A 57,671-nucleotide genomic window follows, 5' to 3' on the forward strand; every position below is an offset into this window, starting at 1 on the left:
CTTCTCCGCGCGGGCTGGTGTCGGGCGCCACGATGATGAGGCCATGCTCGGCGGCGGCCCTGTAGGCCCCGGCCTTGGTGGTGAAGTTGTCTTCCGTGCAGGTCAGGCCCGACAGCCAGATCAGGACCGGAAACGGCCCCTCTCCGGGCGGAACAAAGACCGACAGGGTCATGGGCGTGCCGGTCGTATCGCTGTCGTGCTTCAGATAGCGAAGGGTTCCGCCATGAACGATGTGGGTCTTCGTGGTTTGCATCAGCCGTACCTGTAAACAGCGCAGATCTTGTTGCCTGACGGATCGCGCAGATACGCCAGATACATGTCGCCGAACGGATTGGGACGACGGCCGGGCGGGTCCTCGATCGCGGTTCCGCCATGGGCGACGCCCGCCGCATGGAAGGCGTCCACCGCCGCCTCATCCTTGGCGTAGAAGCCGATGGTGCCGCCGTTGGCGTGGCAGGCCTCTTCGCCGTCGATAGGCGCGCCGACGGCGAAGGCGCCCAGACGGGTGCGCCACCAGTACCGCCCCCTGGGGTCCGGCCCGGCGGAGGCCGCAACCCCCAGCGCGCCCAGCGCCGCATCATAGAACTGACGCGACGCCGCGACGTCGTTCGCCCCCACGGTGACATGTGTGAACATGGTCTTGTCTCTTTCCCTTCACCGCTCTGATCCGGCGGCTCGACGTCATCTAGTCAGAGAGCATTTCGATGCGCAACTGACCGATTGGCCGCAACGGGTTCAGACCTAGAAGACCACCACCGAACGGATCGACTTGCCCTCGTGCATCAGGTCGAAGGCCTTGTTGATGTCTTCCAGACCAAAGGTGTGGGTGATCATCGGGTCGATCTCGATCTTGCCGTCCATGTACCAGTCGACGATCTTGGGCGTGTCGGTGCGGCCGCGCGCGCCGCCGAAGGCGGAGCCGCGCCAGACGCGGCCCGTGACCAGTTGGAACGGACGGGTGGCGATCTCCTTGCCCGCCTCGGCCACGCCGATGACCACGCTTTCGCCCCAACCGCGATGGCAGGCTTCCAGCGCCTGACGCATGACGACCGTGTTGCCGGTGCAGTCGAAGGTGTAGTCCGCGCCGCCGTCGGTCAGTTCGACCAGACGCGCCACCACGTCAGGCGTGTCCTTGGGATTGACGAAATGGGTCATGCCGAAGCGACGGCCCCACTCTTCCTTGTCGCCGTTGATGTCCACGCCGATGATCATGTCGGCGCCGACCATCTTCAGCCCCTGGATGACGTTCAGGCCGATGCCGCCCAGACCAAAGACCACGGCGTTGGCGCCCGGCTCGACCTTGGCCGTATTGACCACCGCGCCCACGCCCGTCGTCACGCCGCAACCGACGTAGCAGGCCTTGTCGAACGGCGCGTCCTTGCGGATCTTGGCCAGGGCGATCTCGGGAAGGACGGTGTAGTTCGAGAAGGTCGAGCAACCCATGTAGTGGGCGATGGCCTGACCCTTGTAGGAAAAGCGCGACGTGCCGTCCGGCATCAGGCCCTTGCCCTGGGTCGAGCGGATCGAGGTGCACAGGTTGGTCTTGCGCGACAGGCACGACTTACACTGGCGGCATTCCGGCGTGTACAGCGGGATGACGTGATCCCCGACCTCGACACTGGTCACGCCCGGCCCCACCTCGACCACCACGCCCGCGCCCTCGTGGCCCAGGATCGAGGGGAAGATGCCCTCTGAGTCCAGACCATCCAGCGTATAGGCGTCGGTGTGGCAGATGCCGGTGGCCTTGATCTCGACCAACACCTCGCCCGCACGCGGCCCCTCCAGATCGACCTCGACGATTTCGAGCGGGCGTTTGGCTTCAAACGCAACGGCGGCGCGGGTTTTCATTCTTTAGGTCCTCCGGAGCCCCCTATCGCTCGCCGCGCGGCGGTGCGCTGCTTGAGGGGAATTGGGTGCGTTATTACGCCCGATGAGGCGGCATCGAAACGGCGACAAACGCAAAACATTATTGCAGATACGCAACAATAATGATCGAACGTCCCAATGAGCCGCTGGGACGGGATCGACGAATTCACCGCCGTGGCGGAGCAGGCCAGCTTCTCCGCCGCTGCGAAACGTTTGGGGTTGTCGACCTCGGCCGTCAGCCGTGAGATCGCCCGGCTGGAGGACCGGCTGCAGACGCGGCTTCTGAACCGCACCACCCGCCGGGTCGAACTGACCGATGCAGGGCGCGACTTCCTGACCCGCTGCCGCCGACTGATCGATGAGCGCGACGAGGCCTTGGCCGCCGTCCAGCCCGACGACAGCGCCCCGCGCGGCCTGCTGCGGATGACCTGTTCCGTCTCCTACGGCGAACGCTTCGTGGCTCCCGCCGTCAACGCCTTCGCCCGCACACACCCCGAACTGTCCATCGAACTGGACCTGGACAACCGGCTGCGGGATCTGGTCGGGGACGGCTATGATCTGGCGATCCGTTTCGGTCATCTGACGGACTCGCGGCTGATTGCGCGCAGGCTGGCGTCGCGCAGGCTGATCCTGTGCGCCGCTCCCGACTACCTGGGCCGTCGCGGCGCGCCGCGCGACCTGTCCGAACTGCCCGCGCACGATCTGCTGACCGGATCGTCGGAACACTGGCGGTTCACCGAGGCCGGGCGAGAGGTGAGCCTGCGCCCCACGGGCCGCTGGCGCTGCAACTCGGGCGCCGCCGTGCTGGACGCGGCCCTGCAGGGTCTGGGCCTGTGCCAGTTGCCGGACTTCTATGTGTCAGAGGCCCTGGCGACCGGCGCCCTGATCCGCGTCCTGCCCGACCACCGCCCGCCCGACGAAGGCGTCTGGGCCGTTCACCCGCACCCCCGCCACGTGCCGCCCAAGGTGCGGCTGATGGTCGATCACCTGCGCGACAGCCTGTCGGCCCTCGCCGCCTGACCCTTTACTTCGCGGCCTCGTGCGCCTGCACCCGCGCCCGGATGTCGGCCAGCAGCCCATCCAGTTCAGCCCGGTCCAGCAGACGGCCATCACGCACCACGGCATTGATCCGTCGCGTGGCCGCGATGTCGGTCAGGGGATTGGCGTCCAGCACGATCAGGTCCGCCGCCCTGCCCGACGCCACTGCGCCATAGCGGTCGCTGACGCCCATCAGCGCCGGACCGTTGATGACCGACGCCTCCAACGCCTCACGCGGGGTCAGGCCGTTGGCGACATAGAGGGCCAGTTCGTCATGCAGCGAGAAGCCCGGATAGTTGAAGGCGTTCAGGAACCCTGCATCCGTGCCCGCCAGCACCCGCACACCGGCTTCGCGCAGCAGCGGCAGGGTCCGCAAGGTCGTCGCCTCGACCCGGTGGCGCGCCTCGACCTGCTCAGGCGTCGCCGCCGCAGCCCGTTCGACCCGCCAGCCATAGGTGCCGCGAATGCCCGGGCCGATATAGGCCAGTTCTTGGTCGTGGCTGTGGTCGTCGCGGTCCAGCCACGCCAGGGTCGATGATCCATGCTGGGTCGGCGAGGCCATGACGCCCAACTCGGCCAGACGCCGATAGACGCGACGCGCCGTGTCGGGGTCAAAGGTGGCGGCATACTGGGCCATGGCCTCGGCGTAGGTGTAGCGCCCGGCCAGGTAATCGGCCGAAATCGCCGCCTCATCGCGCGATCCCGCCTTCATCAGATAGCTGAGGTGTTCGATGGTCGACAGACCGGCCTCGGCCGCCTCCAGCACCGTGATCCCCATCGGGATATGGCCGGATGTCTTCATGCCGCGCGCCTTGGCCTGACGCACCGCATAGAGGAACAGTTCGGGCTTCAGGGTGCTGTCGGTGATCTTGACGAAATCGACCTTGAGTCCCTGCAGGCGGTCCAGGGCGGCGTCGACATCAGCCTCGTCGCCGACCTCGATCACGCCTTTCCAGACGGGCGCGATGCCTTCGATCTTGGGGCCGGAGGTGAACAGGCGTGGGCCGATCGGGCGCGGCGGCGTCGCGCGCCAGTCCAGCACCGTCTGGGCCAGATCGCCCGCCGCATCGCGCACCGCGACCACGCCATTGGCGACATAGAGGGGGAACAGGTCGGCGTTCTCGTCCTCCAGACCCGCGCCGCCGAAATGGACGTGGTTGTCCCACAGCCCCGGCATCACATAGCGACCGGCGGCGTCATAGGTTCGTGCGGCGGCATAGGTCTGGGCCGCCTCGGCGTCGGCGGTCACGGCGACGATGTCGTCGCCCCGCACCACGACGGTCTGGCCGGGCGTGACCTGTCCGGTCTTCACATCAATGACATTGGCCGCGCGTATCAACAGATCGGCGACCTGAGGCGCTGCCAGTGCAGACGACGACAGGCCGCCCGCCAGAACGGCGCTTGCGGCGAGGGCGGACATGAAGGTCAGAATCTGGCGCATGATTGGCTATAGAATTGGCCGCCGACCGCGCCAAGATAAAGCCTGCTCGTCATCAACCGGGACCCTGGCATGAACATCGTCATTCTGACCGGCGCGGGCATATCGGCGGAATCGGGGGTGCCGACCTTCCGGGCCTCGGACGGGCTGTGGTGCGGGCATCGGGTCGAGGATGTGGCGACGCCGCAAGGCTATGCCGCCGACCCGGCCCTGGTTCAGGACTTCTACAACCAGCGCCGTCGCCAACTGGCCGAGGTCCAGCCCAACGCCGCCCACTACGCCCTGGCCGATCTGGCGGCGCGGTGGGAGGGGAACTTCATGCTGGTGACCCAGAATGTCGACGACCTGCACGACCGCGCCCACGAGACGTCGCCCCCCGCGCCGGGGTTCGAGCTGATCCACATGCATGGCGAACTGCTGAAAGCGCGCTGCAGCCGTTCGGGTCTGGTCAGCGACTGGCCGGGCGACATGGCGGCGGACGAACCGTCGCTTGATCACCCGCACGGCCGGATGCGGCCGCACATCGTCTGGTTCGGGGAAATGCCGCTGCACATGGACCGGATCGAGACGGCGCTGGCGGCCTGCGACCTGTTCGTCTCCATCGGCACGTCCGGCGCGGTCTATCCGGCGGCGGGCTTCGTGCAGGCGGCGCGCCATGCCGGGGCGCGGACGGTGGAGATCAATCTGGAGCCGACGCAGGGGGCCGACCTGTTCGACGAAGGCGTCTACGGCCCGGCGACCGAAACGGTCCCGAGCTTCTTCAACAGCCTGAAATAGACGGCGGCCGCCCGCAGACGGCCGCCGCTGAAATCACGCGAGGACGACGATGGTCACGCGGCGGTTCTGCGAACGGCCCTGGGGCGTATCGTTCGAGGCCACCGGCTGTTCCTGTCCGTACGAGATGGTCGACATCCGGTTCAGCGCAACGCCCTGACGGTTCAGGAACCGACGCACGGCCTCGGCGCGCTGCTCGCCCAGCTGGTCATTGTGCTGGGGCGTGCCGGTGGAGTCCGTATAGCCCTGAATCTCCAGATAGACGTTGCGGTTCTCGCTGGTCAGACGCTGGGCGAATTCGGCCAGACGCTGCTCCGCTTCCGGCGACAGGGCCGAAGCGTCGGTCGGGAACTTCACGGAATCATCAGACAGCACCACCTGGTAGAGGAACTTGCCCTCGGCCAGCTTATGGGCGTCGTTGGCGCGTTGCAGCGCCTGTCCCGCCGTGCCTTCCACGCCGGTCACGCGGGTGTCCACCACCTCTAACTGATCACGCACGAAACGGTGGCTGGCGCAGCCGCTGGCCGCAAGGCCGAGGGCGAGAAGTGCGCCGCCGACGACCGCAGTCCTGAGTTTCGATCTGCTCAAGTCATGTCTCCTTTTTGCTGGTGCGCCACGTCCAGATCATGCGCCAGATGAACCTGCCGTAGGGGAAACGGCAGAGTAATGGCGCGTATTTGGCCAGAAAATGTCAGCTTAGCCGTAGAAAATCACGCGATTGGGCATGATTATTCCAATTCAGCGGAACCATAGGTCGAGTGAAAACGTTGGCCCGTCAGAAGGCTGAAAGCCGATTGACGGACCGCTCTACAGAACGTCGATCAGCCTCAGCGATAGGTTGTATTTCGCCAGCGCCACGTTCCTGACGCGCCGAAATGTTTTCAACAGGCGTGTAGAGTTTTTACAGGCGTTTGTTGCTGATGCCCATGCGACAGAGGGTTCACATTCCATCACGGTCAGGCGATTGAGCGCCCGCCCGGACCGTCGTCGCCCCGACCGTCGCCGCCCTGCACGGCGGCCCGCCCGCTGGCCCGCCGCCGTCGCCCCGGTGCTGGTCGCGCACGGGGCGGTTCTGATGGCGCTGATGTGGGCCAGACCCGAGGCGCCGGTCATCCGGATTGATGAGACGCCCGCCGTCATGGTCACCCTGACGCAGCCGCCTCCTCCGCCTCCGCCTCCCCCGCCTGCTCCTGCGCCAGACCCCGCGCCCGTTCCCGCGCCCAAGCCGCAGGCGTCGTCGCCGCCCCCCGGCCCCAAGTCCGCCCCGCCCGCCACGGCGCCGAAACCGCTGCCGCCCGTTCCGCGCGCCTCGCGCCCGCGACGCGTGATCGCCCAGCCCCCGCCCGATGTGGAACCGCTGCCCGCCTCACCCGCGCCGCCGGGACCGCCGCTTCCCCTGCTGGGCGCGGCGCAATTGGCCGGCGCCATGACGGCGGGACCGGGCTCAGGCGGCGGCGATGGCGACGGGCCGGGCGGCGGCGGTTCGGGCGCAGGCGCCGGAAGCGGCAGCGGCAACGGCGCGGGCGCCAGCGGCGGGCGCTGCGACATGGTGCGCCGGGTTCAGGACCGTTTGCGACGCACCCCCTCGGTCCGCACCGCCGTCAGCGAGGCGGGCCGTGCGATGAACGCCTCCGGCCGCGCCATCCTGGTCTGGGACGGCGACTGGCTGCAGAGCCAGGGTCAGTCGGGCAAGGGGCTGGCCGGCGTGCGCCAGGCCATCGCGCTTGAGGTCGCCTTCTCACCGCCCGAGTGCAAGACCCAGGCGATGCATGGCCTGGCTGTGCTGTCGATCGAAGACGGCCCCGGCGGCGCCCGTCTGGCCTTGGGCAAGGGCAGCTGGCGCTGGTCGGACCTGCTGGGCGCGGGTTAGGCGGCGCGCGGGCCAAACAGGATGATCCCCGCCCCGATCAGGCAGACCAGACCGCCCAGAACGTCCCACCGGTCGGGCGTCGTCTTCTCCACCACCGCCATCCAGATCAGGGACGCGCAGATATAGACCCCGCCATAGGCCGCGAACGCCCGACCCGCCGTGTCGGTCGGAACCAGCGTCAGCAGCCAGGCGAAGGCGATCAGGCAAATGACGCCCGGCGCCAGCCACAGCGGCGAACGATCCAGCTTCAGCCACGCCCAAAAGGCGAAACAGCCGCCGATCTCGGCCAACGCCGCCAGCGGGTAGATCAGGGCCAGTTTCACTCTGGCTTGCCCGAGGGCGCAGCACCCTTCGCCGCCCGTTCCGCCGCCAGCTTGGCCAGCACCCGCCCACGGCCCTTGGCCAGCGCGTGGATGGCGCCGCGCATGGTGGCGACCTCCTGTTCGGTGAAGGCGGCGCGGCCCAGCATGACGCGCAGGTTCTGGCTCATCGAGCGCTTCTTCTCGGGCGGATAGAAGAAGCCGCCGTTCTCCAGTTCCTCCTCCAGATGTTCATACATCCCGACCAGCAGGGCGTTGGAGGCGGGCGCTTCGGTCTCGCGGAAGCGCGGCGGCGGGGCGTCCAGGATCAGGGTGCGCCACTCATAGGCGTTGATCGCCACCGCCTGCGCCAGGTTCAGGGAATGGTGTTTGGGATCGATGGGGATGGTGACGATCCCGGCGCACAGGGCGATATCGGTCGTCTCCAGCCCCGCGCGTTCTCCGCCGAACAACAGGCCGGTCTTCAGGCCGGATGCAGTGTCGTCATAGAGGACGCGGCTGGCCTCGCGCGGAGTGCGGACGGGCTGGCGCGTCTCACGCGGGCGGGCGGTGGTGGCGAAGACGGTGTTCAAGTCAGCGATGGCCTCGGCGACGCTGTCGAAGACGCGCACGCCCTCCAGCACCCAGTCGGCGCCCGAGGCGGTGGCCCAGGCCCGCTCCTGAGGCCAGCCGTCGCGCGGCGTAACCAGACGCAGGTCGGTCAGGCCGAAATTGGCCATCACCCGCGCCACGGCGCCGATGTTCTCGGCCATCTGGGACTTGTCGAGGATGACGGCGGGGGGAGTCAGGTCGGACATGGGCGGCCTTCTAGGCCTTCTCCCCTTGTGGGAGAAGGTGGCTCGCGCAGCGAGACGGATGAGGGGTCACACAAAGCGTGGACTACTCACCCGTCAAAAGCTGCAAAACCCCTCATCCGAGCCCTGCGGGCCCACCTTCTCCCGCAAGGGGAGAAGGGAAATCGGCTCAGTCGTCGCCGATCATCGACTTCCACGGATCGACCGTTCCGGCCTCGACCTCGGCGACCTTGACGGCGGGCCAGCCGATGGAGGCGGTGGCGGACGCGCGCCACGAGGCGGTGATGAAGTCGCGCAGTTCGGCGGCCCCCGCCGCCAGACGCTCGTTGACGAAGGCCGCGCCGCGCGGATCCACGTCGCGGAAACCGCCCTGTTTCTCCAGACGATAGAAGGGGATCACCGTCCCCAAGGTGGTCGTCAGGTAGGAGACGGTGCGGGCCTTCACGTCGAACCCGTCGATGTTCAGAGGCGCCATGGCGGCCTCAACCGTGTCCAGGCGCGCGACGCGGCTGGTGAAGGCGCCCTCGAACTGGCCGTGGGTCTGGCGCGAATTGGTGAAACCTTCAGGGTTGGGGAAGTCGCCCCAGCCGTTGAAGTGAATGCTGGTGTGGTGCGGCTGCGAGCCGTCGCCGACATAGTGGCCCAGCACGCCGATGTCGCGCAGGATCAGGGCCTCGCGGCGGACGCGGTCGGCCTTGTACCAGGCCTGACGCTCCAGGTTCGTCTCACGCTTTTCGGCGGCGGTCAGAACGCGCCAATAGGCGAAGTCGCGACCCAGCTGCTGCCAGGCGTCCATCATGGCGTAGGGCAGGTAACCGGCGTCATCGACCTTCAGGCCCGCCTGGGTCAGGGCGGCGTCATATTCCGACTTCAGGCGCGGCAGGGCGGTGATGGCCATGCCGCGCTGGTCATAGACGCGGCCTTCGTCATCCAGATCGACGAAGTGGGCGGTGTCGCGTTCGCGGTCGTGCGGTTGACCCGCGCCCTTCCAGCGGTCCGGCTCACGCGCCAGTTCGCCGACATCGGCGATGGCGCCGGGCGTCAGCAGAAAGGCGGGCAGGTCGCTGGGCAGGGCGCGCATCGCCGCCACCCCGATCAGGCGGTGGCCGGTGTTGCCCCAGGCGGTGACGGTGACGGCGGGCGCGGCGACCGCAAGAACCGCCAGGGCGGCGATGGCGAGACGTTTCATGAAGACGGACCTCGGTGGGGGATATGGCTTCGCTCTAGCCTATCGCCGCCGCCGCCTCCACCCGCGTCAGACGCCAGCCTGCTCGGCGTCGGCCGTATCGGCGGTGTCGGGGGCGGGCGGCCCCGCCTCGTCCTCGTTCAGCAGCCGCCCTTCGCGACGCGGTTTGACATAGGGCGCGGGCTGCGGCGTCGGCACATTGCCGCGCATCAGCTGACGTCCCGCCGCCAGACCGCCGGTCAGCTGCAGGTCCAGACGCGCCTCGTCGCGACGGCGCACCTCGCCCACGGTGTCGGCGGCTTCGCTCTCATCCAGCCCCAGTTCGACCAGGGCCCGTTCGCCGAACTTCAGCGCCGATTCAAACGTCTCGCGGATCTGGTAATCGACGCCCGCCTGGATCAGCCGCATCGAATGGCCCCGGTCGAAGGCGCGGGCCATGATCTTGGTGGTCGGGAACTCGTGCTTGACCAGTTCGACGATGCGGTCCGCCTGTTCAGGCTTGTCGATGCAGACCAGCACGATCTCGGCCTCTTCGGCGCCAGAGGCCCGCAGGGTGTGCAGCTGGGTGCCGTCGCCGTAATAGACCTTGAACCCGAACTGCGAGGCGGCCTGGATCATCTCCACGTCGTTCTCGATGATCGACACGTCCACGTCGCGCGCCAGCAGGGGTTGGGACACCACCTGGGCGAAACGGCCAAAGCCGATGATCAGCACCTGGCCGCGCAGGTCCTTGGCGAAGTCCACGTCGTCCGCATCCTCGGCCGATTGTTTGGGCTTTGGCAGCAGGCGGGTGGTCAGCAGACTGGTCAGAGGCGTCAGGGCCATCGACAGGATGACGATGGCTGTCAACATCCCCCCGACACGGGCGTCGAACAGGCCCGCAGTGATGGCCGCGCCATACAGGACAAAGGCGAACTCGCCGCCTTGGGCGAACAGGGACGCGCGCTCCACAGCCTCGTGGTGCGACGCCTTGAACAGGCGCGCGACGCCATAGATGCCCAGCGCCTTCACCGCCATGAAGACGACCACGCCGCCGATGACCAGCCGCCAGTCGGCAATGACCACCGACACATCCAGCGACATGCCGACGCTGAGGAAAAACAGGCCCAGCAGGATGGCGCGGAACGGCTCCACATCCGCCTCCAGCTGGTGGCGGAAGGTCGAATCCGACAGCAGAACCCCGGCCAGGAAGGCGCCCATCGCCATCGAAAGGCCGCCCAGCGACATGGCCCAGGCCGCGCCGACCACGACCAGAAGCGCCGCCGCCGTCATAACCTCGCGCCCGCCGTATCGGGCCAGCAGGCGGAAGACCGGATTGACCGCATACCGTCCCGCCAGCAGCACCCCGCCGACCGCCGCGACCGCCAGGCCGATGGTCTGCCACAGGGGCGGGGCGGTCTCATGCGCCACGCCGGTCACGGAGGCCAGGATGGCGACGATGGCCAGAAGCGGCACGATGGCCAGGTCTTCCAGCAGCAGGATGGACACCGCCCTCTGGCCCGCCCCGCCCGCGATCTCGCCGCGCTCCTCCAGCATCTGGATGATGACGGCGGTCGACGACAGGACGAAGCCCATGGCCCCGATGAAGGCGACCGGCGCCGAAAAGCCCGCCAGCATCGCCGTCAGCGTCAGGATCAGGCCGCAGAACAGCACCTGGGCCGCACCCAGGCCGAAGATTTCACGCCTCAGCCCCCACAGACGCTTGGGCCGCATCTCAAGCCCGATGATGAACAGGAAGATGACCACGCCGAACTCGGCGACATGCAGGATGGTCTCAGGCTCGCGGAACAGCTTCAGGCCGAAGGGGCCGATGGCCAGACCGGCGGCCAGATAGCCCAGAACCGCCCCCAGGCCGATGCGCTTGAAGATCGGCACGGCCAGAACGCCCGCCGCCAGAAGGGCCGCCGCCGCGCCCAGATCCAGTCCTGTCGTCGCCTCGGCCATCGGCCCTCCATCATGTTGAAGACCTATTGTGGGGTCGAAACCGTCGGATTGCGAGATGGCGCAAATGACACGGTGGCGGATCACTGTGCGGCGGACGGCGCCGCGCGCCACAGTTTCGCCCAAGCCGCGCTTGCGACTAGGCTGATCGACAACCGGAGGAAGCCATGACCCGTCCCCTCAGGATCGCCGCATCGGCGCTGCTGGCCCTGTCCGTCGTCGCCCCGACCGCCGCGGTCCCAACCTTCGCCGCGGCGACGCCGCGAGACGGTGAAGCGACCCCCGCAGCCTGCGCGCCCCTCGGCTTCGACCTGAACCAGAGACATCAGACCACGATCGTTCGCCGCGGCCGGATAGCCCCCCTGCCGGGCGTGCCTGCGCCGCCGCCTCCGCCGCCTCCGCCGCCTCCCCCAGCGACGATCCAGCCGGCTCAGCGAGACGCCCGCATCGAATATTCCGCCCCCGCCGTGAACGAGATTGTGGCGTCCGGCTCGCGCGTGCTGCCGGGCGTGACGCCCCCGCCCGCCGACACCGAACGCTATCCCGACGCCACGCCAAACCCGGTCAAGCGGACGGCGGACCAGCCGGTCTCGACCTTCTCGATCGACGTGGACACCGCCGCCTACGCCAATGTCCGCCGCTTCATCAACGAAGGCCGCACCCCGCCGCGCGACGCCGTGCGGGTCGAGGAGCTGATCAACTATTTCGACTACGGCTATGCCCGCCCGCGGTCGCAGGCGCAGCCGTTCGCCATCACCACCGGCGTCGCGGCCTCGCCCTGGGCGCCGGGACGCCAGATCGTGCAGATCGGACTGCAGGGCTATGAACTGCCCGAGGCCCAGCGTCGCCCGCTGAACCTGACCTTCCTGGTCGACGTCTCCGGCTCGATGAACAGCCCGGACAAGCTGGCCCTGGCCCAGCAGTCGATGAACCTGATCATTGACCGCCTGCGCCCGCAGGACACCCTGGCCGTCACCTATTACGCCGAAGGGGCAGGCACGCGTCTGGCGCCCACGCGCGGCACGGAGAAACTGAAGATGCGCTGCGCCGTGGCCAGCCTGTACGCCTCGGGCGGGACGGCGGGCGCGACCGGCATGACCAACGCCTATGACCAGGCCCAGGCCAGTTTCGCCCGCGACAAGGTCAACCGCATCCTGATGTTCACCGACGGCGATTTCAACGTCGGGGTCACCGATGACAAACGGCTGGAGGACTATGTCGCCGACAAGCGCCAGACCGGCATATACCTCTCCGTCTATGGCTTCGGGCGCGGCAACTATCAGGACGCGCGGATGCAGGCCATCGCCCAGGCCGGCAACGGAACCGCCGCCTATGTCGACAGTCTGAACGAGGCGCGGCGTCTGTTCGGCCCCCTGTTCGACAAGGGCGCCTTCCCCATCGCCGACGATGTGAAGATCCAGGTCGAGTTCAACCCGGCCCGCGTCGCCGAATGGCGGCTGATCGGCTACGAGACCCGGCTGCTGAACGAGGAAGACTTCCACAACGACCGCATCGACGCGGGCGAGGTCGGATCGGGCGCCAGCGTCACGGCCCTGTATGAGATCACCCCCGTGGGCGGTCCGACGCAGATCCCGGATCGTCGCTATCCCGACAATCGTATTGGTGTCGGCGGCGGCGATCCGAACGGCGAGATCGGCTTTGTCCAGGTGCGCTACAAACAGCCGGGCGCCACCACCTCTCAACTGATCCAGCAGCCTCTGACCAATCGCACGTCGGGCGGCGTCAGCGCCCAGCCGCCCGAGGCCCTGCGCTGGGCCATCGCCGTCGCCGCCTTCGGCCAGAAGCTGCGGAATGATCCGTGGATGGGCGCTGACTACGGCTGGGACCGGATCATCGACCAGGCCCAGGGCGCGCGCGGCTCTGACCCCTTGGGCGAACGGGCCGAGTTCGTTCAGATGCTCCGCGCGGCCCAGAGCCTGCCCGAGCGCCGCACGCCCTAAAGCGGAACCGCAATCTTCGCGGCGGGTTCTCAAGCCCAGCACACATCAGGAGACCCGCCGTGAAGATTCGTGACGTGATGACCAAGGATGTCCACCTCGCCCACCCCGGCGATACGATCCAGGACGTCTCCAGCCGCATGGCCAAGGGCGGCTTCGGCTTCATTCCGGTGGCGGACGGCGACCGGCTGATCGGCACGATCACTGACCGCGACATCGTGGTGCGCGCCCTGGCCGCCGGCGCCGCGCCCACCGCCTCGGTGATCGAGTTCATCACCCGCGATCCCCAGACCGTGCTGGACACCGACGACCTGAAGGTGGTGCTGGACCTGATGGCGTCGCGCCAAATCCGCCGCGCGCCGGTGGTCGACAAGAACGGCCGCGTCGTCGGCGTGGTGTCTCTGGGCGACCTGTCGATCCGCGTGAAAGAGAAGTACGCGGGCGAGGCGCTGGAGAGCATCTCACGTTAAGGCCTGAGTAACCGCGCCCCCACACCGGTTTTCAACCTTCGCCATTCATTCTGGCCGACTGAATTTCGTCGGAGAAGATGGAATGGCTCGTGCGCAGTTCCAGAAGGGCCAAAAGGTCTGGGTCGAATGCGTCGGCGCGTGGGCGGCCATCGAACAGGTCCAGCCCGTGTGGGCCAAGGGTTTCGATGAGCCGGTGCGCGTCACCTATGACGTCGGCCTGGGCCGCGAGTTCCTGGCCCACGAGCTGATGCTGGCGGCCGACGACCCGTCCGCCGTCGCGAACGGCGAATGGCGGCTGATGCGCGCCCGCAACAAGTGGCAGCTGTTGGAAGACTGCCTGCACCACCCCCATCCCGGCACCTATCCCGTCGTGGTGACCGATGACGCCGACTGGGGCGGCTGGCGCGTGCCGGGCGCCGAGTACAATCGCGACCCCGGTCTGATCGAATATCAGGCCCGCCTGATCACAGCGGCCCCGCAGCTGATGAAGCTGGCGGAGGAGGTCATGGCCCTGACGGCGGAAAATCCCGAGGACGCCCCGCCTGCCGTGCTGGAGCTGGCCGGGCGCGCCCGCACCATATTGCGAAACGTGTCGAAAGTGCTGGCCAAGGCCCCGGAAGGCCTGGTCTCGCCAGCCGCCGCGGCCTGATTTCAGATTTCATTAACCACATCTCGACAGGAATCTGCGACGCAGCCTAGATTCCCCCACAACTGATTTGTTCGGGAGACAGTTTTGCCAGGCACGGAGCGGCGCGAGAATAATCCGGGGCGCCGCGCCTCGGATCGCGTCCCGGCCCGTTCGGCGGGCATGCCCGGCTGGCTGCGCATCACGATCCTGGCCCTGGCCTTTGGTCTGGCGGCCTATGCCCTGATGGTCAGCCGCGAGGTGGCGCGCCCCGATCGTGAGGCGCATGAGCTGCGCGATCAGGTGCTGCAGCAGGGCGCGCGCCTCTACGCCGCCCATCTTCAGGCCCGGCTGGCCGCCGCCGACACCGGACTGGACGCCGCCACCGCCGCCCTGACCGCCAACGCCGCGCCCAGCGATGTCGCCGACGTCGCCCGCCGCGCCGCACCCGGCGTCGCCTTCGGCGTGATCGGCGGCAATGGCGTGGTGCTGGCCTCCGCCGGAGCCGAGGCGCGATCCTTCGCATCGGGCCTGAACCCGACCGACGGCGACCTGCGCCTGTCCGCCGACAAGTCGCTGCTGCTGAACGGTCCCGCCGCACAGGGCCGCCGACTGGTCGCGCAGATCAATCCGCCCGCCGACGACCGCGACATCGCCACCCTGCGTCTAGCCTCCGCCGAAGGCGTCATCCTGGCGTCGCCGATCACGGCCGAGATCGGCCAGAGCGTCCAGACCGTGCTGGGCCTTTCGCACCAGGGCCTGCTGGCCGACGCCAAGCCCCGTTCGATCACGCGAGGCGACGCCACGACGAACATCTATGCCGAAGCTCTGGACCAGCACGGCCTGATCGCCATCGCCGCCTCTCCCGCCCCGCTGACAGGCGGGCGGGCCATGATCAACGACGCCTGGATCCTGGCCGTGCCGCTGTTTCTGGGCATCGGCATGTTGCTGCTGGTCCTGCTGCAACGCGTGTCCCAGGCGCGGATGAGCCGCGAATGGGCCTCGTCCGAGAAGCGCTTCCGCGTCGCCGTCGAGGCCGCGAAATGCGGCGTCTGGGAATGGGATCTGGCGGGCGAGGAAGTCACCCTGTCGGACTATATGGCCACCCTGCTGGGCTTCGAGAGCGGCGGTGCGGTCAAGGCCGAAACCGTGCTGGCCCGCATCCATCCCCGCTTCCGCGAGGAGGTGAAGCACGCCCTGCGCCAGGCCGCCGCCTATGGTGCCTTCGCAATCACCTTCCCTGTTCCCGGCGAAGAGGGTCGCACCCGCTGGATCGACGCGCGGGGTCAGGCGCGCGGCGTGCGCGGCGATACGGGCTACACCGCCATTCTGGGCGTGGCGCTGGACATCACCGAGGCCCGCCGCGCCAAGGCCGCCGCTCAGGCCGCCGAAAGCCGTCTGCGCGACGGGGTCGAAAGCATTTCGGACGCCTTCGTCCTGTTCGATCGTCAGGGCCGTCTGATCCTGTGGAACCAGGCGTTCGAGGACGCCTTCGGCTTCGGCCCCGGCGTCGTGCGTCGCGGTGCCCAGAAGGATGAACTGAACCGCATCGCCGCCCTGGCCATCAAGGCCGAACACGCCCCCGCCGACGGCCGCGCAGGCCTGCGCGAGGTCGAACTGCACGACGGGCGCTGGCTGCAGCTGTCCGAGCGGTTCACCTCCGAAGGCGGCTCCGTCGTCACCGCCGCCGACATCACCGCCATCAAGCGCCAGGAAGTCGAACTGCACCGCGCCGCCGACAGCCTGCGCCGGATGGTGATCCAGCTGGAGAGCAGCCAGGAGAACCTGGCCCTGCTGGCCCGCAAATACGAGGTCGCCATGACCCGCGCCGAAGCCGCCAACCAGGCCAAGTCCGAGTTCCTGGCGAACATGAGCCACGAACTGCGCACGCCGCTGAACGCCATCAACGGCTTCTCGGAGATCATGGCCGGCGAACTGTTCGGGCCGCTGAACGACAAGTACAAGGGCTATGCAGGCGACATCCTGAAGTCTGGCCAGCACCTGCTCAGCCTGATCAACGACATCCTCGACATGGCCAAGATCGAGGCGGGCAAGATGACCCTGCACTACGAGCCCGTGTCGATGACCGAGGTCTGCGAGGATGCGGTGCGCCTGATGCGCGGCAAGGTTCAGGACGCCGGACTGAAGATCCATGTCGAGGCGCGCGAGATCCCGGACATCGAGGCCGACCACCGCGGCGTGAAACAGATCATGCTGAACCTGATCTCCAACGCGGTGAAGTTCACGCCCGAGGGCGGCGCCATCACTGTGTCGCTGAAACGGTTTGAAGCCATGGACGGCAGCGACCGCATCCGCGTCGCCTGCGCCGACACCGGCATCGGCATCGCGCCCGAAGACCTGGTTCGCCTGGCCCGCCCGTTCGAACAGGTCGAGGGTCAGCACTCCAAGACGACGCAAGGCACCGGCCTGGGCCTGGCCCTGACCAAGTCGCTGATCGAGATGCACGGCGGCCAGCTGACGATGGAAAGCGAACCCGGCGTCGGCACCGTGGTCAGCTTCGACCTGCCGGTGAAACGCCCGACCAGCAACGTCGAACCGATCCGCGCGGCGTTCGCGGCTTAGGGCATTCGCCTGCTGCTACGCCATCCCGGAAAGCGAAGTCGCTTTTCGACCCGTTGCGGACATCTTCGCTGACTGCTTAGGTTGCAGTATGTGGATCAGGAGGGCGGGACTGGCGGCATGCGTGGTGGCGGCTGTTGCTGCGGGCGCTTGGCGGTATGCAGAACGCAATCGGGTGATCGAGGGCACTTGGCTGTACATGTTTGAAGGGTCGGACTTCTTCGAACAGAGATTACCCGGTCGCGAGTGTGACCTTTACAGTCAGGGGCGCGCCGGCTGGCTGGAGTACAGCCTGTCACAAGTCGACCCACGGTATGACCGCGAGTATCCGCACCCGAACACGGGGACATATCGCAGCCAAGGCGGAATGTGGCCCCGCTGGCTAGCGTTAGGGGCAACCGCTTTCCGACCTGGACGCAGACGTCTGCATTCTGCGCTGGAGCGCGGGACCCAAATCAACCCATTGCGGACCTTCAAGACCAATGTCACGCTGGACCAATGCGCACGTTCAGGGCGTCCTGCATTGCCATCTGTGTTGCCCTCTACCTTGGGCCAGCAACCGCGCATGCCTGCTCGATTGTTGTGACGCGCGAGCCCACTCCGTCTGAAAAACGACGAGAGGCGGAAGAGTTGATCGAGCGTGCGACTGCCATTTTGGATGGGGAAGTTGTCCGACCGCTGAGCGCGTCGGCACCTGCCCTCGTCCGAGTGGAGAGGGTTCTCAAAGGCGAGGATCGTCAGTTCGTCTCGGTTGGAGAGCGACACAGCTGCGACGTGGCACTCACCCGGTCGGGACAACGCTTGAGGCTCATTCTGGTGGGCGGGCCAGACCTGTTCTACTTGCCAGTGGATTATTCGAACGCGTCCGCCGAAGATCGCCTGCTTGGGTCTGATCGACGGCGTGATTGGCCTTACTACTGGGGCGCGCAGTAAGCGGAACTTCCGCTTCCCTAGCGGACCTCGCAACGTCTGCTGAGGAGCCCCCCAGCACGCCCTAAATCAACTCCACGCCCATCGCCGTGGCTTCGCCGCCGCCGATGCACAGGGCGGCCATGCCCTTGGTCTTGCCGTGGGCCTTCAGGGCGGACAGCAGGGTGGTCAGGACGCGGGCGCCCGATGCGCCGAGCGGGTGGCCCAGGGCGCAGGCGCCGCCGTTGACGTTGATCCTGTCGTGGGGGATGCCCAGCTCCTGCATGGCGATCATCGGCACGATGGCGAAGGCCTCGTTGACCTCCCACAGGTCCACATCGTCGGCGGTCCAGCCCGCCTTCTTCAGCGCCTTCTGCAAGGCGAAGACCGGGGCCGTGGTGAACAGGTGCGGCTCGTGCGCGTGGGCGGCCTGGCTGACCACACGGGCCACCGGCGTCAGCCCCAGGGCCTGCGCCGTCGACTGGCGCATCATGACCAGGGCCGCCGCCCCGTCAGAGATCGAGGCGGCGGAGGCGGCGGTGATGGTGCCGTCGGCGCCGAAGGCGGGGCGCAGGTTGGGGATCTTGGACGGGTCGGACTTTGTCGGCTGTTCGTCGCGGTCCACCGTCACCACGCCTTTACGCGTCTTGACCTCGACCGGAGTGATTTCGGCGTCGAAGCCGCCTGCGTCCTGCGCGCGCTTGGCCCGGCCCGCGCTTTCGATGGCGTAGGCGTCCTGCTGCTCGCGGGTGAACTGATAGGCCTTGGCCGTGTCCTCGGCGAACTGTCCCATCAGCTTGCCGGGGGTGTAGGCGTCCTCCAGCCCGTCCAGATACATGCTGTCGGAAATGACATCGTGGCCGATGCGCGCGCCGCCCCGGTGCTTCTGCATCAGGTACGGAGCGTTGGTCATGGACTCCATGCCGCCCGCCACGATCACATCGGCGGAACCGGCGGCCAGGGCGTCATGCGCCATCATGGCCGCCTGCATGCCCGAACCGCACATCTTGTTGATGGTGGTCGCCTCGGTCGAGACGGGAAGCCCCGCGCCCATGCCCGCCTGACGCGCCGGCGCCTGGCCCAGCCCCGCGGGCAGGACGCAGCCCATGATGATCTGCTCGACCTTGCCCGCGTCCAGACCGGCCCGCTCCAGCGCCGCCTTCACCGCCACCGCGCCCAGGTCCGTCGACCTGGCGTCGGACAGCGCGCCCTGGAACCCGCCCATCGGCGTGCGGGCGTAAGAGACGATGACGACGGGATCGGCGGTGGCCATGACGGTTTCCTCTTTATCTTTGAGGGACAGATAGCGATCCGTCAGGCCCGTGTGAACCGCAGGGGCTCAGGAGAAATGCAGCCGCCTGTATTTGCCCCGGAAATACAGAAGCGGGTCGCGATGCGGCTCGAACCGCGCGCGGGTCACCCGGCCGATGAAGACCAGATGGTCGCCTGCATCCACCACCTGATCGGCGTCGCATTCGAAACTGGCCAGCGAGTTGGACAGGATGGGCGCGCCGCTGTCCCAGGTCTCCCACTCCACGCCCTGGAAGCGGTCCGAGGACGGGCGGGCGAAGACGCCGGAGGTCGGCTGCTGGCCGATGTGCAGCACATTGACGGCGAAATGGGGCGCGGCGCGGAACCGCTCCAGACTGGCCGAGGCCTTGGCCAGACAGAAAAGGATCAGCGGCGGGTCCAGCGACACCGAGGTGAAGGAGTTGGCGGTCAGGCCGATGGGCTGGTCGTTCTCGTCCCGCGTGGTGACCACGGTGACCCCGGTGGCGAAACAGCCCATGGCGTCGCGCAGCACCCGCGCATCCGAACCGGCCTCGTAATGCACCGCCTGACGCGGCGCGCAGCGCTCAAGAAAGCCCAGCAGGACCGCAGCCAGGGCGTCCGAACCGTTCAGGTCCGCGACGGCGTCGTTGGGCGAGACGGGCTGGACCTTCAGCGCTTGTGCAAAGGCCGCGGCCTCCGCCCCCTGCCCCACCACCAGCGACGGCGTGTTGATCTGGCCCCCGGCGTCCGCCGCGCCTGTCGGATCGACCAGCACCAGACCGCTGAGCAGCGGCGTCTGGGCGTCGGAAAACAGCTTCAGGGCTTCAGACGCCCAGGCGCCCGCCGCCACCAGAACGGGTCGGGAAGGCAGTCCCACCAGCCCCTCACGCAGACGCGGCAGGGCGTCGACCGCATCCGTCAGAGCGGGCATCAACACGTGCCGTCCCGCGCCCGCCAGAACCTCGGCGCAGGCGCGCCAGTCGGCGCTGTCCGCCTCAGTCGTGCAGATCACGACCGCCGGATCGTCCGCGCGACCCCAGGATTGGAAATCAAGTTCGTGCATGTCCGCCCATAGACCGGCCCATCAACCGGACCTCCTGCCCGACGCCGCGCCTGTATGGCAAGCCGCGTTTCAGTTCAGGCCTCGCAAATCAGCACCCCGATTAAAGCGAGCGCATGTTTCGTGCTTGTGCGGGAACCGCTCAGCGGTTTCGGCCAAACGATCGTGCGCTAATCGCACCTTCGACGCACTGGCCGCTTGCGTTCGGCGTCGCGGTTATAGAAGGGTCTTGACCGTCAGGCGCTGTGTCTGACCTTGCCCTCACGCTCAGATACGATCTGGTCACGAGCTTACCCAATGTCCGAAGAATTCTACCGCATGCGGCGGTTGCCGCCCTACGTCATCGCCGAAGTCAATGCGATGCGAGCGGCGGCGCGAGCGGCGGGAGAGGACGTGATCGATCTTGGCATGGGCAACCCGGACCTGCCCCCGCCCCAGCATGTGATCGACAAGCTGATCGAGGTGGCCAGCAAGCCTGACGCCCACGGTTATTCGCAGTCCAAGGGCATTCCCGGCCTGCGCCGCGCCCAGGCCAATTACTATGGCCGCCGCTTTGGCGTCGACGTCGACCCCGAGAGCGAGGTCATCGTCACCATGGGCTCGAAAGAAGGTCTGGCCAGCCTGGCCACCGCCATCACCGAGCCGGGCGACGTGATCCTGGCGCCCAACCCGTCCTATCCGATCCACACCTTCGGCTTCATCATCGCCGGGGCCACGATCCGCAGCGTGCCGACCACCCCGGACGAGAAATATTTCGAGGCGCTGGAGCGGGCGATGGCCTTCACCGTGCCCCGTCCCAAGATCCTGGTGATGAACTATCCGTCGAACCCGACGGCGGAGACGGTCGATCTGGCCTTCTATGAACGCGCCGTCGCCTTCGCCAAGGCCAACGACCTGTGGATCATCAGCGACCTGGCCTATTCGGAGCTGTATTACGACGGCAAGCCGACCGTCTCGATCCTGCAGGTGCCGGGCGCCAAGGACGTGGCGATCGAGTTCACCTCCCTGTCCAAGACCTACAGCATGGCGGGCTGGCGCATCGGTTTCGCAGTCGGCAACAAGAAGCTGATCGCGGCCATGTCACGGGTGAAGTCCTATCTGGACTATGGCGCCTTCACGCCCATCCAGGCGGCGGCCTGCGCGGCGCTGAACGGCCCGCAGGACATCGTCGACAAGAACCGCGAACTGTATCACCGCCGTCGCGACGTGCTGGTCGACAGCTTCGCCCGCGCCGGGTGGGAGATCCCCAAGCCCGCCGCCTCGATGTTCGCCTGGGCGCCGCTTCCGCCCGCGCTGGCGCACCTGGGCAGTCTTGAGTTCTCCAAACAACTGCTGACCCACGCCAAGGTCGCGGTCGCGGCGGGCGTCGGCTACGGCGAGAACGGCGAGGGCTTCGTGCGCATCGCCATGGTCGAGAACGAGCAGCGCATCCGTCAGGCGGCGCGCAACATCAAGGCCTTCCTGAAGTCGCGGGGCGTGAACGTGCCGCCCGGACGTGTCGGGGACTGATCGCGTCGAACCTGACGCGGCCTCACCGCTGACAGGCCCATAAGAAAAGCCCCCGCCGATGACATCGACGGGGGCTTTTTCAGTCTTGGAACAGCGCCTTGGTCTTAGAAGCGCTTGGAGACCTGAACGCCGTAGGTGCGGGGTTCGTTGACGAAGGCGGTCAGGTTGTTGAAGTCGATGGCGCCGATGACATTGGCTTCATCGGTGATGTTGCGGACATAGACGGCGGCTTCCAGACCGCGGTTCAGGTCGCGCCAGCCTGCGCGCAGGCCGCCTTCGAAGCTGGTGTCCACCTTGAACTCAACCGCGTTGTACAGGAACAGGTTGAAGTCCTTCTGCATGACCCAGTCGGTCGAGGCGAACAGCTCGGTGTCGTTGCCCAGGGCGCGGACGTAGTTCAGCGTCAGGTTGGCGGTGTATTCCGGCGCCTGCGGGAACGGGTTGCCATCGATCTTGGCGCGGTTCTGGCCCGCGACGTTGACGATCGGATCGGTGACCGTGCAGCCGCCGGTGCAGATGGCGACCAGCAGGTTCTTGTCCTTGATCTCGGTGTGGTTCCACGCCGCGCCGGCCGACAGGCTGAAGCCCGCGCCCAGATAGACGTCGCCGTCGAATTCCAGACCATAGCCTTCGCCCTTCTCGGCGTTGATCAGGCGGTTGGAGTTGTCGGCGCCGCCGATGGCGGTGAACTGCATGTCGTCGACTTCGTAGATGTAGGCCGTGCCGTTCAGGCGCGCGCGGCCGTCCCACAGACGGCTCTTGAAGCCGGCTTCATAGGACATCACCGTTTCCGAGTCCGCCGTGGTCAGGACCGGCAGGTTGCGGCCCTGGATCGACGGACCACGGTAGCCCTTGGCCACGCGGGCGAACAGGTTCAGCGCGTCATTGACTTCATACAGGGCGCTGACGTCCCAGCTGACCTGCTCGTCGCCGACCGAGATCGCGCCCTGGCCGTTCACGGGCGTGCCGATGGTGATGCGGCCCAGATAGTCGCGGTTGTCTTCGGTGTAGCGAACGCCCGCCGTCACCTTCAGGGCGTCGGTCACGCGGTAGTTGGCCTGACCGAACACCGACCAGGAGTCGGACTTCTGGGTGATGTCGGTGACCTTGGTCGGGATCAGACCGCCCACGCCGTTGAAGGTGCCCGAGACCAGATTGATCCGCTCCTGCCAGTAGAAGGCGCCGACCTGCCAGCCCAGGCGGTTGTCGCCGTTGGAGGCCAGGCGCAGTTCATAGGTGTTCTGCTGCAGGTCGCTGGACAGGGTGCCGCTTTCGACGTTGAACGGCGTCTTGTAGGGCGAACCGGCCGGAGCCGAGGCCACGCCGCCGTCGATGTCGCCGTCGCCCGCCGACGAGCCCTGATAGGCGCCGATCACGCCCGTCAGGGTCGCAGGGCCGAAGTCATAGTTGACCTGCAGGGTTTCCGAGGTCGTCTTCTGGCGTTGGAAGTTGTTGCGGCCGCCGTCGTACCAGACCGTCTTGCGGTCGAAGTTGTCGTTCAGCTTGTTGGAGCCCTTGGTGAAGGCGTTGGCGCGGTTCATCGTGCCGGTGCCGTCATAGTCGCGGGCCTGCAGGGTCAGCAGGGCCGACAGGCGCTCGGTCGGGGTCCAGGCGACGTGGACGCGTCCGGCGATGTCGTCGAAATTGCCCAGGTCCTTGCCGTCCTTCTTGGCGAAGGGGGCGTCATAGGCGTTGTTGACCCAGTCATCGCGGTGGTTCCACAGACCCGACAAGCGCATCGACAGGGTGTCGGACAGCGGCAGGGTGACGCCGGCCTCGGCGCGGGTCGAACCCAGGTTGCCATAGGTCAGCGAGCCATAGCCCGTCAGGTCGTCGGACGGCTTGACCGTGTCGATCTTGACCACGCCCGCCGGGGTGTTGCGGCCGAACAGCGTGCCTTGCGGACCGCGCAGCACTTCCAGCTGCTGCACGTCGAACATCGGGAAGCCCTTCAGATAGACGCTTTCCAGAACCACGTCGTCCAGCACCACCGAAACCGGCTGCGAGGCGGTGAAGTCGAAGTCCACATTGCCCAGGCCCCGGATGTAGAAGCGCGGCGCGTAGCGGCCGTTCGAGCTTTCGATCTGCAGGCTGGGGACGCGGCCCGACAGCGACAGGATGTCGGCGCCGCCAGCGGCGATCGTCGTCAGGGTTTCCTGGTTCATGGCCGTGACCGCGAACGGCACTTCACGGATGTTCTCGCTGCGGCGCTGGGCGGTGACGACGATGTCGTCGATGTTGGCGGCGTTCGACGGCGCATCGGCCGACTGGGCCATGGCAGGCGCGGCGAAGGCGAGAGCAAGGCTGCTGACCGAGACGGCCAACGCGGTGAGGCGGTTTGACATGATAGAAGTATCCCCGGGGAAGAAGCGGCCCCTCTAGGCGCGGCGCGGGGGAACCTCCATAAGTGAACACTGTTCTTTTATGAAGATTTGACGACGCGACCACAGGCCGCGGAAAACCGCCCCGCTGGCCGTGCAATCCGCAGCGCAAGCGTTGCGCCGCATGGAAATTGATGGAATTAAACTCGGCCGTGCCCAGTTTCGCCCCCCTGCCCGACCGCCGACGCCTGCTGCAGGGACTGGCCGTCGCCGCCCTGGCCGGCCCCGTCTTCACCCGCGCCGCCCACGCCGGTTCGCCCGCAACAGACGCAGCCCCCGTGACAGGCCGCGTCCTGGCCATGTCCGACATCCATTCGGCCTATGACCGGCTGGGCCCATTGCTGGCGGCGCTGGAGGCCGAGGTCGCGTCGCAACCGGTTGCCCATGTCATCGCCATCGACGGCGACAGTTTCGAGCACGGCAATGTCGTCACGGTGCGAACAGACGGCGCCATCGACTGGGCCTTCCTGGCCGAACTGCCCAAGATCGCGCCGACCGTCTTCAACATCGGCAACCACGACAACGACATCACGACGGACTTAGCCGCCGTGGTCGCCCGCCTGCAGGGGCTGGGGATCACGGTGATCAGCAACATCATCGACACCCGCACCGGCGCCCCCTATGCGCCCGCCGCCGCCGATGTGCCCTTCGGCCCGAACCGGACCCTGCGCGTGGTCGGCGTGGCCACCAACTCGATCAACACCTATCCCGCCGCCAGCCGCGCCGACCTGAACATTCCCGTGCCCGGCGAATGGGCGCGGGCCAATCTGGCTCAGGCCATGGCGGGCGCCGATCAGGTGCTGGTCATGAGCCATGCGGGCGTGTCCAAGGATCGCGAGATCCTGCCCCTGCTGCCTGACGGCGCCCACATGATCGGCGGGCACAACCACCTGCTGTTCCAGCATCAGCAGGGCCGCAGCCAGTACGCCCACACCGGATCATGGGCGGCCGCCTATACGACCCTGACCCTGCGCGCAGACGGCACGGCGCAAGTCACCTCGACACCCGTTTCGGCGACAGCGGCCCCGTCGCCGCGCATCGCCGACCTGATCGCCACGACCCTGGCGGCGACCCTGACGCCGGAGGAAACCGCCGTGATCGGCGTCTCGCCCGCCGCACTGTCGCTGGGCGACACAGGCCGCGCTGTCGCCGCCGCCATGGCCCGGGCCGCAGGCGCCCAGGCAGGCTTCATCGGCCACACCACCCTGGGCGCCGGCCTGCCGGACGGCCCCGTCTCACGCTACGCCTTCGACGCTATCGTCCGTTTCGACGGCAAGCTGATGGTCGCCGAGGTCACGCCTGAGCGCCTGGCCCAGTTGATGCGGCGCGCCAATCAGGACCGGCCCATCCCCTTCGCCGACCGGCTAGGCGACTTCGTCTATGGGGCGACGCTCGATAGCCCTGCGACGAGCCCGATCCGCATCGTCACCACCGACTGGTGCGCGACCAACCAGTCCGAATATTTCGGCGTCAGCGACCTGGCCTTCACCGAGGTTCCCGACCTGCGGGTCAAGACCGTGGCCACCGCCGCGATCCAGCACCGCTGATCGGCCCGGCGGGGCACGCCGCCCGTTTCGACGGCATTCCTCGTCAACCTCACAGATCGTCATTCCGGGGCTGAGCGAAGCGAGGAACCCGGAACCCAGGGCCACGACCGCGCCGCCAGATGCATTCAAAGTCAGATGCAAGCCTCCTGGGTTCCGGGTTCGTCCTTCGGACGCCCCGGAATGACGCAGGATATTCTTAGTCCTATCCGTTCGGCAGGGTCACATCGCCGGTGCGGTGCAGCTTGCCCCACGCCTGTCCCAGCCCTGAGACCGCGCGCGTCAGGGCGCGCCAGACGACGATGTACATGATCTGGCGATAGACGATCCGCTGGGTCGGCAGCAGCCACAGGTCGCCGCGCTTCTCGCGATCGAAGCCATAGGCGATCCAGCCCGCCAGCAGCTCCAGCCCGGTGAAGGCCACATAGACGGCCAGGGTGAACCACAGCATCGGATTGGGCGCGGCGCTGACGTCGGAATGCTGCAGGCTGGACAGCCAGGTCAGCCCCTGGATCACTAGGGCCAGCAGCATCTGCAGGTCGATCAAGGGCGCCAGCACCTGGCCCATGATCTGGAAGACCCACAGGCTGGGCAGGGCCAGCTTGCCGAACCAGCCATGCCGGAACAGCGACCGGCGGTGCTTCCACAGGCACTGCAAGGTGCCGAAGCTCCAGCGGAAACGCTGTTTCAACAGGCCCTCCAGGCTGGACGGCGCCTCGGTGAAGGCCAGGGCCTCCGGCTCATTGGCGATGACCCAACCGGCTTCCCGCACCCGCCACGTCAGGTCCATGTCCTCGGCCAGAGTATCGGAACGATAGCCGCCCAGCGCCCTCAGTCCCTCGGTGCGCCAGGCCCCGATGGCCCCCGGCACCACGGTGACCGCGTTCAGCAACGCCAGCGCCCGGCGGTCGATGTTCTGGCTGGTGATATATTCGATGGACTGCCAGCGGGTGACCAGTCCCCGGCGGTTGCCGACCTTCACATTGCCCGCGACCGCGCCGACGGCGGGATCGACGAACCAGGCGGCCAGACGCGCCAGGGCGTCGATGGACAGCTGGGTGTCGGCGTCCACGCCCACCACGACCGGGGCCGTCGCCTCCATCAAGGCCAGGTTCAGGGCGGACGCCTTGCCGCCATTGCGCTTGGTGCGGATCAGCACGCGCGGATCGGCGCCATAGACGGCGGTGACGGTCTCCAGCGTGCCGTCCGTCGATCCATCGTCCACCACGATGACCCGCACATCCACGCCTGTGCAGGCCAACAGGCTGGACAGGGTGCGATTGATGACCGTCTCTTCGTTATAGGCGGCGACCAGCACGTCGATCCGGGGCGGGGCGGCGCCCTCGACCGGCTCCGGCGGGCGGCGCCGACGGCGTGACGCCAGCGCCAGCATCAGCACGATCCGCGCCAGACCCAGCGCGATCGCCAGGGTGAAGCCCCAGAACAGCACCACGCCCATGAAGTGCGAGAAGCCAAAGGCCGCTGAATCCGCCGCGATCAGCGACTGCTCATTGGCCGGCAGCGGCGGCATGGTCTGTTCGGGCGTCTGGCCGACCAGTCCGCCGATGGTGGTCAGCTGATATCCCCGCGCGCGCAGGGCGTCGATCAGGGCAGGCAGGGCCGCAACCGTCGCCGAGCGATCCCCGCCTGCGTCATGCAGCAGCACGGCGTGGCCCGCGCTGGCCTGGGCCAGCACATCGTCGATGATCTGCTGGGGCTGGAGACGGCGCGGTTTCCCGTCCGGCCCGATCCGCGTCAGGTTCCAGTCATTGGGGTCGATGGACTCGCCCGCGGTGGTGTAGCCCAGCCGCGACGCCACCGCGATCGGCAGGATTTCGCCATAGGATTCAGGCTCTGAATCCGCGTTGTAGGGTGGTCTGAACAGGGTGATCTGGCGGTGCAGAATGCTCTCCAGCGCCCGGTCCGTCGCCGTCAGCTCCAGCTGCACCCGCTGGTCGTCGACATGGGCCATGTTGGGGTGGGTGAAGGAGTGGTTGCCGATCTCGTGCCCCTCGGCATAAACGCGCCGCACCAGGTTCGGATTGGCCGCCGCATTGCCGCCGATCATGAAGAAGGTCGCCTTCACCCCCTTGGCCTTCAGGATGTCCAGCACCTTGGGCGTCCACTGCGGATCGGGGCCGTCGTCAAAGGTTAGGGCCAGGGTGTGGTCGGGCGCGCCCGTGCGCCGCACGGTCCAGGCCGAGGGCCAGCGCTTCCACACCTCGTCCACGATCAGGCCGCTGGCCGGATCGACCTCGATGCTGCGCTCGCCGGGGTGCGGCGTGTCGATGACGTTCAGCAGCTCGCCCTGCCCGGTGAAGGCGATCTGCTGCTTGAGGGTGACGTTCGCCAGGGCCGACGCGGTCTGTCCCGGCGCCACGGCGTTGCGGCCGAACACGTGCCAGCTGGTCGGGTCTTCCTCGCCCAAGGCCCACAGGGCGGCGCCGCGCAGTCCCCTGCCCCGGCTCAGGGTCAGGGCGTTGGCCACCGATGTCGCATCCTGCAGCCAGACCTCGTGCTTTCGGCCCTGATCGTCGGTGTAGCTGAAGGTCGGTTGCAGCGCCTTGTCGTCAAAGTCCATGACCTTGGCCGGATCATCGTCCGGTCGATAGCCCCGCGCCGCCGCCAGCGCCGCCGTGGTCGTCAGGGACTCCGCCGACGACGCGCCCTCGCGCCAGTCATAGGCATAGACGCCGACGCCCAGGATCAGACGGTTCGCCGGAACCAGCCGCGTGAACCGCTCCAGCGCCTGATGCACGAAACCGACGGAGGAGATCGGCCCCGGCAGGCTGTCCTCGCCATGCTCGTCATAGGCCATGACGGCGGCGTAATCGACGACATCGGCCAGCGCCTGGATGTCGTGGTCGCTCAGTCCGACCTCCAGCGCGATGGACAGCTCCTTGCCCTGGGCGTTCAGTCGGCTGCGCAGCTGGGCCAGCCACGGCGTCAGGCGCGCGATCTGGTCGGGCGTCATCAGTTCGAAGTCGATCTGCAGGCCCGCGAACTGGTTCGTCTGCACGAAGCCCACCAGGCGATCCATAACACGCTGGCTGTTCTCGGGGGCCAGCATCCGGTCGATCCGAGCGCTGTCGAACTGACCTTCGGTCGCGTTGCTGACGACGGGCACGATGCGCACGCCGTTGGCGCGGGCCGCCGCCGTCAGGGCGTTGGTCGTGGGGCTGTGTTGCGGGTCCCAATCGGTCGTCAGGATGTCGCCGCCGTCCGGACGCACCTGAAGCCAGGTCGGATAGACGTGCGTCAGGTTCTTGGCATGACGCACGAAGGAATCCAGCGCCCCGTCCTCCCACGGCGCGAACCAGGCGCCGGCAATGGCGGCGTCCTGTCCGGCCGAAACCGTCTTGCGGCGATCCTCGACGGCGATGTGTCTTAACAGGGCGTGCTCGGCCCCGTGCAGGTGCTGGGCGAAGGCCGTCTGCACGGGCGCCGTGAACGACCCCCCCGTCAGACGCGGCAGGATCACCAGACTGGCGATGAAGCTGGCCAGGACTACCGTGGCCAGACAGGCCGCCGCCACCGCCGTCCACCGCAGCCGCCGCGCGCGCCGCCCCGTCGCATCCAGAAACACGGACGGTTCGTGATGATCAGAACGCGAAGGATCGGTCATGCGGCATCTATGGAGCGATCGCGCCCGATGCGCGTCATTTCGCCGCATAGAAGCGAAGAACGGCGAGATGTGGGCCTTGGCCGGCCCTCTGTTCGGAATGGGCCGTTTCCGACCGCGCACGCGCCTTCGCCGAAGGCGTCAGGATGAAATTTGAGTTTTGTGACAGTAGTGACTACCACCCGTTTCGAATTCACCGACGAGTTGTCTCGGACCGCGAGATCAGCGCCGATCATCGGATCGCGTCCCCCTTCAGACCCCTGCTTTCGGAGCGCGCGTGCTTATTTTGGCGATCGGTTTTGTCGTAGCGGCCAGCGCGGTTCTCGCCTTCCTGCTGCTTGACGACCGCCTGAAGATCTCCGCCCGCCGCCACCGCCGCAAGGAACGCGCCGCCAACCGCGCCCGCTCCAAAGCCGAGGGCCGGTTCTAGTCAGCTTTCGAGACGCTGGCCCCGTCTGCCGCAATAGCGGCGCGGCTGAAGACATAACGTATTTGGGCAGAGATGACCTACGAGCTGATACCATGCGGTCAGTCGTCGTCTGCTTTAGCCCGGAGTGCGCTGGCGATAGCTTCGGCGACTGCTTCAGCACTGGCTACCAACAAGGCTCGGGCGTCCGTCGCGGCGGCTCTGGTCGCCTCGGCAAGATCATCGCCGACCTGCTTCATCACGCCCGCCTCGCGTTCGTCAGTCCAATGATCTCGCAGGCGCCGCACGGCGGCAGGATCGTCGGATATGCGGCAACGACGACCGTAGCCTGAGGCGCTCAGCGACGGATGTCTCGGTCCTCGCTGACCAGTCCGCGCCGACCCAGCGCGGCCGGGCCATGCTGTTTCTCGGCATGGGCAATATGCTCGGCCCCGCGCTGGCCTTCGTGGTCGGGGGAGCGCTGTTCACCGCCTTCTCCGGCACGCTCGACCTTCCCGGCGTGACCCTGTCGGCGTGGTGCGAGACGTCGCTGGTCTTCGGCATCCTCAGCGCCTTCGCCATCTTCGGTCAGTTAACCATCCGCGAACCGGCGCGGCACGAAGTAGAGAGCGCAAACGCGGGTCTGGGCGCGATGCTCAAGGCGCTCGGCAAGCGCTGGAAACTCCTGTTGCTGCTGTTCGTCGGCCAGATCAGCGTGATCATGGCTGATGCCCCCGCCGGTTTCTGGGCCGTGCCGGTCATGCAGCGCGACCTGGGCCTAAGCGTCGGTGCGGCGAGCGGTTTGCTGGGTGGCATGTTGCTGGTCGCGGGCGTCCTCAGTCCCGTCATTAGCGGACGGGTCGCGGACAAGGGGCACAAGAGTTCGGTGCGGGGCGGCATCCTGATCGGCGCGGTGGTCGCCTCGGCCATCGGTGTCCCGGCCGCCATCTTCCCCATGATCAACTCGGTCCCGGCCTTCGCCGCCATCCTGTTCTTGCTGCTGGCGGCGGGATTTATCACCGGGCTGATCACCGCTACGGCCATCGCGGCGCTGGCGCCGAACGAGGAGCGCGGCGTCTGCCTCGGCGCCTTCATGATCCTGGGCGCCCTGATCGGACTTGGCGTATCCCCGTGCTTGTGACGCTCGGCAGTCAGGCTCTTGGCGTCGAGACCCCACTGGCTCCGGCGTTGGCCAGCGTCGGCGTGGTGACGGGTGCGATCTCCCTCATCGGCTTCCTGATAGCGATGCGGAATGCGCCGCAATCGGTCGTCATAGTCGATCCGGCCTGACGTATGCTTTGTGCGAAGTCGAGCCGTTCGATACAGCCCTGGCCGTCGATCCAGACCTTGAGCGCCAGAGGCTCAGGCTCGGCGCGCTTCTCGGCCCGGGCCGCGCCCAGATCGTTCAGCCGCAGGGTCTGGTCCATCCAGGGGCGCGCACATGCGCCTGGGCTGGCGACGGATGCGCTTCACCATCGCCGTGATCCCCGACACCCGGAACTACGTCGATTTCACCCATCAGCGCGCAGAGAGTTTCGCCTTCGACGCCCGCGACATGATGGTCGAGCAGATGCGCTACATCGCCGACAACGCCGTCTCACGCGGGGGCGAGATCGTCTTCGCCACGGGACTGGGCGACGTGTGGCAACATTCAACCATCGCCATTGATCCCGAACACGCCGCACGCGGCTTTTCCGCCCGCCCTCTGCCGGACGGCCCCCAATCTGGCATGAACCCCGACCGCTGGACGCGCGGCGTGCGCGAGGTCGAGCTTCCGGCCTCCATCGCCGTCTGCTGGACGGCGCCCTGCCCTTTTCAGTCGTGTCGAGCAATCACGACTATGACGCCCAGTGGTGGGAAGAATCCTGGCCGCGCGACCTGACGGCACTACCCTGTCCACCCTGAACACCTGGGTCGTCGAAGACGGCCGCCCCGGCGCCCAGCTCGCCTGAACCGACGCCCGAACGGAAACAACACCATGAATATCAAGACCGTTTGCGCGGTCGCCGTCCTGCTGACGGCGGCCGGTTGCGCCTCTGCGCCCGCCCGGACCACCAGCGTCCCGACCTTGTGGGAGGGGTTCCGCGACCACCCCCACGGCTATCTGGCCAAGGACGACGCGCCCGACGCCTCGGCCTTCCTGCCCCCGCCGCCAGAGGCCGGATCGCTGCGGCAACAGGATGATATCGCCATCTATCACGCCCCCCGCGCGCTGGAGGGTTCGGACCGTTGGCGTCAGGCCGCCTCCGACAACGAGATCGAGACCCCGTCGGCGCCCCGCATCTTCAGCGCGGCCCTGGGCCTCGATTTCGACCCCGATCGCATTCCGACCCTGGCCCGTTGCTGGGACGGATGCTGGGCGATCTGGAGACAATCCAGACCCCGGCCAAACAGGGCTATTTCCGCCCCCGCCCCTTCGTCGCCGAGCCGCTGAAGACCTGTATCGCGCCCGAGCCATGGCTAGGTCGCAGCGGCTCCTATCCGTCCGGCCATTCAGCGCTGGGCTGGGCCTGGGCGCTGGTGCTGGCCGAACTGGGCCCCGACCGCGCCGACGCCATACTGACGCGCGGCCTGGCCTATGGCGAAAGCCGCGTCATCTGCGGCGTCCACTACGCCAGCGACGTCGAAGCCGGCCGCCTGGTCGGCGCTGCCATCGTCGCCCGCCTGCAGGCCGACCCGGCGTTCAAGCGTGATCTGGAGACGGCGCGGCATGAGTTGAACGCAATGCGAAACAGACAACGCCGTTAAACACAGCTGCCGTCTCTCGCTCCAAAAAACGCAGGCGACGACGAGGACCCACAACAAACATTACAGTCAATATGTATTGACAGGGCAGTGAATAATGCCAAGGTGCCGACAACCGTCGGTGGCTCCGCCCTGCCGAACGGAAACATCAGGCGGAAGGAAACGCACATCATGCGCCGTGGGGAAATCGGCGCACATCGGGAGGACTTCATGGCTACAACGGCCCGTATTCGCGCGCGCCTCGCACTCTCCGCATCAGCGACAGCCCTCCTGATGACCAGCGCCCCAGCGCTGGCACAGACGCAAGCGCCATCGGCTACTATGGTGGACGACATCATCGTCACCGCGCAAAAGCGCGAACAGTCGGTTCAGGACGTGCCCATAGCCGTCACGGCCTTGTCGGCCGAGGCGCTTTCGATGCGTCAGATCGACGGCGGTTCGGAACTGCTGCGCGCCGTGCCGAACGTGACCTTCTCCAAATCCAATTTCAGCATGTACAACTTCTCGATCCGCGGGGTCGGGACCAAGGCTGTGTCTGCGTCAAGCGACCCGGCCGTCGCCGTCAGCTTCAACAACACGCCCCTTATCCGCAACCGTCTGTTCGAACAGGAATATCTGGATGTTAACCGCGTAGAAGTCCTGCGTGGGCCCCAGGGCACCCTGTATGGGCGCAACGCCACCGGCGGCGTGGTCAACATGTTTCCGAACCTGCCGACCTTCAAATCAGAAGGCTTCGTGACGGGCGAATTGGGCAACCATGACAGCCTGCGTGGTCAGGCCATGGCCAACATTCCGATCGGCGACACATTCGCCATCCGCGGCGCCTTCGGCTTCACCCAGCGCGACGGCTTCGACTATAACAGCTTCAACGACACCCGCGTGAATGATCGCGACCTCTACACGACGCGCTTGTCCGCGCGCTGGGAGCCGACAGAGCGCTTCCGCGCTAATTTCATCTGGGAGCATTTTGAAGAAGACGACAACCGTTCGCGCACCGGCAAACAGTTGTGCACCACCGATCCCGGCCCGACCAGGATCGGCTCCACCGACGTCCCGATGTCCTACACTCAGGCTCAGCTAAGTCAGGGCTGTCTGCCTGGTTCGCTTTATTCTGATGCCGCCTATGGCGCACCGAACGGCGCCTCATTCGGTCCGGTGCGGTTGCTGGGCACCGGTCCCAGCTTGGGCGTCGATTTGAACTGGAACCCCATAAACCTGATTCCGCTAGGTTTCGACCCTTACAAAGGCGTCGTTCAATCGCGAAATCTGAGAGAAATCTCCACCAGCTTCGACCCGGTGTTCCGAGCCAAAAACGACGTCTTCCAGGTCAATCTGGAGTTCGACCTCACCAACAACCTGACCCTGTACTCACAGACCGCCTACGCCAAGGATGATTATTACGCATCTCAAGACTACGCCCGCTACGTCTCCAATCCCACCTTCACTGACAGCAACTACGTTTACGACTTTTTCGGAGACCTCGTTCCATCAACCGCTACGCCCGGCGGCATTTATACAGACCCACAACTTGGCCCCTCAGACCGGATTCTGTCTGTGGACCTCAGTCAGTCTGACAACCGTCAATGGTATCAAGAGTTCCGCCTGCAATCAAAACTGAATGACGGCTTCAATTTCAGCCTCGGTGCCAATTATCTCGACTTTAAATCTCAAGATGATTACTACGTATTCAACAATCTGTTTTCATTGATTGCTGAATATTTTTACAACTTCAAATATCTTCCAAATGGCGGCCTCGGCACACATCCATGTGATGATCAAGAACCGGGGGAATGCGTCTATGTCGACCCCAACCCCCTGAACCAGATCAACGGGGAGGGACATAATTATTTCCGCAGCAAGAACGTCGTCCACACCCGCTCTTGGGCTGTGTTTGGCGAAACCTACTGGGATCTGCGCCCGAACCTGCGGCTGACAACAGGCCTGCGCTATACCGAAGATCGCAAGGACACCACGCCCTACCCAAGCCAGCTTCTGCTCGGAGCCAACCGGGACGGCACTTCCGCCCCAGCAACCGGCGGCTATGCCCGTCGGGGGTATTATGCGTTGCCCGACATCAAGCAGAAGTGGAGCGCGCTGACAGGCCGGATCGTTCTGGACTGGACCCCAGAACTGACGTTCACGGACGACACCCTGATCTACGCCTCGCTGTCGCGGGGATACAAGGGCGGGGGCACCAACCCCCCACGCATGGATCTGAACCCCAAGGTCGTTCAGTATCAGCCTCTATCTGGCACTTTCGACCCTGAATACGTCACAGCCTTCGAGATCGGCACCAAGAACACCTTAATGGAAGGAAAGTTGAGACTGAACGCCAACGCCTTCTATTATGACTATAAAGACTACCAGGTTTCTCAGATCGTCGACCGCATCTCGCTGAATGAGAATTTCGACGCCAAAATCTGGGGCCTGGAGCTTGAAACAGTCTTCAGACCGACACCCACTTTCCAGATCGACGCCAATCTGGGCTATCTGAACACGCGCCTCGCCGACGGATCCCGCTCGATCGATGTGATGAACAGAACCCAGGGCAACCCGGACTGGGTCACCCTGCGCCCCTGGATCCAAGTGCCCTCGAACTGCATCGCTCCGCGCGATCTGGCTGAGCAGGTTCTGAACAGCCCATTCGGACCGTCAATGGCCGTCTTCGCCCTCAGCGCCCTCTGCTCGGGATCTTCGCGGTTCGGCACCTTCAACCCGGAACTCAACTCAAGCCTGCCGTTCTGGCAATGGTACGGATTTGAGTACGACCCGTTAAAACAGGCCCCCAACGCCGGGCGCGGTTTCGATGCGGATCTCAGCGGCAATTCCCTGCCCAACTCACCAGAATGGACCGCCAACATCGGGGCCCAGTACACATGGTTCCTGGGCAACTGGGACCTGACGGTTCGGGGCGACTACTATCGTCAGGCGGACAGCTACTTCCGCATCTACAACACCGAATATGACCGCCTTAAGGGTTGGGACAACCTCAACCTGTCCGTCTCGCTCAGAGACGCCCAGCGCGGCCTGACATTGCAGGCCTATGTGAAGAATGTGTTCGATGATGCGCCCATCGTCGACGCCTTCACCAACTCTGACGACACCGGCCTGACCACCAATGTCTTCACCTTGGACCCACGCATCATCGCCGTACGTCTGACCAAGAGCTTCTAGGACCAGCTTCAGCATCCATCGCCTCCCCCAGCTGCAAATGCGGCTGGGGGAGAACGACCATTTACGTGTTTACCATATTGAATAATAAGGATTTTTGTAAGCTCTGCCAATTTTACCGTGCTGTAATAAGCGTCCGAAAACGAGGACAGTCCACGTTTCACAAAGGCCGACAGACTCGTTGCGACGAGGCTCCATGCAAATCTCAGTCAGTCATACTTGGCGAATTGAGGACACCATCATCATCCGCAATGACCTCCCTGCGCTGGATCAATTGGCTGGCGATGGCGGAGGGCTGCCACGTCATCAAATGAGCTTGCGGCTTGACGGGCGCTATAACCGCTGGGGCTTGAATGCAGCGGCGAACTGGCGAGGATCATCACGCATTCGCCGCGACCTCGGTCAGGACGGCCCCCAAGATCTTCAGCTTTCGGCACTGACGACGGTCAACATCAAAGTCAGCACTGTGGTCAATCGGTTCGACGCTCATCAAGGCAGCGCAGAGCGCCGCAGAAGCGACGGCCTCCGACTGGAACTCGAGATCGAGAATCTGCTCGATACACGGCCTCAGGCCAAACTGGGCGATGGTCGCCTCGCCCCCGGTTATGGTCGAAACGACCAGGATCCCTTGGGCAGGACCTTGCGCATCAGTCTCGCCCGCCGCTTCTAAACGAGGCAACGATCAGACTGATATATCGAGCCCTGCGACAACCAACCAGGCGCAACCACTTCATGCTTAATACTAACATAAATGTATATTGTTGCCATGCTTCACTATAGACTCAGGGCTGCGCACAACGAGAGCTAAGCAGAGGGAACCAAAAATGGACGCCGATGTCGTCATCGTGGGCGGGGGTTTGGCGGGTCTGGTGGCCGCCAATGAGCTTGTTCAGGCTGGAAAGCGCGTGGTGCTGGTGGATCAGGAGAACGTCGGCAATCTGGGCGGCCAGGCCTTCTGGTCGTTCGGCGGGCTGTTTTTGGTCAACTCGCCGGAACAGCGCCGGCTGGGCGTGCGCGACAGCTTCGAACTGGCGTGGCGCGACTGGCAGGGGAGCGCCGGTTGGGATCGGCTGGCAGGGCCGGACGCCGAGGATGAATGGGCCGCGCGATGGGGCCGGGCCTATGTGGAGTTCGCAGCGGGCGAGAAACGCAGTTGGCTGCGTCAGCATGGCGTGAAGCTGACGCCCATGGTCGGGTGGGCGGAACGGGGCGGCGGCAAGGCTTTCGGGCATGGCAATTCCGTGCCGCGCTTTCACGTCGCCTGGGGGACCGGCACCGGAGTCTCGGAACCGTTCGCCGAACGGGCCAAGGATGCTGCGAAACAGGGCCGGTTGAGATTTCACCACCGCCACCGCGTCGATCAGCTGCTGGTCGAGGCTGGCCGCGTCGTCGGTGTGACCGGAAGCGTGCTGGCGCCTGATGATGCGCCGCGCGGGGCGCCGACGAACCGCACGGTCGTCGGCGATTTCACCCTGAAGGCGCCCGCCGTCATCCTGGCGACAGGCGGCATCGGCGGCAATCATGATCTGGTGCGCAGGTACTGGCCGGAGCGGCTGGGCGCGCCGCCGCGTGAGATGATCACCGGGGTGCCCGCCTATGTCGACGGGCGGATGCTGGACATCGCAGCCGACGCCGGCGCCCGCCTCGTGAACCGGGATCGCATGTGGCACTATGTCGAGGGGGTGCGGAACTGGGCGCCGATCTGGCCCAAACACGCCATCCGCATTCTGCCGGGACCGTCGCCGCTGTGGTTCGATGCCCTGGGGCGGCGGCTGCCCTTCCCGGCCCTGCCCGGATACGACACCGTGGCGACGCTGAAATATCTGCGCACCACGCCCGATCTGACCGCACATGACCACTCCTGGTTCATCGTCACCGAGACGATGCTGGCCAAGGAGTTCGCCCTGTCGGGGTCGGAGCAGAACGCCGACATCACCAATCGCAATCTGCTGGGCGTGCTGCGCTCACGCCTGGGCAAGGGCGCGCCCAGAGAGGTCGCAGCCTTCCGCGACAAGGGCGCCGACTTCGTCGTCGCCGATGACCTGGAGACGTTGGTGGCGAAGATGAACGGCCTCACCGAGCAATCGCTGCTCGACCCGGCCCTGATCCGCCGCCAGATCGAGGATCGCGACGCCCAGATGGACAATCCCTACGCCAAGGACGTTCAGGTTCAGGGCATCCACAACAGCCGCCGCTACAAAGGCGACCGCTGGGCGCGCACCTCGGCGCCGCACAAGGTGCTGGATCCGCAGTCGGGACCGCTGATCGGCGTCAAGCTGCACGTGCTGACGCGAAAGTCGCTGGGCGGACTTCAGACGGACCTGTCCAGCCGCGTCTTGACGCCCCACGGCGATGTGCTCGAAGGTCTCTATGCCGCAGGCGAGGCCGCTGGTTTCGGCGGCGGCGGCCTGCATGGTTACAATGCACTGGAGGGCACCTTCCTGGGCGGATGCATCTTCTCGGGACGGGCGGCGGGACGGGCGCTGGCCGGCCGGAACTGACGACAACAGGGGGATAGATCTATGGGCTCGCCTTTGACCCTGATCGGGCTGCCGATCGCGCTGGGCATCATCATGTTCGGCCTGGGCTTAAGCCTGACGCCGTCCGACTTCGTGCGGGTGGGACGACAGCCCAAGGCGGCGGCGGTGGCGCTGGCGTGTCAGCTGCTTTTGCTGCCCGCCGTCTGTTTCGCACTGGTGCTGGTCTTCCAGCTGCCGCCGATTCTGGCGGTGGGCATGATGCTGCTGGCGGCGTCGCCGGGCGGGACCACGGCCAATCTGTACAGCCATCTGTTCCGCGGCGACGTGGCGCTGAACATCAGCCTGACGGCTATCAATTCGGTCATTGCGGTCGTGACCCTGCCCGTCATCGTCAATCTGGCCGTGGCCTATTTCCAGCCCGGCGACATGAAGGTGGGGCTGCAACTGACCAAGACCATCGAGGTCTTCATGATCGTGCTGGTTCCCGTGGCCTTGGGAATGCTGGTGCGCGGGCTGAAGCCCGGCTTCGCCAGCGCGATGGACAAGCCGGTGCGGATCGCATCGATCCTGATCCTGACGCTGGTGATCCTGGGTGCGGCGGCGTCCAGTCTGGATGTGCTGCTTGCCAACTTCCAGGCGCTGGCGGGGATCACCATCCTGTTCTGCCTGTTCAGTCTGGGCATCGGCTTCATCGTGCCGCGTCTGCTGAAGATCGAGCGCCCGCAGGCCATCGCCAGCGCCTTCGAGGTTGGACTGCACAACGCCACCCTGGCCATCGTCATCGCCCAGTCAGTGCTGCACAGCCCGGAGATGACCCTGCCCGGCGCGGTCTATGGGGTGTTGATGTTCCCGCTGGCGGCGGCGTTCGGCCTGCTGATCACCCGCAGGCGCACAGCGGCCGCAACCGTCTGATCGGCATCAGCCGCGCAGTTCGCGACGCAGCACCTTGCCCACCGCCGTCTTGGGCAGGGGTTCGCTGCGGAACTCCACGATGCGCGGCACCTTGTAGCCGGTCAGTTGCGCGCGGCAGTGGGCGATCAGCATCTCTTTCGTCAGGTCCGGCGAACGCGGCACGACGACAATCTTGATCCGCTCGCCCTGAGCTGCGTCCGGCACGCCGACGGCGGCGACCTCTTCGACCAGGGGATGGCTGGCCACCACATCCTCGATCTCGCCCGGATAGACGTTGAATCCGGACACCAGGATCATGTCCTTGATGCGGTCCACCAGACGCACCCGGCCATCCGCCTGCATCACCCCGACATCGCCGGTCGCCAGCCAGCCGTCGTCGGACAGAACCTTGGCCGTTTCATCAGGCCGTTTCCAGTAACCCAGCATGACCTGCGGGCCGCGCACGCACAGTTCGCCCTCTTCATCGACCCCGGCCCAGCTTGCGTCTTCGCGGCGCATCCGCACCTCGGTCGAGGGGACTGGCAGGCCGACTGTTCCGTCGAAGCCCATCCCTTCCGGATGCTCCAGATCGACGCGGCCGATGCAGACCACCGGCGAGGTCTCCGTCAGCCCATAGCCGTCGATCAGGGGCGCGCCTGTCACAGCCTGCCATTCCTCAGCCACCACCCTCTGGGTCGCCATGCCCCCGGCGATGGTCAGATTCAGATCAGAGAAGTCACGATCGCGGAACGCCTTGCTCTTCATCAGACTGACGAACAGGGTGTTCAACCCCGTCATGCCGACGAAACGCTCCTTGCGCAGGATCCATTCCACCCGTTTCGCATCGCGCGGATTGGCGATCAGGATGTTGCGGCCGCCCGCCCCGATGAACATCATCAGGTTCGCCGTCAGTGAGAAGATATGGTACAGCGGCAGCATGGTGACATTGCCCAGCGGCCTTGTCTGATCGATCTGATCCAGCAGCCACACCCGCCCCTGAATCGTATTGGCCAGGATGTTGCGATGGGTCAGCATCGCCCCCTTCGCCACGCCTGACGTGCCGCCCGTATATTGCAGGAAGGCGACGTCTTCGGGTCGCGTCTCGACGCCCTGCAGCCTCAACCGACGCGCACCGGCCATCACGCGCTTCCAGCGACGACTGCCCGGCAGACGATACGCAGGAACCAGATTCTGGACGTGGCGCATCATGGCGCTGACGGCGGCGCCTTTCAGCCCGCCCATCATGTCGCCCATGGCGGTGACGACGACGTGGCGCAGGTCGGTCCCCTCGCGCGCCTGCTCCACCGTGGCGGCGAACATGTCCATGACCACGATGGCGACCGCGCCGCTGTCCTTGAGCTGGTGGTTCAGTTCGCGCGGCGTGTAGAGCGGATTGACGTTGACCACCACCGCGCCCGCGAACAGCACCCCGAACAGGGCGGCTGGATACTGCAGGCAGTTTGGCATCATCAGCGCCACCCGTTCGCCCGGCTGCACCCCGGCCGACTGCAGCCAGGCGCCGAACGCCTTGGCCGCCGTCAGCATGTCGCCATAGGTCACGGCGGACCCCAGACTGACGAAGCCGGGACGGTCGGCGAACTTCAGCGCATCCGCCTCGAACATCTGCTGCACCGAGGTCCAGCGGGCCAGTTCATCGTCGATGAAGACCGGCACGCCCGCGCGGTAGGATTTCGTCCAGAAACGCTCGGCCCACAGCCGGTCCATGTCTGCTGCGAGGTCGGGCGCAGGGCTCATTTCTCGACCACCGCGACCACGCCCTGCCCGCCTGCCGCGCAGATGGAGATCAGACCCCGCCCGCCGCCGTTGCGGGCAATCATGGCGGCCAGATTGGCCAGGATACGCCCGCCCGTCGCCGCGAATGGATGCCCCGCCGCCAGGGAGCCGCCGTTGATGTTAAGTTTGGCGCGGTCGATCGCGCCCGGCGCTGCGCTCAGGCCCAGACGGGTGCGGGCGTAATCGTCGTCCTCCCACGCCTTGAGGGTGCACAGCACCTGAGCGGCGAAGGCCTCGTGGATTTCGTAGAAGTCGAAATCCTGGAGCTTCAGATCCAGCCGCGCCAACATGCGCGGAACCGCATAGGCCGGCGCCATCAGCAAGCCCTCATCTCCGCCGACGAAATCGACCGCCGCCGCCTCGCCCGTCCGCAGATAGGCCTGGATCGGCAGGCCCCGCGCCCTGGCCCAGTCTTCGCTGGCCAGAAGCACGGTCGAGGCGCCGTCCGTCAGCGGCGTGGAGTTGGCGGCTGTCAGCGTGCCGTTCTCGCGGTCGAACACGGACTTCATCGTCGCCAGCTTCGCTGGATCGATATCCGGCCGCAGGTTGTTGTCCCGCTTCAGCCCGCGATAGGGAATGACCATGTCGTCGAACAGACCGGCTTCCCAGGCGGCGGCGGCGTTGCGGTGGCTGGCCACGGCCAGGGCGTCCTGATCTTCACGCGCGATGTTCCAGCGCTTGGCCATCAATTCGCAGTGTTCGCCCATCGACAGGCCGGTGCGGGGTTCGGCGTTGCGCGGCGGTTCAGGTTTGAACGGGGCTGTCAGGCCTGCGCCCAACAGCGCCTTGATCCGACCGCCGGTCGTCTTCTCCCGGTTGGCGGCCAGCAAGGCCTTGCGGAACTTCTCGTTCAGGCCGATGGGCGCATCCGATGTCGTGTCCACCCCGCCCGCGATCCCGACCTCGATCTGGCCCAGCGCGATCTTGTTGGCGACCAGGATGGCGGCCTCCAGCCCCGTGCCGCAGGCCTGAGACACATCATAGGCCGGGGTGTCCGCGCCGATGGTCGTGCCCAGCACGCTTTCGCGGGTCAGGGCGATGTCGCGCGACAGCTTCAGCACCGCCCCCGCCGCCACCTCGCCCAGGCGCTGGCCGTGCAGGTCGAAACGCTCCGCCAGCCCCTGCAGGGCGGCGGTCAGCATGTCCTGATTGGACGCCTCGGCATAGGCGGTGTTGGACCGGGCGAAGGGAATGCGGACGCCGCCGATGATGGCCACGCGGCGCGGTGCGGACACGGTCGTCATGATGAAGGGCCCTCTGGCGGCTGTGATGACAGGCTGGGTGACAGGTTCAGCCGCCCACGCAGATGGGTGCGCGTCCCGCCCATGTCCCGCACTTCAAAAAGATTGTTGGTTCTGACCGGCGGCGCGGCCTGAAGAACGATCGTGTCGCCCAGAAACACGGGCGACCGGAAAACGGCTTCGACCTCCGCCGTCTCCAGCGGCGCCTGGGGCGTCAGGGCGGCGATGGCGCGGGCCTTGGTCCACATGCCGTGGGCGATGGGACGTCGAAATCCGAACAGCCGCGCGCCGAGGCCTGAAGTATGGATCGGATTGGCGTCGCCGGACACCGCCGCATAGCGCCGCCCCAGATCGGGCGCCGGGCTCCAGGTCTCCAGCACCGATGCGCCGGACGGTGCGTCCAGCTCCGGAACCGTCGCGCCCCGTCCCTTCGGCCCGAGTTTCAGATAGATGCTCTGGCCTTCCCACACCGTCTGGCCGTCTCGTGTCGCTTCGGTCGTCAACGCGAAGGCCTGACCCTTGTCGTGCGCCAGCAAGGAGCCGACGCGCGTGGTCAGGTTCAGACGCTGACCGGCCTCAATCCGCGCCGTCTGTCGGATGCGATTATGGACGTGCACCAGCCCCACCGCCGGATAGGGGAAGTCCGCCCCCAGCATGATCCGCATCTGCAGCGGAAAGGACAGGATATGCGGCCAGGTGATCGGCACGCCCTGCTCGGGCGAGAAGCCACACAGCCGGGCGTAGGCCTCTATGGCCTGGGCCTCCAGAACCGCCTCACGCCGCAGCGTTCGTCGCGGCAGGACCGGCTGCGCAGGCGTCTTGCGCAGCAGGCCGCGCACCGCGCCGCCGACCACCGCCAGACTGGACAGAGGCGCGTCGAACCGTTCGACCACGTCGTCCCCGATCATGCGCCCAGCAGGCTCTGGCCGCAGACGCGCACCACCTGCCCATTGACGCCGCCCGACTGCGGTTCGGCCAGCCAGGCGATGGTCTCGGCGACGTCCACGGGCTGACCGCCCTGGCCCATGCTGTTCATCCGCCGCCCGGCCTCGCGGATGGCGAAGGGAATGGCGGCGGTCATCTGAGTTTCGATAAAGCCCGGCGCCACCGCATTGATGGTGATCCCCTGCGCCGCCAGTTGCGGGGCCAGGCGACGAACCGCGCCGATCCAGCCCGCCTTGGACAGGGCGTAGTTGGTCTGTCCCGCATTTCCGGCGATCCCGCTGAGCGACGACACAGCGACGACCCGACCGTTCGCACGCAGACCCCCGCTCGCGACCAGGACCTGGGTAATCGTCAGGGGCGCCGTCAGATTGACCGCCATGACGCTGTCCCACTCGCGCGGCTCCATCCGGGCCAGCGTCCGGTCGCGCGTGACGCCCGCATTATGGACCACCACATCATAGCCGCCCCGCGACTTCGCATCCGCCAACAGGGTTTCAGCGGCGTCCGGCGCCGTGATGTCCAACAACAGGGGTTCGACCCCGATCTCCGCCGCCAGATAAGTCAGGCGCACCTGCGCTCCCGGCAGGTCCAGCGCCGTGACCTGGGCTCCCTCTGCGGCGAACAGGCGGATGATGGCCTCGCCTATGCCCTGCGACGCGCCGGTGACCAGCACGCGCTGCCCGACATGGCCCAGAGCCTCAGGCGCAGCCGCAACGGGCGCAGACACGCGGATCGGCTGGCCCGTGACATAGGCTGAACGCGGCGACAGCAGGAAGGCCAGAGTGGTTTGCGCCGCATCCTCGGCGCCCGCATCGACATAGCCCATATGCACGCCGATGCTGCGCCGCGCCTCCTTGGCCAGTGAGCGGACGAAACCCTCCAGCCCCCGCTGGATCGCCTCGCCCTCGGCGTCGGCCATGGCGTCCGGCGGGGTTCCGATGACGACGATGCGGCCATGCTCAACCACCGAACGCACCGCCTGATGGAAGAAGCGATACAGGGGCTGAACGGATGCAGCGTCGCGGCAGGCGGAGGCGTCGAACACCAGACCCCCGTAACGCACATCCGGCGACCAATCGGCATGGACCACTTGCGCGTTGGCGGCGGCAAGACGAGCCAGAACAGCCGCCATCCGCCCCTCTCCATAGCCGCCCAACAGCAGCGGCCCGACGACGCCCCCCCCTGCATCCGCCCGCCGTTGCAATGGCGCGGGGCGCGGCAGACCCAGGCTTCCGGTCAGCCAGCCGCCAATGCCGGAGTTGGCGAAATCCAGATAACGATCGCTCATCAGGCCGCCTTCTTCTTCGTCTTGACCGGGGCCAGGGCCGCCTCACGGCGCGCCAAACCAGCCGCCATGTCGAAGTCAGCCGGGAAGTCGTCGACCTGGATCGCCTGATCGGCATAGGCGGCGAAACGACCGATCAGATCGCGTTCCTGCGCGTCAATCAGGCCCCTGCTCTCAGCCTCTGCGGCCCAGTCGGCCAGCAGGGTCAGGTTCTGGGGCGCGCGAGCGATCCGGCCGCTGCGGATGGCGTCTTTCAGCCGCCGCTCGACCGCCTCGACCTTAGGATAGAGATCAAAGGCGGCCATGGTCGCGGCGATGGGATCAACCTCGACACGCGCCGTCCATGACCCGGCGACCAGACGGTCACGCGCCGAGCCGTGGACCTGGATCAAGCCTGCAACAGCGGCGGCGCAGCGATCATTCGGTTCCGGCGTGTTCAGACCGAACGGCGTCCCGACGAGTTTCAGGAACAGGGCCGCGCCCCGGCTGGGATGATTGGCCAGCAGACTACGCCATGCTGCACCCGCCCGCGCCAGCGCATCCTGCGCCGCCCAGTGAACAAAGGGCAGGTCCTCTGCGGGACGGCCCTCATCCTCGAACCGCTTCAACACGCTGGTCAGGATGAACAGCTGGGACAGGATGTCGCCCAGCCGCCCGGTCAGCGCGCCCTTGCGCTTCAGCGCCCCGCCGACGGTCGCCATCGACAGGTCCGACGCCAGCGCCAGCAAGGTCGATAGGCGGGTCGTCGCCCGATAATAGCGTCGCAACTGCGGCGCCGCTCCGTGCGGCGCACCGATGAAGGCGCCGCCCGTCAGGCCGAAGGTCAAAGCCCGCGCAATGTTGCGGAACAGGAAGCCGACATAGCCGAACAGGGCCGCATCAAACGGCTTGAGCTCACCCGCGCTTGCCGTCCGCATCAGGGTCAGGACATAGGGGTGGCAGCGGATCGCCCCCTGACCATAGATGATCAGGGTGCGGGTCATGATGTTGGCGCCCTCGACCGTGATCGCGACCGGAATCTGCTGATAGGCGCGGGCCAGGAAATTGCCGGGGCCCATGCAGACGCCCTTACCGCCGATCACGTCCATGCCGTCGTTGATGACGGTGCGGGCGCGTTCGGTGACATGGTATTTGGCGATGGCCGAGACGACCGAGGGTTTTTCACCCTGATCCAGCGCCGCCGCCGCCAGACGCCGCACGGCGTCGGTCGCGTACAGATGCCCCGCCATACGGGCGAGCGCTTCCTGAACCCCTTCGAAGGCGCCGATCGGCTGGTTGAACTGGCGGCGGATGGCGACATAGGCCCCGACCATGCCGACGGCCAGCTTGGACATGCCGACATTGGATGACGGCAGCGAAATCGCCCGCCCCGCCGCCAGACATTCCATCAACATCCGCCAGCCCGCGCCGACCTGTTCGCGTCCGCCGATCACCATCTCCATCGGCACAAAGACATCATCGCCGCTGGTCGGGCCGTTCTGGAAGACGGCGTTCAGGGGCCAGTGGCGCCGCCCGATGTTCACGCCCGGATGATCACGTGGGATCAGCACGCAGGTGATGCCCGGTTCAGTCTCGCCGCCCAGCAGACCGTCCGGGTCGATGGCGCGGAAGGCCAGACCCAGCACGGTCGCGACCGGCGCCAGGGTGATGTAGCGCTTGCGCCAGCTGATGCGGAAACCCAGCGTCTCTTCGCCGTTCCACATCCCCTTGCAGACCACGCCCGTGTCGGTGATCGAGGCGGCGTCTGACCCGGCATAGGGATTGGTCAGGGCGAAACAGGGAATCTCCTGCCCTCGCGCCAGACGCGGCAGATAATGGTTCTTCTGATCCTCTGTGCCGTAGTGCAGCAGCAGTTCCGCCGGCCCCAGAGAGTTCGGCACCATCACCGACACCGCCGCCGCAGAACACCGGGTCGACAGCTTCTGGATCACCTGACTGTGGGCGTAGGCCGAAAAGCCCAGGCCGCCATAGGCCTTAGGCACGATCATGCCCAGGAAGCCCTTGTCCTTGGCGTAGGCCCAGGCCTCGGGCGACAGGTCCTGCCAAACCGATGTCGTCTCCCAGTCGTTGACCAGATCGCAAAGGTGCTCAGTCTCGACGTCCAGGAACCGCTGCTCCTCGGCCGTCAGGCTGGGCGCGGGCGTGGACAGCAGCCGCCGCCAATCGGGCTTGCCGGCGAACAGTTCAGCATCCCACCAGACGTTGCCCGCCTCGACCGCCGCCTGTTCTGTGGCGCTCATGCGCGGCATGATCTGACGGAATCCCGCCATGGCCGGACGGGACAGAATGGCCCGCCGCAGCGGCCTGAACGTCAGCAGCAACAGGACCGGCGCGACGACGGCCGCCAAGACGCCCGCCGTCAGCGGCGAGACGATCTCCAAACCCCAGCCCGCCAAAACCCAGGCCGCGACGCCCAGCGCCCACCACGCCATCCGCGCCTGGTGAAACGTCAGGATGAAGCCGACGCCCAACGCGGCGCAAATCCAGATCAGCATAGTCCGCCCCCAACACCGCCGACCCCGTCAGCGGCACAGCCATTCAAAATTCGATCAAATGCCCCGCAACACCTGTCAGCGCAGGCGGGTCCAGGTCTGCGTCCGGCACAGCAGCGGCGCGATGCAGCCCCGCACGGCCAAACGATCTGCGCTGACCAGCTTCAACGTGCCGGTCGGCGCGCCCTGACCGGTTTCCGGGTCATACAGCGGCCCGCCGCTCCACTCCTGCGGTCCGCCGGAAAAGCCCTGCAGAACCAGCACGCCCTGCAGCGGGCGATCACGCAGAGCCGTGTTGCGGTTCCTGACGTCGCGCTGATCCGGATTAGCGCGCAGGGCGGCGGCGTCGGCCAGTCGCCCGCACAACTGGACGCCGCAGCGTTCGATCACGACCACGCCGTTCTGCGCCGAGGTGCGCCAGCGGCCCAAAATGGCGTCCCCGTCCTGAGCCGCCGCTGGAACAGGCGTCAACACGGCGCAGACGGCCGCAGCCAGCACCATAAACCCGCGCCGCATCAGCCTTTCCCGCCCTGATAGGCGTTGCGGACGGACGGCGGCACCTGATCGTACAGCGTCGGCGGTGCGATCTTCAGTCGAAGACGCGCCTCATCCAGCGGTTCGGCCAGCAGCTTTTCGTAATCCTCGCCCGGCAGCCAGGCGGCTCGACGCCCGTTCAGCCACGCCTGCAGCACCGCCCGCGCGCACGGATAGCCGGTGCGGGCGCGCATGAACTGAACCGCTATGCCGCCCGCGATCAGGCCGAAACCGGCGCTGCGGGTCTGGGGCAGGGAAAAAGCCACCACGCAGGCCTCGCCCAGTGCGTCGGAATGATAGCCGGTCAACACGTGCCAGATGTCATGAACGTCCCGCAGCCGCCGCGCATACCAGGCGCGCGGATGCGCCGCCTCGATCTCGGTGTCGGCGACCTTGCGGCTGTCTTCCGCCAGCCCATAGGCGGTGAAATTCTGCGGATCGATGAAGGCGCAATAGGCGGCGCCGACCGTGCCGGGCTTGAACTGCGCCAGCCATTGGCGGTCCTGCAGCAGGTCCGACAGCTCCAGCCGCTCATAGGCCTGTTTGCCGCCTGCCGGGGTGTCCATCATGCGGCGATAGCCCCAGTCCGGCGAACGTCCCGACAGGGCGTTCATGATCTCGAACACCTGACGGGTGTCGTCCTTGTCCGCCACCAGACCTCGAAACGCCCGGAGCGCCCTTACAGGCTGCACCCGGCGCAGCGTGGCCGCAGATGGCTGCCGCGACACCGACGCCGCCCCCGAGCCCCCCTCCAAAGAGGGCGAAATTGCTGAAATCGCTTGCACTTGCCCACACTTCCCAAGAAGGTTAAACATACTATCTACATTATTGTCATTTACAGCCATGTCAATTGCAAAAATAGCCGCCCCGCGCCGACGTCGACGCACGCCCGACGAGGCCCGCCGCGAGGCCGTGGCCTCAGCCCGTCGTCTGCTGCTGGCAGGCGGCCCTGACGCCATGACCCTGTCGGCCGTGGCGGCGGACATCGGGGTGACCCATGCGAACCTGATCCACCATTTCGGTTCTGCCGCAGGGCTCCAGTCGGCCCTGATGGGATCAATGGTCGCCGACCTGAACCAGGCGCTGACGACCGCCGTGGCTCGCCTGCGCACCGATGAGGGCGCGCCGCTGGAGCTGGTCAACGCCGTATTCGACGCCTTCCTCGAAGGCGGCGCGGGGCGGCTGGCCGCCTGGATCGCAATGTCGGGAGACCTGTCGCATCTGGAGCCGGTGCGCGAAGCCGTGCAGGACCTGGTCCACGCCATCGGCGAGAAGATGGGGGAAAGCGGTCATGCGCGCGAACGGATCGGCTCCGCCGTCCTCTTCATCGCCCTCACCGCCTTCGGCGAGTCCCTGATCGGCGATCCGCTCCGCAACATGCTGGACCAGCCCGAGAACGCCACCCGGTCCGTAGTGGCCAGCCTGCTTCCCTATTTTGTCGGTAAAGCCGAGGTTTGAACCGGCCGACCAAAAACTGCATCAATACGACCTCAAGGCGAATTCGTATTGACATTTACGTTCATAGAACGATCTTGAACAGGCATGGACGGGCCCGCACAAACCTCAAGCGCGCGCCGTCCAGGCGAGGTTCCTGCTAAGAATCCCATGACCTTCCCGTCCAGGCTCGTTCTGGACGGGCTTTCTCACGTGATGATCGGATTAGGTTTCAGGCTGCAAGACTGATCCAACCATTTGGCGAAATGGCGAACAGCAGTGAGATCAAGCGGCGAAGCCTGGTCGAACACCCGTTCGGCACCATCAAGGCCTGGATGGGCCCCCATTTTCTGATGAAACGCCCGCCAAACGTAAAGACCGAGATCAGCCTCCATATCCTGGCCTGCAACATGAAACGGGTCATGGCGGTGCTGGGCGTGCGGCCAGGGATTTCGACCAACATCTTCAGTTTTCCGCCAAGGGCGGCGATATGCTTTTCAAGGCTGGACACCATCAAATCCTCCCGGCGTTCGGTTCTCGAAACATGATGCTGGGAGGTGCTTGCGGCCTTAGCGACTTCGGCTTGAGTAAGGCCGGGCCGCAAGACCCGGCGCGGCCTCCAGGGCGTCGCACGCTCCGGTCGGCATACAGGCGGGCTGTTCTACAGCTATCGCATACGCCGCGAAGTGGATTCCGCCGGAGAACCAATACGTGGCTTGAGAGACATCGATCCAGCAGAAGCCGGAGCCGTTAGAGAAATCTTCCGCCGATATGTCGCTGGCGTCTCGCCACGCGCCATCGTGAGCGATCAGAACGCCAGAGGCGTCGCCAGCGCGCGCGGCGGCGATTGGAAAGCCTCCACCATCAAGGTAATGCGGGTCGTGGCAACGGCGTCATCCATAACGCCCTCTATCGTGGTGAACTGGTGTTGGCAGGCAGACCCGGATCAAGGCTTGCCACACGGGCAAACGCAAGGCCCGCACGACTGAAGCCGCGGACCTCGTGCACAGCCAGGCGCCCGCCCTTCGGATCGTGTCCAACGATCTTTGGCAGAGCGTTCGCGAACGCTATGCGCAAAACCAGTTCGGCCCTCACAAGGCGTCCTCTGAACTGTGTGCGGCCCCGACATCTGCCGACGGCCCCATGATCCGCAGCAGCGGCGAGCTAAGACTCGTAGTCGATGCGTGACATCGGCCCAATCTGAGCGCGTAGGGTCACAGCGCTTTCGCGAAGAAGTGGTCATTTCCACTTCCCCGCCTAGGTTTGCGCGCTGGGTGCTTCCGCGTGGCTTCCACGGGTGGATTCGAGGTGGGGAATTTGGTCAAAGAAAAACCCGCTATCCTATTGGATATAGCGGGTTAAAATCTTGGGTGCGGGAGTAGGATTTGAACCTACGACCTTCAGGTTATGAGCCTGACGAGCTACCGGGCTGCTCCATCCCGCGGCAAACGGTAGTGTCGTTAAGGAAGAACGGTTCGAGAAGAGCCTTTTGGGGCTGCGCAATCATTCTGTCCGCCTGGTAGACCCGGCGGCGACCTACTCTCCCGCGCCTTAAGACGAAGTACCATTGGCTCTGGAGGGCTTAACGACCGAGTTCGGAATGGGATCGGGTGGGGAACCTCCGACATAGCCACCAGGTCAACGAGGCGGACAGAAGGATTGCGAAGAAGACATTGTCGTGACGATCATCTGGTCAAGGATGATCATCGAATGAGTTTTGCTGAGAAACGATCAAACCGATCGGATTATTAGTACCAGTAAGCTTCACGCGTCGCCGCGCTTCCACACCTGGCCTATCAACGTGGTAGTCTTCCACGATCCTCAGCGAAGCCTTGTTTTGAGGTTAGTTTCCCGCTTAGATGCTTTCAGCGGTTATCTATTCCATACTTAGCTACCCTGCTGCACAGCTGGCGCCATGACAGGTACACCAGAGGTATGTCCATCCCGGTCCTCTCGTACTAGGGACAGATCCTCTCAAGCTTCGAACACCCACGGCAGATAGGGACCAAACTGTCTCACGACGTTCTGAACCCAGCTCACGTACCACTTTAAATGGCGAACAGCCATACCCTTGGGACCTGCTCCAGCCCCAGGATGTGATGAGCCGACATCGAGGTGCCAAACTTTGCCGTCGATATGGACTCTTGGGCAAAATCAGCCTGTTATCCCTAGAGTACCTTTTATCCGTTGAGCGATGGCCCTTCCACTCGGGACCACCGGATCACTATGGCCGACTTTCGTCTCTGCTCGACTTGTCAGTCTCGCAGTCAGGCGAGCTTATGCCATTGCACTCGACGAGCGATTTCCGACCGCTCTGAGCTCACCATCGCGCGCCTCCGTTACACTTTGGGAGGCGACCGCCCCAGTCAAACTACCCACCACGCCATGTCCCGGGACCGGATAACGGCCCTCGGTTAGACGTCAACGACAGTAAGGGTGGTATTTCAAGGACGACTCCACCAGAGCTGGCGCCCCGGTTTCATAGTCTCCCACCTATCCTACACATACGGTCGCTAACGCCAAGGCGAAGCTATAGTAAAGGTTCATAGGGTCTTTCCGTCTGACCGCGGGAACCCCGCATCTTCACGGGGAATTCAATTTCACTGAGCCTGTGCTGGAGACAGTGGGGAAGTCGTTACGCCATTCGTGCAGGTCGGAACTTACCCGACAAGGAATTTCGCTACCTTAGGACCGTTATAGTTACGGCCGCCGTTTACCTGGGCTTCAGTTCGGAGCTTTCACTCCTCCCTTTAACCTTCAGGCACCGGGCAGGCGTCAGACCCTATACGTCGCATTGCTGCTTCGCAGAGCCCTGTGTTTTTGCTAAACAGTCGCTACCCCCTGGCTTGTGCCACTCATTCCTGCTTGCGCAAGGTGAGTCACGCTTATTCCGAAGTTACGCGTGCAATTTGCCGAGTTCCTTCAGCACAGTTCTCTCAAACGCCTTGGTATGCTCTACCTGACCACCTGTGTCGGTTTCGGGTACGGTCTCTGCTGGAGTTATTTCCTGGGACAACGCCCCCGCACACACAATCCAATAAGTGGGTACGAGTTAAGCCATCCGTCACTTCCAGCTGGTGCAGGAATATTTACCTGCTTCCCATCGACTACGCTTTTCAGCCTCGCCTTAGGGGCCGACTAACCCTGCGCAGATTAGCTTTACGCAGGAACCCTTGGTCTTTCGGCGAGAGTGTCTCTCACACTCTTATCGTTACTCATGTCAGCATTCTCACTTCCGATACCTCCAGCCAGGCTCACGCCTGACCTTCACCGGCTTACGGAACGCTCCGCTACCGCTTGCAGTAAACTGCAAACCCATATCTTCGGCGCACGGCTTGAGCCCCGTTACATTTTCCGCGCAGGATCGCTTGATCAGTGAGCTGTTACGCTTTCTTTAAAGGATGGCTGCTTCTAAGCCAACCTCCTGATTGTCAAAGCAATCCCACATCGTTTCCCACTTAGCCGTGACTTGGGGGCCTTAGATGATGGTTAGGGTTGTTTCCCTTTTCACGACGGACGTTAGCACCCGCCGTGTGTCTGCCCGATAGTTCTCTTGGGTATTCGGAGTTTGGTTAGTATTGGTACCGCTCGCGCAGCCCGCAACCATCCAGTGCTCTACCCCCCAAGGAATTCGTCGGACGCTCTACCTAAATAGATTTCGCGGAGAACCAGCTATGTCCAGGTTTGATTGGCCTTTCACCCCTATCCACAAGTCATCCCAGAATTTTTCAACATTCACGGGTTCGGTCCTCCAGTTAGTGTTACCTAACCTTCAACCTGCTCATGGATAGATCACCTGGTTTCGGGTCGTCATACGTCGAACTTAGCGCCCTATTCAGACTCGCTTTCGCTGCGCCTACACCTAACGGCTTAAGCTTGCTCGACACATGAAGTCGCTGACCCATTATACAAAAGGTACGCCGTCACCGCGCTTGGCGGCTCCGACTGCTTGTAGGCTTCCGATTTCAGGATCTGTTTCACTCCCCTTGTCGGGGTGCTTTTCACCTTTCCCTCACGGTACTTGTTCACTATCGGTCGTAGAGGAGTACTTAGGCTTGGAGGGTGGTCCCCCCATGTTCAGACAGGATTTCACGTGTCCCGCCCTACTCGAGTCTCTTGCTGTTTGATGACTACGGGGCTTTCACCCACTATGGCCGACCTTTCCAGATCGTTCGTCTTTATTTCACAAGAGCACTGGCCTGGTCCCGGTTCGCTCGCCACTACTACGGGAGTCTCGGTTGATGTCCTTTCCTCCGGGTACTGAGATGTTTCAGTTCCCCGGGTTCGCTTAATGAAGCCTATGTATTCAGCTCATTATACCTTTCAACAATCCGCCAATCGCTGCCCCGAAGAGCAGAGTTGGAAGACTGTAAAGGTGGGTTTCCCCATTCGGAAATAACCGGATCAAAGGGTGCTAGCGCCTCCCCGGTTCTTATCGCAGCTTGCCACGTCCTTCATCGCCTCTCTACGCCAAGGCATCCGTCAGAAGCCCTTCAACGTTTGATCGTTTCTCAGCAAAACTCATGCTTGGTTTATTCCGCCCGACTGGAAAGTTGCCGGGGGACCAAGCCTGATTTTTGTCAGACAATGTCTTCTTCTCGAACAAGACCTAAAAGCTCAGGGGAGCCGGTCACGTTCTTCCTTTACGATATCAATGCCTGTCGGCGAGCGCCGACGGGCAATACTTGATGCGATCATGCGAGCTTAACGACGGGTGCGCTAACGCTTTCAAAGCGGGGACCTCGGGTCGTTTCCAGGGCCGCGGGGCGGCCTGGTGGAGCCAGACGGAGTCGAACCGACGACATCCTGCTTGCAAAGCAGGCGCTCTACCAACTGAGCTATGGCCCCATCTCAGGGTGCGCTGCCAGAAGAGCTGTCATCGATACTGCCTAGGCTGGAGACCAGCCCCAGCAAACCAGAATGACCTGGTAGGCCCGGGCAGACTCGAACTGCCGACCTTACGCTTATCAGGCGTACGCTCTAACCACCTGAGCTACGGGCCTATGGCAGCGACAGCCAGGTCGAATGACCCAGGCTCGCGATCGCGTCACCAATACAACAACCCGTATGGCTGATGTCTCAGTGACGAAAGAGGAAAGAGAAACGGAGACGGCGGCGTTCCGCCGTTTATTGGAGCCTCAATAGACAGTCTCGTGAGAGACGGCCTGGAGAAGCATCCTTAGAAAGGAGGTGATCCAGCCGCAGGTTCCCCTACGGCTACCTTGTTACGACTTCACCCCAGTCGCTGACCCTACCGTGGTCGCCTGCCTCCTTGCGGTCAGCGCAGCGCCTTCGGGTAGAACCAACTCCCATGGTGTGACGGGCGGTGTGTACAAGGCCCGGGAACGTATTCACCGCGGCATGCTGATCCGCGATTACTAGCGATTCCAACTTCATGCCCTCGAGTTGCAGAGGACAATCCGAACTGAGACGACTTTTAAGGATTAACCCTCTGTAGTCGCCATTGTAGCACGTGTGTAGCCCACCCTGTAAGGGCCATGAGGACTTGACGTCATCCCCACCTTCCTCCGGCTTAGCACCGGCAGTCCCATTAGAGTTCCCAACTAAATGATGGCAACTAATGGCGAGGGTTGCGCTCGTTGCGGGACTTAACCCAACATCTCACGACACGAGCTGACGACAGCCATGCAGCACCTGTGTCCTAGTCCCCGAAGGGAAAGCCAGATCTCTCTGGCGGTCCAGGCATGTCAAAAGGTGGTAAGGTTCTGCGCGTTGCTTCGAATTAAACCACATGCTCCACCGCTTGTGCGGGCCCCCGTCAATTCCTTTGAGTTTTAATCTTGCGACCGTACTCCCCAGGCGGATTGCTTAATGCGTTAGCTGCGTCACCGAAATGCATGCATCCCGACAACTAGCAATCATCGTTTACGGCGTGGACTACCAGGGTATCTAATCCTGTTTGCTCCCCACGCTTTCGAGCCTCAGCGTCAGTAATGAGCCAGTGTGTCGCCTTCGCCACTGGTGTTCTTCCGAATATCTACGAATTTCACCTCTACACTCGGAGTTCCACACACCTCTCTCATACTCAAGACACCCAGTATCAAAGGCAATTCCGAGGTTGAGCCCCGGGATTTCACCCCTGACTTAAATGTCCGCCTACGCTCCCTTTACGCCCAGTAATTCCGAGCAACGCTAGCCCCCTTCGTATTACCGCGGCTGCTGGCACGAAGTTAGCCGGGGCTTCTTCTCCGGGTACCGTCATTATCGTCCCCGGTGAAAGAATTTTACAATCCTAAGACCTTCATCATTCACGCGGCATGGCTGCGTCAGGCTTTCGCCCATTGCGCAAGATTCCCCACTGCTGCCTCCCGTAGGAGTTTGGGCCGTGTCTCAGTCCCAATGTGGCTGATCATCCTCTCAGACCAGCTACTGATCGTCGCCTTGGTGAGCCTTTACCTCACCAACTAGCTAATCAGACGCGGGCCGCTCTAAAGGCGATAAATCTTTCCCCCGAAGGGCACATTCGGTATTAGCACAAGTTTCCCTGAGTTATTCCGAACCTAAAGGCACGTTCCCACGCGTTACTCACCCGTCCGCCACTAACTCCGAAGAGTTCGTTCGACTTGCATGTGTTAGGCCTGCCGCCAGCGTTCGCTCTGAGCCAGGATCAAACTCTCAGGTTGAGTTGACTTCTGACCTAAGCTTGAAGCCTACCGAAGTAAGCTTGGCATTAGTTCTACGTATTTTATTGACGAGTTCCCACGTCATCGATCCGAAGACCGACGCATGGTATCTTTTCAAAAAGACCGCAGATAGTCAGTGTCGTATGATGACCTCGAAGGGCCATCGCAAGAACACCGCCGCCTGCGTTTCTCTTTCCAAATCAACAATGTCAAAGACCTAAACCGCTCCAGCGGCCCGACTTGTTTAGCGCCGGTGTCGTCGGCGGAGGCGGGTATCTAGTGAAGCCCGATCCTCATGTCAATCGCTCTTTTCAGAGATTTTGCAGACCGAAGAGCGAACCCTTCAAACCGCAAAAAATCGCCGGGAGTAAGCTGCGAGGCTGACCCCTGAAACCGTAGCTCGACGTTTCGAATGAAGCGCGGAACCTAATGAAGCCAACCGATGAAAGCAAGAAGTTTTTCAACCTCTTTTTGGAAAGAACCACCGCAAACGCCGCCCATTCAACCCACAACCAAACCAAACACGCTCAGCCTCGAATGGCGTGGCAAGAGGCCGGTCAGCGCAGCCTTCATCCGGTGTAGCAGACCGGCCGATACTTCCGGCTAGGGCCCCTGCGTAAGCCTGCAGCGTCAGCCATCCGAGCTTCGAGTGCGCGCCCTGCTCGCGTAGTCGCGCCGCCAGTCCTCCGGCACCCCGCGAGCGTGCGGAAAGGATCGGAACAGCATCCCTTTCAATAGCTCGTGGCGCCTACGGCCAAAAAGGTCAGCCTTGGAAGCAACGGGCTCTGAATCAGGCGGTCGCCCGTTTGATCGATGCGTTCGCCCAATCCGGCCACCGGCGAGATCACCTTCGAGCGCTGACACAACGCGTTGAGGTCATCAGCAAGACGGAAGCACGCATAATCGGCTCGCAAACCGAGCTTCTTCGAGCCTTGGCATTCAGTGATGGTGGGGTTTCCGCTGCTGGTAGCGGAGTTCTCGGTTTTAAACCGAAGTGGCGCACCCGAAGAGATTCGAACTCCTGACCCCCAGATTCGTAGTCTGGTGCTCTATCCAGCTGAGCTACGGGTGCGTCTGCCTTGCGGCGAGGGCGGGTCTGTAGCGGCTCGCATCGAATGGCGCAAGCGCTGATCGGGGAAGTTTTGGATGACACCCTGAGAATTACGTCGAAATCCCTCCGTCGGTCGACAATCGAAGCGCGCGCGGCCTGCATGGGCGCAGAGCGCCTAGGGAAAGGCTTGCGCACTACGCACCATCGACGCCTCCGTAGGGGTCAGGGGCAGTCTGGCCAGGGCTCCGTTCAGATAGCCGTCCAGCGGGCCTGAGAAGGGCCAGTCGGAGCCGGGGACGAAACGGTCCACCCCGATGCGGCGCATCATGGCGACAAGGCGCGTCAGGTCGGCCTGGGACGTGTCCGCCTTGAAGGTCTGGGCCAGGTCGAAATAGAGGTTCTGCTTCAACTCGGGTCGTTCGGCCAGGGCGTCGGCGAACCCCTGCATCGCGCTCCAGGTGTTGTCGTCCAGACCGCCCCAGCCGCCGGAATGGGCGATGATGACGGGGACGCCCGCGGCCTGCGGCAGGACCTGGTCCAGAAAGATGCGGACATCCTGTGCGCCGTAATCCGCAGCCCGGGTGCGCATGTGGATCAGGATCGGCATGTGCGCCTGACCGGCTGCGCGGAACACCGCCGCCAGATGGGCGACATCGGCCGGGTCGCGCAGATCGACGCCGGAATTGGTCAGGTGGATCTTCACCCCCGTCGCGAACGGATCATCCTTCCAGCGTGCGATCTCCGACAGGGCTGTGGGGGTCAGCGGATTGACGCCGATGAAGGCGGCCAGCCGGTCCGGATGGGTCCGCGCCTGCATCACCGTAAAGGCGTTGGCGGTGTGGACCAGTTGCGCCGCGTCCGGTCGCGGCGGGACCATCATCGGGCTTTCGGCCAGATAGGCCGTGGACATCATCCACGCCTTGCGCACCCCCGCCGCATCCATGTCCGCCAGCAGATCATCGACCGTCAGCGGCTTGAGGAAGACCTCAGGGCAGGCCCCCGCCCGCCCCAGGCTGCTGCAATAGCTCGGCAGGAAGGCGAGGATTTCGGGCGAATGGACGTGGACGTGGTGATCGACCGCCACCGGCGCTGCGGCAGGCTGGATCGTCGCGCAGGCGGCGAGCGCGATCGCGACCGCACCCGTTAGGGCGGCGAGTTTGAATGTCATGGGGGGATGGTCCGAAAAGCATGACGGGGCCGGCCGCAGCCAGCCCCGTTTGCGGGTCTTCAGCGGGCGGCTTCGCCCAGCAGGGTCTGTTTCCAGAACAGCAGGCTGGTCCAGAAGTAGTAGTCTTCGTTTTCCTTCTTGTGGAAACCGTGACCTTCGTTTTCGGCCAGCAGATGCCAGGCCGTGCCGCCATTCGCCCGCACCGCGCGGATGATCTGGTCGGCTTCGGACGC

At 65.1% G+C, this 57,671-nt stretch carries 44 protein-coding genes, 4 tRNA genes, 3 rRNA genes and 1 pseudogene (2 of these 52 cut by a window edge); 22 read left to right on the forward strand and 30 right to left on the reverse strand.

Translation table 11 applies throughout. The annotated features are described in order from the left end of the window. The 3 genes from fghA to KWG56_RS10770 all read right to left on the reverse strand — a co-directional run. Window positions 1-253, reverse strand: partial view of an S-formylglutathione hydrolase gene (fghA, locus tag KWG56_RS10760; RefSeq protein ID WP_219354757.1) — the beginning only. Its footprint begins 581 nt before the window's first position; only the first 253 of its 834 coding nucleotides appear in the window; the start codon lies at window positions 251-253; its stop codon lies off the left edge, out of view. Continuing rightward, window positions 253-636, reverse strand: coding sequence for a VOC family protein (locus KWG56_RS10765; RefSeq protein ID WP_219354758.1), 384 nt, complete (start codon window positions 634-636; stop codon window positions 253-255). Before KWG56_RS10765 ends, fghA begins: the two co-directional genes overlap by 1 nt. 105 nt (window positions 637-741) lie before the next feature. Next, window positions 742-1,848 (reverse strand): S-(hydroxymethyl)glutathione dehydrogenase/class III alcohol dehydrogenase, encoded by a 1,107-nt coding sequence (locus tag KWG56_RS10770; protein ID WP_219354759.1) that lies wholly within the window; start codon window positions 1,846-1,848, stop codon window positions 742-744. Between the two features lie 156 nt (window positions 1,849-2,004). Between KWG56_RS10770 and KWG56_RS10775 the strand changes: the two genes are divergently transcribed. Continuing rightward, window positions 2,005-2,886, forward strand: a complete 882-nt coding sequence (locus tag KWG56_RS10775) for a LysR family transcriptional regulator (RefSeq protein ID WP_219354760.1) — start codon at window positions 2,005-2,007, stop codon at window positions 2,884-2,886. Between the two features lie 4 nt (window positions 2,887-2,890). Here the strand turns inward: KWG56_RS10775 and KWG56_RS10780 are convergent, their stop codons facing one another. After that, the gene (locus tag KWG56_RS10780) at window positions 2,891-4,345 is read right to left on the reverse strand and encodes an amidohydrolase family protein (protein ID WP_219354761.1); all 1,455 of its coding nucleotides are present in this window, start codon (window positions 4,343-4,345) and stop codon (window positions 2,891-2,893) included. A gap of 69 nt (window positions 4,346-4,414) precedes the next feature. Between KWG56_RS10780 and cobB the strand changes: the two genes are divergently transcribed. Continuing rightward, window positions 4,415-5,119 carry a Sir2 family NAD+-dependent deacetylase gene (gene cobB, locus KWG56_RS10785; RefSeq protein WP_219354762.1) on the forward strand — a complete coding sequence of 235 codons (705 nt, stop codon included), beginning with the start codon at window positions 4,415-4,417 and terminating at the stop codon, window positions 5,117-5,119. 33 nt (window positions 5,120-5,152) lie between these two features. On the opposite strand, the gene KWG56_RS10790 is transcribed toward cobB, so the two are convergent. Next, the gene (locus tag KWG56_RS10790) at window positions 5,153-5,704 is read right to left on the reverse strand and encodes an OmpA family protein (RefSeq protein WP_201100618.1); all 552 of its coding nucleotides are present in this window, start codon (window positions 5,702-5,704) and stop codon (window positions 5,153-5,155) included. 376 nt (window positions 5,705-6,080) lie between these two features. Between KWG56_RS10790 and KWG56_RS18930 the strand changes: the two genes are divergently transcribed. Beyond that, complete coding sequence (locus KWG56_RS18930) at window positions 6,081-6,986, forward strand: hypothetical protein (RefSeq protein WP_219354763.1); 906 nt, start codon at window positions 6,081-6,083, stop codon at window positions 6,984-6,986. On the opposite strand, the gene KWG56_RS10800 is transcribed toward KWG56_RS18930, so the two are convergent. From KWG56_RS10800 to KWG56_RS10815, 4 genes are all read right to left on the reverse strand, one after another. Continuing rightward, on the reverse strand, window positions 6,983-7,309 hold the full coding sequence (locus tag KWG56_RS10800) for a YnfA family protein (protein WP_219354764.1): 327 nt from the start codon (window positions 7,307-7,309) through the stop codon (window positions 6,983-6,985). The two genes, KWG56_RS18930 and KWG56_RS10800, sit on opposite strands and share 4 nt — an antisense overlap. After that, the gene (locus KWG56_RS10805) at window positions 7,306-8,103 is read right to left on the reverse strand and encodes an RNA methyltransferase (protein WP_219354765.1); all 798 of its coding nucleotides are present in this window, start codon (window positions 8,101-8,103) and stop codon (window positions 7,306-7,308) included. Before KWG56_RS10805 ends, KWG56_RS10800 begins: the two co-directional genes overlap by 4 nt. A gap of 166 nt (window positions 8,104-8,269) precedes the next feature. Then, window positions 8,270-9,289, reverse strand: coding sequence for a phospholipase C/P1 nuclease family protein (locus tag KWG56_RS10810; RefSeq protein WP_219354766.1), 1,020 nt, complete (start codon window positions 9,287-9,289; stop codon window positions 8,270-8,272). Between the two features lie 66 nt (window positions 9,290-9,355). Continuing rightward, entirely contained in the window at window positions 9,356-11,230 is a 1,875-nt protein-coding gene (locus KWG56_RS10815) for a monovalent cation:proton antiporter-2 (CPA2) family protein (RefSeq protein ID WP_219354767.1), read from the reverse strand. 164 nt (window positions 11,231-11,394) lie between these two features. On the opposite strand from KWG56_RS10815, the gene KWG56_RS10820 reads away from it, so the two are divergent. The 4 genes from KWG56_RS10820 to KWG56_RS10835 all read left to right on the forward strand — a co-directional run bounded on the left by KWG56_RS10820 (window position 11,395) and on the right by KWG56_RS10835 (window position 16,863). Then, window positions 11,395-13,188, forward strand: coding sequence for a vWA domain-containing protein (locus tag KWG56_RS10820; protein WP_219354768.1), 1,794 nt, complete (start codon window positions 11,395-11,397; stop codon window positions 13,186-13,188). 59 nt (window positions 13,189-13,247) lie between these two features. Further along, window positions 13,248-13,655 (forward strand): CBS domain-containing protein, encoded by a 408-nt coding sequence (locus KWG56_RS10825; RefSeq protein WP_201100612.1) that lies wholly within the window; start codon window positions 13,248-13,250, stop codon window positions 13,653-13,655. Window positions 13,656-13,737: 82 nt separating this feature from the next. Continuing rightward, window positions 13,738-14,304 carry a hypothetical protein gene (locus tag KWG56_RS10830; protein ID WP_219354769.1) on the forward strand — a complete coding sequence of 189 codons (567 nt, stop codon included), beginning with the start codon at window positions 13,738-13,740 and terminating at the stop codon, window positions 14,302-14,304. Window positions 14,305-14,388: 84 nt separating this feature from the next. Next, a complete protein-coding gene (locus KWG56_RS10835; RefSeq protein ID WP_219354770.1) occupies window positions 14,389-16,863 on the forward strand; it encodes a PAS domain-containing sensor histidine kinase in 2,475 nt (824 codons plus the stop codon). A 991-nt stretch (window positions 16,864-17,854) separates the two neighbouring features. Here KWG56_RS10835 and KWG56_RS10840 read toward each other — a convergent pair. Both KWG56_RS10840 and KWG56_RS10845 read right to left on the reverse strand, forming a co-directional pair. Beyond that, on the reverse strand, window positions 17,855-19,042 hold the full coding sequence (locus KWG56_RS10840; protein WP_219354771.1) for an acetyl-CoA C-acyltransferase: 1,188 nt from the start codon (window positions 19,040-19,042) through the stop codon (window positions 17,855-17,857). Between the two features lie 66 nt (window positions 19,043-19,108). Beyond that, window positions 19,109-20,104, reverse strand: coding sequence for a flavin reductase family protein (locus KWG56_RS10845; protein ID WP_219354772.1), 996 nt, complete (start codon window positions 20,102-20,104; stop codon window positions 19,109-19,111). Between the two features lie 294 nt (window positions 20,105-20,398). Here KWG56_RS10845 and KWG56_RS10850 point away from each other — a divergent pair, with 294 nt between their 5' ends. Continuing rightward, window positions 20,399-21,610, forward strand: a complete 1,212-nt coding sequence (locus KWG56_RS10850) for an LL-diaminopimelate aminotransferase (RefSeq protein ID WP_201100606.1) — start codon at window positions 20,399-20,401, stop codon at window positions 21,608-21,610. Window positions 21,611-21,714: 104 nt separating this feature from the next. Here the strand turns inward: KWG56_RS10850 and KWG56_RS10855 are convergent, their stop codons facing one another. Then, the gene (locus KWG56_RS10855) at window positions 21,715-23,955 is read right to left on the reverse strand and encodes a TonB-dependent receptor (protein ID WP_219354773.1); all 2,241 of its coding nucleotides are present in this window, start codon (window positions 23,953-23,955) and stop codon (window positions 21,715-21,717) included. Window positions 23,956-24,125: 170 nt separating this feature from the next. Here KWG56_RS10855 and KWG56_RS10860 point away from each other — a divergent pair, with 170 nt between their 5' ends. Beyond that, the gene (locus KWG56_RS10860) at window positions 24,126-25,538 is read left to right on the forward strand and encodes a metallophosphoesterase (protein ID WP_219354774.1); all 1,413 of its coding nucleotides are present in this window, start codon (window positions 24,126-24,128) and stop codon (window positions 25,536-25,538) included. Between the two features lie 202 nt (window positions 25,539-25,740). Here KWG56_RS10860 and KWG56_RS10865 read toward each other — a convergent pair whose 3' ends face one another. Beyond that, complete coding sequence (locus tag KWG56_RS10865) at window positions 25,741-29,160, reverse strand: trifunctional glycoside hydrolase family 18/polysaccharide deacetylase/glycosyltransferase family 2 protein (protein ID WP_219354775.1); 3,420 nt, start codon at window positions 29,158-29,160, stop codon at window positions 25,741-25,743. A 274-nt stretch (window positions 29,161-29,434) separates the two neighbouring features. Here KWG56_RS10865 and KWG56_RS10870 point away from each other — a divergent pair, with 274 nt between their 5' ends. The 3 genes from KWG56_RS10870 to KWG56_RS10880 all read left to right on the forward strand — a co-directional run bounded on the left by KWG56_RS10870 (window position 29,435) and on the right by KWG56_RS10880 (window position 30,704). Next, window positions 29,435-29,587, forward strand: a complete 153-nt coding sequence (locus KWG56_RS10870) for a hypothetical protein (protein ID WP_201100602.1) — start codon at window positions 29,435-29,437, stop codon at window positions 29,585-29,587. Window positions 29,588-29,679: 92 nt separating this feature from the next. Continuing rightward, complete coding sequence (locus KWG56_RS10875; protein ID WP_219354776.1) at window positions 29,680-29,916, forward strand: hypothetical protein; 237 nt, start codon at window positions 29,680-29,682, stop codon at window positions 29,914-29,916. Then, window positions 29,913-30,704 (forward strand): MFS transporter, encoded by a 792-nt coding sequence (locus tag KWG56_RS10880; protein ID WP_280638416.1) that lies wholly within the window; start codon window positions 29,913-29,915, stop codon window positions 30,702-30,704. Before KWG56_RS10875 ends, KWG56_RS10880 begins: the two co-directional genes overlap by 4 nt. A 10-nt stretch (window positions 30,705-30,714) precedes the next feature. Here the strand turns inward: KWG56_RS10880 and KWG56_RS10885 are convergent, their stop codons facing one another. Next, window positions 30,715-30,990 (reverse strand): hypothetical protein, encoded by a 276-nt coding sequence (locus KWG56_RS10885; protein WP_219354777.1) that lies wholly within the window; start codon window positions 30,988-30,990, stop codon window positions 30,715-30,717. Between the two features lie 14 nt (window positions 30,991-31,004). Between KWG56_RS10885 and KWG56_RS10890 the strand changes: the two genes are divergently transcribed. The 7 genes from KWG56_RS10890 to KWG56_RS10915 all read left to right on the forward strand — a co-directional run bounded on the left by KWG56_RS10890 (window position 31,005) and on the right by KWG56_RS10915 (window position 38,871). Beyond that, window positions 31,005-31,445, forward strand: a complete 441-nt coding sequence (locus KWG56_RS10890) for a metallophosphoesterase family protein (protein WP_219354778.1) — start codon at window positions 31,005-31,007, stop codon at window positions 31,443-31,445. 96 nt (window positions 31,446-31,541) lie between these two features. Further along, window positions 31,542-31,997 (forward strand): phosphatase PAP2 family protein, encoded by a 456-nt coding sequence (locus KWG56_RS18800; RefSeq protein WP_244999475.1) that lies wholly within the window; start codon window positions 31,542-31,544, stop codon window positions 31,995-31,997. Beyond that, window positions 31,916-32,311, forward strand: coding sequence for an acid phosphatase (locus KWG56_RS18805; protein WP_244999476.1), 396 nt, complete (start codon window positions 31,916-31,918; stop codon window positions 32,309-32,311). The genes KWG56_RS18800 and KWG56_RS18805 overlap by 82 nt, the downstream gene beginning before the upstream one ends. An 87-nt stretch (window positions 32,312-32,398) precedes the next feature. After that, window positions 32,399-35,482: a TonB-dependent receptor gene (locus KWG56_RS10900; RefSeq protein WP_244999477.1), complete on the forward strand. Its 3,084-nt coding sequence runs from the start codon at window positions 32,399-32,401 to the stop codon at window positions 35,480-35,482. A 193-nt stretch (window positions 35,483-35,675) separates the two neighbouring features. Beyond that, window positions 35,676-36,149: a TonB-dependent receptor gene (locus KWG56_RS10905; RefSeq protein WP_219354779.1), complete on the forward strand. Its 474-nt coding sequence runs from the start codon at window positions 35,676-35,678 to the stop codon at window positions 36,147-36,149. A gap of 154 nt (window positions 36,150-36,303) precedes the next feature. Then, window positions 36,304-37,980, forward strand: coding sequence for an FAD-binding dehydrogenase (locus KWG56_RS10910; RefSeq protein WP_219354780.1), 1,677 nt, complete (start codon window positions 36,304-36,306; stop codon window positions 37,978-37,980). 21 nt (window positions 37,981-38,001) lie between these two features. Then, entirely contained in the window at window positions 38,002-38,871 is an 870-nt protein-coding gene (locus KWG56_RS10915) for a bile acid:sodium symporter family protein (protein WP_219354781.1), read from the forward strand. Between the two features lie 6 nt (window positions 38,872-38,877). On the opposite strand, the gene KWG56_RS10920 is transcribed toward KWG56_RS10915, so the two are convergent. The 7 genes from KWG56_RS10920 to KWG56_RS10950 form a co-directional block, all read right to left on the reverse strand. Next, entirely contained in the window at window positions 38,878-40,605 is a 1,728-nt protein-coding gene (locus tag KWG56_RS10920; protein WP_219354782.1) for an AMP-binding protein, read from the reverse strand. Then, entirely contained in the window at window positions 40,602-41,888 is a 1,287-nt protein-coding gene (locus tag KWG56_RS10925) for an acetyl-CoA C-acetyltransferase (protein WP_219354783.1), read from the reverse strand. Before KWG56_RS10925 ends, KWG56_RS10920 begins: the two co-directional genes overlap by 4 nt. Next, window positions 41,885-42,793, reverse strand: coding sequence for a MaoC family dehydratase (locus KWG56_RS10930; protein ID WP_219354784.1), 909 nt, complete (start codon window positions 42,791-42,793; stop codon window positions 41,885-41,887). Before KWG56_RS10930 ends, KWG56_RS10925 begins: the two co-directional genes overlap by 4 nt. Continuing rightward, window positions 42,790-44,118, reverse strand: a complete 1,329-nt coding sequence (locus KWG56_RS10935) for a 3-oxoacyl-ACP reductase (protein WP_219354785.1) — start codon at window positions 44,116-44,118, stop codon at window positions 42,790-42,792. The genes KWG56_RS10930 and KWG56_RS10935 overlap by 4 nt, the downstream gene beginning before the upstream one ends. After that, complete coding sequence (locus tag KWG56_RS10940) at window positions 44,118-46,610, reverse strand: acyl-CoA dehydrogenase (protein WP_219354786.1); 2,493 nt, start codon at window positions 46,608-46,610, stop codon at window positions 44,118-44,120. Before KWG56_RS10940 ends, KWG56_RS10935 begins: the two co-directional genes overlap by 1 nt. Before the next feature lie 75 nt (window positions 46,611-46,685). After that, window positions 46,686-47,123: a DUF2147 domain-containing protein gene (locus KWG56_RS10945; RefSeq protein ID WP_201098983.1), complete on the reverse strand. Its 438-nt coding sequence runs from the start codon at window positions 47,121-47,123 to the stop codon at window positions 46,686-46,688. Then, window positions 47,123-47,869, reverse strand: a complete 747-nt coding sequence (locus tag KWG56_RS10950) for a ubiquinone biosynthesis protein COQ4 (RefSeq protein ID WP_244999478.1) — start codon at window positions 47,867-47,869, stop codon at window positions 47,123-47,125. The genes KWG56_RS10945 and KWG56_RS10950 overlap by 1 nt, the downstream gene beginning before the upstream one ends. 115 nt (window positions 47,870-47,984) lie before the next feature. On the opposite strand from KWG56_RS10950, the gene KWG56_RS10955 reads away from it, so the two are divergent. The 3 genes and pseudogenes from KWG56_RS10955 to KWG56_RS19065 all read left to right on the forward strand — a co-directional run bounded on the left by KWG56_RS10955 (window position 47,985) and on the right by KWG56_RS19065 (window position 49,564). Then, window positions 47,985-48,599 carry a TetR/AcrR family transcriptional regulator gene (locus KWG56_RS10955; RefSeq protein WP_219352969.1) on the forward strand — a complete coding sequence of 205 codons (615 nt, stop codon included), beginning with the start codon at window positions 47,985-47,987 and terminating at the stop codon, window positions 48,597-48,599. A gap of 266 nt (window positions 48,600-48,865) precedes the next feature. Beyond that, window positions 48,866-49,021: pseudogene (locus KWG56_RS10960) on the forward strand (IS5/IS1182 family transposase); the annotation flags it as partial. Between the two features lie 240 nt (window positions 49,022-49,261). After that, complete coding sequence (locus KWG56_RS19065) at window positions 49,262-49,564, forward strand: recombinase family protein (RefSeq protein WP_373274053.1); 303 nt, start codon at window positions 49,262-49,264, stop codon at window positions 49,562-49,564. Window positions 49,565-49,942: 378 nt separating this feature from the next. On the opposite strand, the gene KWG56_RS10970 is transcribed toward KWG56_RS19065, so the two are convergent. The 9 genes from KWG56_RS10970 to KWG56_RS11010 form a co-directional block, all read right to left on the reverse strand. Beyond that, window positions 49,943-50,019: transfer RNA gene (locus KWG56_RS10970), tRNA-Met, on the reverse strand. Between the two features lie 79 nt (window positions 50,020-50,098). Next, window positions 50,099-50,213: ribosomal RNA gene (gene rrf / locus KWG56_RS10975) — 5S ribosomal RNA — on the reverse strand. Window positions 50,214-50,302: 89 nt separating this feature from the next. Then, window positions 50,303-53,081: ribosomal RNA gene (locus KWG56_RS10980) — 23S ribosomal RNA — on the reverse strand. 266 nt (window positions 53,082-53,347) lie between these two features. Beyond that, window positions 53,348-53,423 (reverse strand) — tRNA-Ala (locus tag KWG56_RS10985). Between the two features lie 78 nt (window positions 53,424-53,501). After that, window positions 53,502-53,578, reverse strand: a tRNA-Ile gene (locus KWG56_RS10990). 180 nt (window positions 53,579-53,758) lie between these two features. Continuing rightward, window positions 53,759-55,219: ribosomal RNA gene (locus tag KWG56_RS10995) — 16S ribosomal RNA — on the reverse strand. The 16S, 23S and 5S rRNA genes sit together here with 3 tRNA genes alongside, the layout of an rRNA operon. A gap of 995 nt (window positions 55,220-56,214) precedes the next feature. Next, a tRNA-Arg gene (locus tag KWG56_RS11000) sits at window positions 56,215-56,291 on the reverse strand. Between the two features lie 154 nt (window positions 56,292-56,445). Continuing rightward, window positions 56,446-57,438: an amidohydrolase family protein gene (locus KWG56_RS11005; protein WP_219354789.1), complete on the reverse strand. Its 993-nt coding sequence runs from the start codon at window positions 57,436-57,438 to the stop codon at window positions 56,446-56,448. A gap of 59 nt (window positions 57,439-57,497) precedes the next feature. After that, window positions 57,498-57,671: the 3' end of a S9 family peptidase gene (locus tag KWG56_RS11010; RefSeq protein ID WP_219354790.1), read on the reverse strand. Its footprint extends 1,782 nt past the window's final position; the window shows 174 of its 1,956 coding nt (coding positions 1,783-1,956); the start codon falls outside the window, past its right edge — the gene reads right to left on this strand; its stop codon occupies window positions 57,498-57,500.

The sequence above is a fragment of the Brevundimonas nasdae genome (assembly GCF_019395145.1).
In the GTDB taxonomy this organism is placed as follows: domain Bacteria; phylum Pseudomonadota; class Alphaproteobacteria; order Caulobacterales; family Caulobacteraceae; genus Brevundimonas; species Brevundimonas nasdae.

Excerpts from the sequence above, each read along its gene's own strand:
- KWG56_RS10765 (WP_219354758.1), bottom strand. The coding sequence starts at position 636 with ATGTTCACACATGTCACCGTGGGGGCGAACGACGTCGCGGCGTCGCGT.
- KWG56_RS10770 (WP_219354759.1), bottom strand. The coding sequence starts at position 1,848 with ATGAAAACCCGCGCCGCCGTTGCGTTTGAAGCCAAACGCCCGCTCGAA.
- KWG56_RS10775 (WP_219354760.1), top strand. The coding sequence starts at position 2,005 with ATGAGCCGCTGGGACGGGATCGACGAATTCACCGCCGTGGCGGAGCAG.
- KWG56_RS10780 (WP_219354761.1), bottom strand. The coding sequence starts at position 4,345 with ATGCGCCAGATTCTGACCTTCATGTCCGCCCTCGCCGCAAGCGCCGTT.
- cobB (WP_219354762.1), top strand. The coding sequence starts at position 4,415 with ATGAACATCGTCATTCTGACCGGCGCGGGCATATCGGCGGAATCGGGG.
- KWG56_RS10805 (WP_219354765.1), bottom strand. The coding sequence starts at position 8,103 with ATGTCCGACCTGACTCCCCCCGCCGTCATCCTCGACAAGTCCCAGATG.
- KWG56_RS10810 (WP_219354766.1), bottom strand. The coding sequence starts at position 9,289 with ATGAAACGTCTCGCCATCGCCGCCCTGGCGGTTCTTGCGGTCGCCGCG.
- KWG56_RS10815 (WP_219354767.1), bottom strand. The coding sequence starts at position 11,230 with ATGGCCGAGGCGACGACAGGACTGGATCTGGGCGCGGCGGCGGCCCTT.
- KWG56_RS10820 (WP_219354768.1), top strand. The coding sequence starts at position 11,395 with ATGACCCGTCCCCTCAGGATCGCCGCATCGGCGCTGCTGGCCCTGTCC.
- KWG56_RS10830 (WP_219354769.1), top strand. The coding sequence starts at position 13,738 with ATGGCTCGTGCGCAGTTCCAGAAGGGCCAAAAGGTCTGGGTCGAATGC.
- KWG56_RS10840 (WP_219354771.1), bottom strand. The coding sequence starts at position 19,042 with ATGGCCACCGCCGATCCCGTCGTCATCGTCTCTTACGCCCGCACGCCG.
- KWG56_RS10845 (WP_219354772.1), bottom strand. The coding sequence starts at position 20,104 with ATGCACGAACTTGATTTCCAATCCTGGGGTCGCGCGGACGATCCGGCG.
- KWG56_RS10850 (WP_201100606.1), top strand. The coding sequence starts at position 20,399 with ATGTCCGAAGAATTCTACCGCATGCGGCGGTTGCCGCCCTACGTCATC.
- KWG56_RS10855 (WP_219354773.1), bottom strand. The coding sequence starts at position 23,955 with ATGTCAAACCGCCTCACCGCGTTGGCCGTCTCGGTCAGCAGCCTTGCT.
- KWG56_RS10860 (WP_219354774.1), top strand. The coding sequence starts at position 24,126 with ATGGAATTAAACTCGGCCGTGCCCAGTTTCGCCCCCCTGCCCGACCGC.
- KWG56_RS10865 (WP_219354775.1), bottom strand. The coding sequence starts at position 29,160 with ATGACCGATCCTTCGCGTTCTGATCATCACGAACCGTCCGTGTTTCTG.
- KWG56_RS10875 (WP_219354776.1), top strand. The coding sequence starts at position 29,680 with ATGCGGTCAGTCGTCGTCTGCTTTAGCCCGGAGTGCGCTGGCGATAGC.
- KWG56_RS10885 (WP_219354777.1), bottom strand. The coding sequence starts at position 30,990 with ATGGACCAGACCCTGCGGCTGAACGATCTGGGCGCGGCCCGGGCCGAG.
- KWG56_RS10890 (WP_219354778.1), top strand. The coding sequence starts at position 31,005 with ATGCGCCTGGGCTGGCGACGGATGCGCTTCACCATCGCCGTGATCCCC.
- KWG56_RS18800 (WP_244999475.1), top strand. The coding sequence starts at position 31,542 with ATGAATATCAAGACCGTTTGCGCGGTCGCCGTCCTGCTGACGGCGGCC.
- KWG56_RS18805 (WP_244999476.1), top strand. The coding sequence starts at position 31,916 with ATGCTGGGCGATCTGGAGACAATCCAGACCCCGGCCAAACAGGGCTAT.
- KWG56_RS10905 (WP_219354779.1), top strand. The coding sequence starts at position 35,676 with ATGCAAATCTCAGTCAGTCATACTTGGCGAATTGAGGACACCATCATC.
- KWG56_RS10910 (WP_219354780.1), top strand. The coding sequence starts at position 36,304 with ATGGACGCCGATGTCGTCATCGTGGGCGGGGGTTTGGCGGGTCTGGTG.
- KWG56_RS10915 (WP_219354781.1), top strand. The coding sequence starts at position 38,002 with ATGGGCTCGCCTTTGACCCTGATCGGGCTGCCGATCGCGCTGGGCATC.
- KWG56_RS10920 (WP_219354782.1), bottom strand. The coding sequence starts at position 40,605 with ATGAGCCCTGCGCCCGACCTCGCAGCAGACATGGACCGGCTGTGGGCC.
- KWG56_RS10925 (WP_219354783.1), bottom strand. The coding sequence starts at position 41,888 with ATGACGACCGTGTCCGCACCGCGCCGCGTGGCCATCATCGGCGGCGTC.
- KWG56_RS10930 (WP_219354784.1), bottom strand. The coding sequence starts at position 42,793 with ATGATCGGGGACGACGTGGTCGAACGGTTCGACGCGCCTCTGTCCAGT.
- KWG56_RS10935 (WP_219354785.1), bottom strand. The coding sequence starts at position 44,118 with ATGAGCGATCGTTATCTGGATTTCGCCAACTCCGGCATTGGCGGCTGG.
- KWG56_RS10940 (WP_219354786.1), bottom strand. The coding sequence starts at position 46,610 with ATGCTGATCTGGATTTGCGCCGCGTTGGGCGTCGGCTTCATCCTGACG.
- KWG56_RS10945 (WP_201098983.1), bottom strand. The coding sequence starts at position 47,123 with ATGCGGCGCGGGTTTATGGTGCTGGCTGCGGCCGTCTGCGCCGTGTTG.
- KWG56_RS10955 (WP_219352969.1), top strand. The coding sequence starts at position 47,985 with ATGTCAATTGCAAAAATAGCCGCCCCGCGCCGACGTCGACGCACGCCC.
- KWG56_RS11005 (WP_219354789.1), bottom strand. The coding sequence starts at position 57,438 with ATGACATTCAAACTCGCCGCCCTAACGGGTGCGGTCGCGATCGCGCTC.